Raw genomic sequence first — 54103 nt, forward strand, 5'->3', positions numbered from 1 at the left:
TTTTGGAGGTCTGAGATATGGACGGGCAACGCATTCTGCTGGCGATCGCGGCCTTGTGGGGCCTGCTGGGCATGCTGATGCTGGCGGCGGGATCGCATCCGCCGCAGATCGGCGTGTTGGCCGTCGGCGGCCAGGTCATGATGTTCCATGCCGTCGCCGCGCTGGCCCTGATCAATACCGCGCTCATCACCGGCTGGAAGCGTGCCTTGCCGGTCGCACTCATGCTGACGGGCAGCGGATTGTTCGGCCTGTCGATGTGGCTGCGCACGGCGGGCGTGCTCGATTTCGGCCTTCTGGCGCCGATTGGTGGCGGACTGGCCATCATCGGCTGGATCGCCCTGACGGTTGTCGCCTTGCTGCCTGTCAGGGATGTAAGCCCACAGCCTTGATCTTTCTGAGTTTTGCGCGCACATAGGCGCCGGATCAGATGGCCGGGCGGTCGCGGGCGAAGGTTTAACCTTCGTTTGAGGAAAGTCCGGGCTCCACGGCAGTATGGCGGCGGGTAACGCCCGCCAGGGGTGACCCTAGGGATAGCGCCACAGAAAATAAACCGCCCGGCTCCGGCCGGGTAAGGGTGAAACGGTGCGGTAAGAGCGCACCGCGTCTGCGGTAACGTAGGCGGCATGGCAAGCCCCGCCAGGAGCAAGACCAAATAGGAACGGCGCGCCGGAAGCAATTCCGGCAGGGCATTGCCGCCCGGGACCGTTCGGGTAGGTTGCGTGAGCCGTCCAGCAATGGCCGGCCAAGAGGAATGATCGTCACGATCGTGGCTCTTAGGGGCAATGGTCGTACAGAACCCGGCTTACAGGCCGTCTGATCCATTTTTATTTCATTCTGTCGCAATGTCTGAGCTGACGACTGATGTCGTTTTGGCCGCGCCAAATGCCGTTTACAGGCCGCGTTTTTGATAGCGGAGCGTCTGAGCGCAAAACCACACACATTTTTCGCGTACCGCTTAATAATCCACAGCTATCGAAAAGGTTGTGCGAACCTTAATTCAGTTGTCGGCGTTTACCTTTGATTCAGCATGATTTGTTCAAATAACGCGAATACAGTCGGGTATTTTGTTCTATGTATGTTCCGGTCCGCAAGTTGTGTGGCTACGATTTCCAAGTGCAGAATCCGGCGTTAGTGTCAGCCAGAGTCATTGCGTCCCATTTAATCCCATGTTAACCCAATATTCATCGGGCGGACGTTTCGGCAACAGGCCGCACGCAAGCCCTAAGGTTCGGCAGGGAGCGGATCAGTACGATCCGGATGTGGGGTGTTTCTCTCAAGCCACGAGAAGCAACTGGATGCCAAGCGGCGACTGTTGGTCCCGCAGGACTTCCGTGCCTCCGCCCTGGCGCCGTATGACGGCGTTGAGCCGTTTGAAGGTCTGTATTGCTTTGCCGCCATCAACGCGTCGTGCCTCGAATGCGGAGGGGCGGCGTTTTTTGCCACTTATCGCGCCGTGATCGAAGCTCATCCCCCATTGTCCCCGACCCGCAAGGCCCTGGAGCACCGCTTTTATGCGTCGATGCACCGCCTTGCCTTCGACACGGCTGGCCGCATTACCCTGCCGGAAACCCTGTGTGATCGCTTCGGTCTCAAGGGCGACGTCCTGCTGACCGGTCTTGGCACCTCCTTCCAGATCTGGGAGGCCGGCGCCTACGCCGCCTATGCTGAAGAACAGGACCGCCTGGTCACCGAAGCCCTGAAGGGAGCGCTGTCCTGACATGACGACCGCGCCCGCTCACCTGTCCGTCCTGTTGCCCGAGGTGCTAACCACGCTTGGTAACCTTGAAGGCCGCCTGGTGGTCGATGGCACGTTCGGCGCCGGTGGCTATTCGCGTGAATTCCTCAAGAACGGCGCCCATGTCGTTGCGTTCGACCGCGACATCCGCGTCAAGCCCTATGTCGAGGCACTGAAAAGCGAGTATCCCGACCGCTTCCAGTGGGTGAATCGCTGCTTCTCCGAGATGAAGGAAGGCCTGGCGGAACTGGGCCATGCATCCTGTGACGCCATCGTCCTCGATATCGGCGTGTCGTCGATGCAACTCGACGAAGCCGAGCGCGGCTTTTCCTTCCTGCGGGACGGGCCGCTCGACATGCGCATGAGTGCCGACGGGCGCAGCGCCGCCGACATCGTCAATAACGATGACAAGGACGACATTGCCCACATCATCTGGCTGTACGGTGAAGAGCACAAGTCGCGCGGCATTGCCGCCGCCATCACCCGCCGGCGTATGGAACGTCCGTTTGAACGGACGCTGGACCTGGCCGAAGTCGTCGAAAAGGCGCTGGGTGGCCGCCGTGGCGCGCCCGTGCACCCGGCGACAAAGACCTTCCAGGCCCTGCGCATCGCCGTCAATGACGAGCTGGGCGAGCTGGAACGCGCGCTCGATGTCGCAGAAACCCTGCTCAAGCCCGACGGTATACTGGCGGTCGTGACCTTCCACTCGCTGGAAGATCGCATCGTCAAGAATGTCTTCAACGAGCGTTCGGGCAAGCAGCCAGGCGGGTCGCGTTATGCGCCTCAGCAGCTCAACGTTTCGACGCCTGTTTTCAGCCTGGTGACCCCCAAGGCCATCGCACCCTCCGAAGCCGAACTGGCCGCCAATCCGCGCGCCCGTTCCGCCAAGCTGCGCGCCGTCCGGCGCACCTCTGCTGCTTTAGTATCGCGTACCCAACCAAGGAAAAACCGCTCATGAAGGCGTTTCTCTCCCTTTTCGAACAGCGTATCAGGGGCGTGCGCCTGATCGAGATCATCGGCCTTGTGCTGGCGCTGGGCATGATCTTCTGGGTTTGCCTGTCGAAGGCGAGGGAAGGGGAGGACATCAAGCGCCTGGCCAAGCTGGATGAGCAGATCGCGGAGGAATCCAAGACGGTGCAGGACCTGCGCGTCAAGGTGGCGGAACTTGAGCGGCCGGCGCGCCTCGAAGCCCTGGCCACGACCTATCTCGGCATGAAGCCGGTGGCGTCGTCGCATGAAACCCAGCTGGATGCGCTGGGTGATATTTCGCGCGCAACCTCGCGTCCCGTCGCGGCGCCGACCGTGCCAGTGGCGCCCGCAGTGGCTACGTCGCCCGACGACCTGATCTCCAAGACCGATCACAAGGCGCCCGCGCCGCAACCTGTCCCTGTGTCGCTGTCGAAGGCGGAGGGCGCACGATGAAGGTGGGGCTTTTCGACTCGACCCAGTCCGGGTTCCAATGGGTTGCCGATCGCGTCTGGAAGGTCGAGCACGCATTTGAGCGCGCCAATGCAACGGGTGAAAAGGCGCGCTCGACGCGCATGCGCATCTTCATCATCCTGTGCTGCCTGGGCACCGTCTACTGCCTGCTGATGCTGTTCGCGGCGCGTGCCTCCTTGTTCCACGGCACCGAGCAGATCGCTGCCCTGACCGGCGGGGCGCACGCGCGTGGTCAACTGGTCGACCGCAACGGCGCCCTGCTGGCGACCGACATCGACAATTTTGACCTGTTCGTCGACCCGACCGACATGACGGCGGACGACCGCGTCTATGTCCGCCGGGCGCTGGCGCAGCTCTTCCCCAACCTGCCGCGCGAGAACCTCGACAAGGCGTTCCGCCGCGAGGGGCGCGCGCTGCTGACCGGCAATCTCGACGCCATGGATCGCACCCGCTTGCTGGAATACGGCCTGCCGGGCGTGTCTTTCGAAGCCCAGCGCGTCCGCCGCTATCCGCTGGGGACGACGGGCGCATTTTACATCGGCATGACCAAGCGCGCCGGCGAAGGCATGTCCGGTGCCGAAAAATCGCTGGAAGACCAGATCGTCGCCTCGGCTACCGGTCAGGCCGTGCCGCTGGCCATGGACCTGCGCGTCCAGGGTGCACTCGAAAACGAACTTCGCGCCACGGCGATGGCCCAGAAGGCGCAAGGCGCCGTCGGCATCGTGCTTAATGTTCGCACCGGCGAACTGCTGGGCATGGCGTCGTGGCCGGAATTCGACCTCAACCGTCCGGGCGATTATCCCGAAACCCATAAGCGCAATCTCGCGGCGGTCGATCGCTACGAACTGGGCTCGATCTTCAAGGCGATTTCGATTGGTATCGGGCTTGATACCGGCACGGCGTCGATGAACTCGGTCTATGACGCGCGCCAGCCCCTGATGGTCGGCGGCCGCAAGATCCACGACCTGCACGCCACCAATTCCTTCATTGGCCTGGAGGACGTCTTTATCAAGTCGTCGAACATCGGCACCGGCTATGTCGCGCTGAATGCCGGCAAGGAAAACTTTACCCGCTATTACGAAGCCATCGGCCTGTTTCGCTCGGCGGAGATCGAACTGACGGAGCCGGCCTCGCCACTCTACCCCAAGACCTGGACCGACCTGTCGCTGGTCCAGACCGCCTTCGGCCAGGGTATCGCCATCACGCCTTTGAGCTTCGCCGAAGCGATCATGCCGCTGCTCAATGGCGGCTATCACCGGCCGCTGACCATCAAGAAGTACGACGGCCATACGCCGCTGACAGGTGAGCGCGTCTTCTCGGCGGCGACGTCGCGGACCATGCTGGACCTGATGCGCGCCAATGTCACTAAGGGCTCGGGCGCCCGTGCCAATGCGCCGGGCCTGCGCGTCGGGGGCAAGACGGGTACCGCCCAAAAGCCTGGCCGCGGGGGCTATACTTCCGACAACATCGCCTCATTTGCCGCCGTCTTCCCGACCGACGGACCTGTGGACGGCGATCGTTACCTGGTTCTCACCATCTACGACTCGCCGCAGGGTGCGCCCGAAAGCAACGGCTCACGGATGGGCGGTCTGGTGGCCGCGCCCGTCGCCGGCCGTGTCATCGACCGCATCGCGCCGTTTGTCGGTGTGGCGCGCCGGGAAGACAAGTTCGCCATGCCGCAATGGGACAAGGCGCCTATCCAGGCTGTTGAGGAAGAACACTGATGGCTAGCGTACATGGCCTGCGCCTTTCCGATATCCTGCGACGCGATCTCGACAACGATCCGATCGTCACCGGCGTGACGGCCGACAGCCGCAAGGTCAATGCCGGCACGCTGTTCTGCGCCCTGCCGGGCACGGCCATTGACGGCCGCGACTTCATCCCCCAGGCGCTCGCCAAGGGCGCGGCTGCTGTCCTGGCGCCCGACGATACCAATGCCATTGAGGTCGGCAATACGGCACTCGTCAAGGTGTCGGACGTGCGCCGCGCCTATGCGCTGGCCGCCAAGAACTTCTACGGTTCGCAGCCCCGGACCTGCGTCGCCATCACCGGCACCAACGGCAAGACCAGCGTCGCCACCTTCTGCCGCCAGATATTCGCGAGCCTGGGCCACACCTCGGCCAGCATGGGCACGCTGGGTGTCGTCAAGTCCATGCGCGACGGCAGCGAAGAGGCCATCACCGGCCCCGGCCTGACGACGCCCGACGCCGCCGATTTGTCGCGTCACCTGGCCGACCTGGCGCGCGACGGCGTGACTTTCCTGGCCCTTGAGGCGTCTTCGCATGGCATCGATCAACGCCGCCTCGATGGCGTCTCACTGACGGCGGCGGGCTTTACCAACCTTACCCAGGACCACCTCGACTACCACGCCACCATGGCTGCCTATCGCACGGCCAAGCTGCGCCTGTTCGAAAGCCTGCTGCCGCGCGGTAGGACGGCAGTGCTCAATGCCGATTCCGATGGCTATAACGCCTTTGCCGCGACCTCGATCATGTCGGGGCTTAGTGTCATGAGCGTCGGCGAGCGCGGCCAGTCCCTGTGCATGACCGGACGGGACCTGACCGTCGACGGCCAGATCCTCTATCTCGACTACAAGGGCCGGTCCTACGAGACCAAGCTGCCGCTGGCGGGCCTGTTTCAGGCATCGAACGCCCTGGTCGCCGCCGGTCTGGCTATCGCCGCCGGTCAGGACGCCGAGGGCGTTATCCACGCCCTGTCGAAACTGCAAGGCGCACGTGGCCGGCTGGAACGCGTCGGCTCCAAGTCGAACGGCGCCGAGGTCTATGTCGATTATGCCCATACGCCAGATGGTTTGGAGACCGTGTTGAACGCCCTGCGTCCGCACACCCAGGGCAAGCTGGTCTGCGTCTTCGGTTGCGGCGGCGACCGGGACCGCACAAAGCGGCCTTTGATGGGGGGGATCGCCGATCGCCTGGCCGACCGCGCCATCGTCACCGACGACAATCCGCGTTCTGAAGACCCGGCCGCCATTCGCGCCGAAGTCATGACAGGTATGGGCAAGTCGGCCGTCGAGATCGGCGATCGGAAAGAAGCCATCTTCGAAGCCGTGGCCAAGCTGAAGGCCGGTGATGTACTGGTCGTTGCCGGCAAGGGGCATGAGCAGGGCCAGATCATCGCCGGCAAGGTTCTGCCGTTCGATGACGTCAGTGTTGTGAAGCAGGCGCTTAACGGCTAATGGCGATGAGTTGGGGCTGATTTGGTTTGCCCCTCAGGCTCGCCGCCCCGCGCCCACCCTCTTCCCGCAAGCAGGGAGAGGGGGCCTTTTAGGCCGGTTGAGTCTGCTTGCGCCGGGAATGAGTACACGATGACGTCAGCTTTATGGACTTTTAGCGAGCTTGCCGAAGCAACCGGCGGGACCTTTGTCGGCGCCGGCAACGGTGGGCCGACCGAAGCCAATGGTATCAATTTCGACAGCCGGGGGCTGACCCAAGGCGACATTTTTCTGGCGCTGCAAGGCGTGCGCGACGGCCATGACTTTGTCCCGCAGGCGTTTGCATCGGGCGCGGCAGTCGCCATCACCCGCCGTCCGGTCGAAGGCGGGCCGTGCCTGCTGGTGCCCGACGTCCTGCGCGCCCTCGAAGACCTCGGCGTCTTCGCCCGCAATCGCGCCGCGACCGCCAAACGTGGCGCCGTTACGGGTTCGGTCGGCAAGACCTCTGTGACGCAAATGGTCATGCAGGGCCTGCGCCGCGCCGGCCGGGCGCATTCTGCAATCAAGAGCTTCAACAACCATATCGGCGTGCCGCTGACCCTGGCGCGGATGCCGCGTGACACGGAACGCGCCGTTTTCGAGATCGGCATGAACCATGCCGACGAGATTACGCCGCTGTCGGAATTCGTCGCGCCGCACGCCGTCATCGTCACGACGGTCGGCGCGGTCCATACTGAAAACTTCCCCGATGGCGAACAGGGTGTGGCCCGCGCCAAGGCGGAAATCTTCGACGGCCTGCTGCCGGGCGGGCTGGCCATCCTCAATGCCGACAATCGCTGGTTCGATTTTCTGTCGAGCGAAGCGCGCGCGGCAGGGGCATTGGTTTCGGCTTTTGGCGAAGGCGGCGGCAACGACGCGCAACTGGTGTCGCACAGCATCGCCGGCGACCGCGCCCGCGTCGAAGCGCGTTTCCATGGCCGCGATATCGCGTTTGGCCTGTCGCACACGGGCAGGCACCAGGCGGTTAATGCCCTGTCGGTCCTGCTGATGCTCGAAGTGCTTGGCGTCGATCTCGACATCTCGATCGCCTCGCTCGAAGACGCACCGACGCTGGAGGGGCGCGGCAAGGTGACCGAAAAGCCGTTCAAGGACGGGACCATCACCATCATCGACGAAAGCTACAACGCCAATCCGGTGTCCATGGTCGCGACGCTGAAATCGCTTGCCGACAGCGACAAGGGCAATGGCCGCAAGGTCGTTGTCATGACCGATATGCTGGAGCTTGGACCCGACGAGGCTGATCTGCATGCAGGGCTCAGCACCACGCTGGAAGCGCTCGATATCGACAGCGTCTATCTCGCCGGGCCGTTGATGAAAAATCTGTGGGACGTGCTGCCGGAGCGCCTGCGCGGGCGCTACGCCGCCAGTGCCGCCGATTTGACCGAAGGCCTCACTGCGGACTTGCGCAGCGGGGACCTAATCATGGTAAAGGGCTCGAACGGTTCGAAGGCCGGTCTCATCGCCAAAATGTTGCTCTCTGCTTAAGGACGCATAAGTCACATGTTCTATCTGCTGTACGAGCACCTCAACAGCCTGAACCAGCACTGGCCGCTGATCAACCTGATGCGCTACCAGACGGTGCGCGTCTTTCTGGCCCTGATCACAGCCATGATCGTCGCTGTAGCCATGGGCTCGCGCTTCATCAACTGGATGCGCGCCCGCCAGGGCAAGGGCCAGCCGATCCGCGAGGATGGCCCGCAAAGCCACCTGCTGACCAAGAAGGGCACGCCAACCATGGGCGGGCTGATGATCCTGGCCGGCATCGCCGTATCGACCCTGCTGTGGATCGACCCGCGATCGGCCTCGGCCTGGGTCGTGTTCGGCGTGACCATGGCCTTTGGCGTGCTGGGCTATATCGACGACTACGCCAAGGTGACCAAGCAAACCTCGGCCGGCCTGACCTCGATCCAAAAGCTGATCGCCCAGATCGCCATTGCGGTCGTGGCCGTCCTGGTCCTGATCTATTATACGCCCCAGCCGCCCGATGCGCCGAAACTGGCGACGTCCCTGGTCCTGCCAATCTTCAAGAATGCCGTCTTTGATCTGGGCCTGTTCTTTGTCGTCTTTGGCGCCGTTGTCATTGTCGGCGCGTCGAACGCCGTCAATCTGACGGACGGTCTCGACGGCCTAGCGATCGTGCCGGTGATGATCGCCGCCGCTGCCTTTGGTTTCATCGCCTATGTCGTCGGTAACTTCAAATTTGCCGAATATCTTATTGTCCACTGGGTGCCCGGCGCTGGTGAAGTCGCGGTCATCTGCGCCGCTATCATCGGCGGGGGCATGGGCTTTTTGTGGTACAACGCCCCACCGGCCAAGATCTTCATGGGCGACACCGGTTCGCTGGCGCTTGGCGGTGGTCTGGGCGCCGTGGCCGTGGCGACCAAGCACGAAATCGTCCTGGCGATCATCGGCGGCCTGTTCGTGGTCGAGGCCATGTCGGTCATGATCCAGGTCGGCTATTTCAAGCTGACCAAGAAGCGCATCTTCCTGATGGCGCCGATCCACCACCATTTCGAAAAGCTAGGCTGGCCGGAATCGACCGTCGTCATCCGCTTCTGGATCGTCGCGGCCCTGCTGGCCATGGTCGGCCTGGCAACGTTGAAGTTGCGTTAAGTGCCGGCGATGCTACTCGCTCCTATAGTTCCCGCCCCGTTTACGGGGAGGGGGGACCGCGAAGCGGTGGGAGGGGGATGCAGGTGCTGGCGTTAGGGGAACTTACAGTTCCCCCTTCCGTCTTTTGAGTGCTTAGCGCACTCAAAATCCACCTTCCCCGTAAACGGGGAAGGAAAAGAAAACGCTTTCTGAGGAGCCTTCTTATCATGATCCCCGTCAAAGGTTTTGAAGGCAAGCGCGTCGCCATTTTCGGCCTCGGCCGCTCAGGCCTTTCTGCCGCCCGCGCGCTCAAGGCCGGCGGCGCAGAGCCGTTGTTGTGGGACGACAAGCCTGCCTCGGTCATGGCCGCGACCAAGGAGCGCTTCACGGTCGAGAACCTCAAGAACACCGACTGGTCGGAAATCGACGCCTTCATGCTGTCACCGGGTGTGCCGCTGACGCACCCCGAGCCGCACTGGACCGTCCAGATGGCCAAGGCTGCTGGCGTGCCTATCCTCGGCGATATCGAGCTGTTTGCACGGACCATCGCGGCGCTTCCGGAGCGCAAGCGCCCGAAGACGGTGGCGATCACAGGCACCAACGGCAAATCGACGACAACAGCCCTGATCGGCCATATCCTCAAAGCGGCAGGCAAGGACGTCCACATCGGTGGCAATATCGGTATCGGCATTCTCGACCTGCCGTCATCGATGCACGCCGGCTCGATCTATGTCATCGAGACATCGTCTTATCAGCTTGACCTGACCCTGACTTTCAAACCCGACGTCGCGGTGCTGATGAACTTCTCGCCGGACCATCTCGACCGCCACGGCGGCATGGACGGCTATATCGCGGCTAAGAAGCGCATCTTCATGAACCAGACTGAGGCTGATGTCGCGGTCATCGGCAGCGACGACGACTACAGCACGCGCGTAATTTCCGAGATGCGCGGCGGCCATCCGGTCAAGCTGGTGCCGATCTCGTCCAAGCGCAATGTCGGTGAGGGCGTCTATGCCATCAACGGCGTGCTGTTCGACAGCTCCGAAGGCCGGGCGCGCCAGATCATCGATCTGAAGACCGTGCGGACGCTTACCGGCCGCCACAACTGGCAGAACGCCGCTGCCGCCTATGCGGCGTGCAAGGCGCTGGGTCTCGGCGCCGAAGCGATTGTTTCTGGAATGCGGTCCTTCCCGGGCCTGGCGCACCGCATGCAGGAGATCGGCCGTATCGGCAAGGTGCGCTTCATCAACGATTCCAAGGCGACCAATTCAGACGCTGCCCGACAGGCAATGTCGAGCTACGAAAAATTCTTCTGGATCGCCGGCGGCAAGGCCAAGGCCGGCGGTATCGACGAATTGCGCGATCTGTTCCCGAAGGTGAAGCACGCCTATCTTATCGGCGAAGCGGCGGAACTGTTCGAAAAGACGATCGGCAAGGCGGCGCCGTGCACCCAGTCACGCCACCTGTTTACGGCAGTTGCCCAAGCCTATGCTGCAGCGGAAAAGTCCGGCAAAGAGGAGGTCGTGCTCTTTTCGCCGGCGTGCGCCAGCTTCGACCAGTTCACCGACTTCGAAGCGCGCGGCGATGCCTTCCGCGACGCCGTCGACGAGATTTCCAAATCGGCCGCCGTATCGGGCGTCGATGTTTCGGCAAAGACCTGAGGTTTTTCGCGCATCCCCAAACCGCCGCACAGTTTTGGAGATGCGCTTTTTTTGACGCGCATCTTTTCCCAAAACCGTTTCCCACTTCTGGGGATGCGCTCTTACGGCTTTGGATAGATGCCGTGTAGCACGGCGTCGAAATGGTCCTCGATCGCCTGGGTGCAGCGGCACGATTCGCCGCGCAGTTCCTGCAGATTCCGGATCACCAGCGTGCCTCGGCGCGATTCGACGATGCCCTGTTTCCGCATTGTGCCCAGTATCCGGCTGACAAAGGTCCGCCCGACGCCCAGCATGTCGGCGAGTTGCTCCTGCGTCATGGGGATGTCCGTGCTGCCGGTGCGCTCCAGTCCCGCCAGGATCAGCTTGGCGATGCGTTGCCGGATGGTGTGTGTGGCATTGCACGCCGAGGTCTGGAAGACCTGAGCCAGCAGACAGTCCGAATACCGCGAGAACCAGTGCCTGAGGTGGATGGAATCCAGCTTGGCCTGTTCAAGCGCCGAAGTCTTGATGCGCAGAAAGGTTCCGGGAACGCGTACGACAGCGGTCGAATAGGCCGGGATGCTGCCATGTGACACGATGCCGCCGATTGCGCCTTCGCGGCCAACAAAGGCAACGTCGACCGAATGGCCGTTTGCTCCCCGGATGCAGAAACCCGCCATGGCGCTGCCACACGGAAACCACGTATCGACAACATCCTGCCCTGTATGCACAAGAATGGTTTCAGCGGACAGGTCCAGAACCATCATATGCGGCAGGAGGCGCTGACGGTCGTCTTCGTTCAGGACGGACAGCAGCATATTCTGGGAAAGATCTAGCTTGGTCGCGGCAGTCATTGATCCAGCTCAATTGTCCGCTTGTGTGCACTAATGTACAGACAAGGTGAATGAAAACTGTTACTTAGGCACACAAGGATCGATTCTCGTATCGATGTGATCTAGACTGCTGCGTCATAAGGCGGCAATGTGGCCCGGCGGCAGCTGTGTAAATTGCTGCTCTAATGTGGCTTTTTCTAAAAAGGGTAGGTTGGTGGCAGTGAATGAGACTCCGGAAACGCAGAGTGCAACCTTGCGTGTGCTGATCGTCGATGACAATGCCGCCGCTGCGCAGACCACCGGCTGGATGGTCGAGATGATGGACTGCGAATTCAGTCTGTCGCATAGTCCGCAGGATGCGTTGACCGCTGGCGGCTACGCGCCCGACATCGCGCTGCTGGACATCGGCCTTCCCGGCATGGACGGCTTCGACCTGTGCAAGGCCATGCGTGCCCTGCCGGAATTTGCCAATACAGTCTTCGTCGCCCAGACCGGCTGGGAGGGCGAAAGTTACCGTCGCCGCGCCGACGAAGCGGGCTTTCATCATTATCTCGTCAAGCCCGTCCCCTATGAGACGCTGGAAGGCGTCATTGCCGGCATTCGCGCACAGCGATAAGGCGTCAGTTAAGGCAAAATTAACCACGCTCTGGTGAATCCTGTCGGGTCTGCTTGTCAGGATCTTCTGGCAGTTTTCGCGTACCGGAGCCGCATGCCCAGCGCCTATGCCCACCCGTTCACCCGCACCGACCGGTCGCCTACCGCCATGTGGTGGTGGACACTCGATCGCGTCACCCTGTCGCTGATCCTGATCCTGCTGCTGCTGGGCTTCTTCTTCTCGTTTTCTTCGAGTCCTGTCGCCGCGCCGCATACCAGCGACTACGACGCCTTCTACTACACCAAGCGCCATTTCCTGTTCGCCGTGATGACATCGGGCCTGATGGTGGCGGTGTCGATGCTGTCGCTTCGCGGCGTGCGACGGGTCGGCCTGGTTGTCTATGCATTGGCCATTGGCGTCATGGCGCTCTTGCCGGTCGTTGGCCACTCGGCTAAGGGCGGCCAACGCTGGCTCGATCTCGGGCCGTTTGCTTTGCAGCCCTCGGAATTCCTCAAGCCCGCCCTGGTCATTCTTATCGCCTGGATGTTCTCCGAAGGCCAGAAGGGCAAGGGCGTGCCCGGTGTGACCATCGCCTTCGGGCTCTATGGCCTGGCCATCGCGCTCTTGCTCATCCAGCCCGATGTCGGCCAGTCGATCCTGATCACCGTGGCCTTCGGCGCCTGCTTCTTTATCTCGGGCGTGCCGTTCCGCTGGATCATCGGCATGCTTGGCGCGGCGGCTTCGGGCCTCGTCGCCCTGTTCTTCATCCAGCCGCACTTCCGCAATCGTATCCTCGGCTTCATCACCGAAGGCGGCGACAAGTACCAGGTCAACAGCGCCAAGGCGGCTATCGCCAATGGCGGCTTCTTCGGCCAGGGGCTAAACGAAGGCGTCATGAAGCGCCACATCCCCGACCTGCACACCGACTTCATCTACTCGGTCGTCGCTGAGGAATATGGTTTGTGGCTGACCCTGATCCTGATCGGCATCTTCGCCTTCGTGGTGGTGCGCGGCCTGGCCAAGTCGATGGCCATGCAGGACCCGTTCCGCCAGATCGCGACCTCCGGCCTCTACATCATGGTCGGCACCCAGGTGATCATCAATGTTAGCGTCAATCTGGGGCTTATACCGCCCAAGGGCATGACCCTGCCATTCATCTCGTATGGTGGCTCATCGATGCTGGCCATGGGCCTGACCATGGGCTTCATCCTGGCCCTGACGCGTAAGCGCCGCGACGAAGTGACAGAGCAGGACGACGACCCGACAAACTGGTGATGGTGCTCCGGCATTGTGCTAATCACGTCTGACTCGTTTTCCGTTTGCAGGTACTCCCTTGGTTGCCAAACTCCGCCGCAAAGCCTCTTCCTTCGCTGACAAGCCTCTGGCCATCGTCGCTGCCGGTGGTACGGGCGGGCATATGTTTCCTGCCGAAGCCTTGGCGCGTGAGCTAATCGACCGCGGCTGGGACATCGTGCTGGCATCCGATTCGCGCGGCGCCGCCTACGCCGAAAAGTTCCCGGCGAAGGAGCGGCTGTCGCTCGAGGCTGCGACCTTCAAGAACGGCGATCCGATCGGCATGATCCGCGCCGCCATCAAGATCGGTATGGGGGTGTTGCAGGCTAGAGCGGCGTTCAAGCGTCTCAAGCCGTGGGCCGTCATTGGCTTTGGCGGCTACCCGTCCTTTCCGGCACTGACGGCGGCGCTGATGCGCAAGGACGTGACGCTGATCCATGAACAGAATTCGGTACTCGGCCGTTCGAACCGTAAGCTGGCGGCCAAGGTCGATGCCGTCGCCTGCGCTTTTCCGGTGCTGCGCCTGGCGCCGCCGGAACTGGAAGGCAAGGTCCAGGTCGTCGGCAACCCGGTCCGTCCTGACATCCGTGCGCTTTTCGATCAGCCGTTTCCGCCGGTCGATAAGACGCTGACCATCCTGGTCACCGGCGGCTCGCAAGGCGCCAAGATCCTGTCCGAGACGGTGCCGAAAGCCTTGGCGCTGCTGCCCATGTCGCTGCGCATCAACCTGAAGGTCGAGCAGCAGACGCGCGCCGAACAGGTCGAACTGGCGAAAAAAATCTATGCCGACGCCGAGATCGACGCCGAAATCGCGCCCTTCTTCAACGATATGGCCGACCGCCTGGGCCGCGCGCACCTCGTCATCGGCCGGGCAGGGGCATCGACGGTGTGCGAACTGGCTGTGGCCGGCAAGCCGTCGCTGCTGATCCCGCTCAAGATTGCCGCCGACGATCACCAGACCTACAATGCCGAGGTCCTGCGCGAAGCCAAGGCGGCGGTCGTGCTTAAGGAAGATGACGTCACGGCCGAGCGGCTGTCCGCCGAAATCCGCGAGTTGATCGAAGCCGCCGAACTGCTACCGATGCGCTCCGGCGCCGCCAAGTCGGTTGCGCGGCCTGATGCGGCCAGGCAGTTGGCTGATCTCGTTGAACGCACCGTGGAGTCTGTCACGGGCAAGACTGCAAAAGAATAGCGTTTTTATAGCGCAGGCCGCATTATCCCCCCGATTCTGCTGGGAGGGATTATGGCTGCCGATCCAAAACCGACACCAAAGCGCACGACTCAAACGACGACATCCAAAACAGCTGTGGCCCATGGCTCGGCGGAAGCCGTGCCGCAGGGCCTGACCACCGGATTCATGCATCGCGTTCTGTTCGTCATGCTGGCGGTCGCGCTGGCCTGGCTGGCCCTGAAGCTCTACGGCCTCTGGTTGCTGATTTTCGGCGCTATCATTATCGCCGTCATTCTGCGCGGCATATCTGAACCGCTTATACGCTATCTCAAGCTCAATGAGACATTGGCCGTTGTCCTGGCACTGGTCGGTGTTCTGGCGCTGATCAGCCTGACAATGTATCTGTTCGGTGTCCAGATCGGCATTCAGGTCGAAACCCTGACGAAAGAATTGCCGGCTGCGTGGGCCGCTTTCCAGTCACGGCTTCACGCCATGCCGCTGGGTGACGAGGTACAGGCGCAGTTTACCGCACTGGGGCAGCAGGCGGGCGGCTTTGCCTCGAAGCTGCCGGGCATTGCCGGCAATATCCTGTCCAGCATTGCGAATATCCTGGTCGCAACGATCGCCGGCGTCATGCTGGCCATGCATCCCGGCAAGTATCGCGACGGCCTGATTTCGCTGTTCCCCAAGGACCAGCGGCCCGCCCTGCTGGAGAGCATGAACACCAGCGGTGAAGCGCTGAAGAAGTGGTTCATCGCCCAGTTCATTTCGATGGTCCTGGTCGGCGTGCTCGTCGGCGTGGGTCTGGCGATCATCGGCGTGCCGTCAGCTTTGGCGCTCGGCCTGATGGCCGGTCTGGCGCAGTTCGTGCCGGTCGTCGGTCCGGTCCTGTCCGCCGGTCCCGGCCTGCTGCTGGCGGGCGTCGGCGGCACCGAGCCTTTCCTGTGGACCCTGGCCCTCTATGTCGGCGTCTCGCAGTTGGAGAGCAATCTCCTTACGCCGATGGTGCAGAAGCAGATTTCCGAAGTGCCGATGGTCCTGACCCTGTTCGCTATCGTCGGCTTTGCCGGTCTGCTGGGGCCGATGGGCGTGCTTTATGCCATGCCGATCACGGTCATCCTGTTCTCGCTGATCAAGCGTTATCTCGATCTGCGCGAAGCAGGCGTGGCGCCGAAAAACGTAGAGTGACAGCCGCCGCAAGCTGGTCTAAAAGCCTGCGCTTTCCCTGACTTCGTAAGTGTGTCCTGCCCATGGCCTCCATCTCCAAAGTCCGTCCGACTCCGTTCGATCTCGGTCCCGTCCACTTCGTCGGCATCGGTGGCATCGGCATGAGCGGCATCGCCGAAATCATGATCAAGATCGGCTATAAGGTGCAAGGCTCGGACGCCAAGGCCTCGGCCAATACCGAGCGCCTGGAAAAGCTGGGCGCCAGGATTTTCATCGGCCACGCCACGGAACACGTCAGTGACGGCGTCTGCGCGCTGGTCTATTCGACGGCTGTCAAATCCGACAATCCGGAGATGGTCGAAGCGCGCCGTCGTCGCGTACCGCTGGTTCGCCGCGCCGAGATGCTGGCCGAACTGATGCGCTTGCAGTTTTCGATCGCCGTCGGCGGTACGCACGGCAAGACGACGACGACCTCGATGGTTGCCGCGCTGCTCGATGCCGGCGGTTTCGATCCGACCGTGGTCAATGGCGGCATCATCAACGCCTATGGCACGAATGCCAAGGTCGGCGACGGCGACTGGATCGTCGTCGAGGCCGACGAGTCGGACGGCTCGTTCCTGCGTCTGAAATCGACCCTGGCCATCGTCACCAACATCGATCCGGAACACCTTGATCACTGGGGCGACTTCGAAGCGGTCAAGAAGGGCTTCTGCGACTTTATCGAGAACATCCCCTTCTACGGTTTTGCCGCCGTCTGCATCGACCACCCGGAAGTCCAGGCCCTGTCCGCCAAGATCGACAACCGCCGCCTGATCCCTTACGGCGTCAGCCCGCAGGCCGAGGTCCGCTGCACCAATATCGAATTTGGCCCCGAAGGCGCCGTCTTCGACGTTGTCTTCTCACCGACCGGCGTTGAACCCTTCACCTGGGAAAAGCTGAAGCTGCCGATGACCGGCAACCACAATGTCTCCAACGCGACGGCCGCGATTGCGCTGGCGCGTGAGCTGGGCATCGGCGAAGACGCTGTCCGCAAGGGCCTGGGCGGTTTCGGCGGCGTCAAGCGCCGCTTTACGACGACGGGTATCGTGGGCGGAATCCGCGTCATCGACGATTATGGTCATCACCCGGTTGAAATCGCCGCCGTGCTCAAGGCGGCGCGTCAGGTCGTTGGCCAGGGCCGTGTCATCGCCGTCGTCCAGCCGCACCGCTATACGCGGCTGCGTGATCTGATGAATGAGTTCTCGTCGTGTTTCCATGACGCCGATGCAGTCATCGTCGCCGATGTTTACAGCGCCGGCGAACAGCCGATTGAAGGTGTGTCCAAGGCGGATCTGGTTGCGGGGCTTCATCGCTTCGGCCATCGCAACGCCGTGGCGCTCGACGGGCCGGCGCAACTGCCGCAACTGATTGCTGCCGAAGCCAGGGAAGGCGATCTGGTCGTCTGCCTCGGCGCCGGTGACATCACGCAGTGGGCCTATGCCCTGCCGGGGCAACTGGAAGCGCTGAAGGCGCCATGATTGCCCTGCCTTTGGTGGAGCTCTGCGAAGAGATGCATCGCTACGGCGCTATCATCGAAGCGCCGGCGATTATGATGCCGACTTGCAACCAGCCAAAGAAGGGCGGGTTGCATGTTGAACTCAGTCCGGACGGCTCCAAATACGTCGTAACGTATCAGGAAAAAGACTTAGTCGATGTCGTTGTTGAGAGTGACGATGCTGATGAAGTCCTTGAGACCATATTTTCGAATGTAACCGAGAATATGGTGCCGATATACCGGCCTGCGCGCCAGCCAATAGATTTGAAGACTTTGCAAATTCCTAAGGACGTGGAAGACCTCCGTAGAATGGCGATTTCCACGCACCTCGAAACCAGTCGCATTCAGGAAGACTTGCTCGGCAAGCTGAATCCTGTCTGGCGGCAGCGTCAAAAAGTTCGGAACGCTCAGCAACTGGAGCATATAGACGCGATGTTGGACAATGAGTGAAGTTCGCGCTGCATCTGTTTCGGGCGGCTGTCAGTGCGGAGCGGTGCGTTATGAACTGGCGGTGCCACCATCGGGCACGCACTTCTGCCATTGCCGCATGTGCCGGCGCGCCGTCGGCAATGTCTTTGCCAGTTTGACGGGCGTCTACAAGAACCAGCTAAAGTGGACGAAGGGCGAGCCGGCCTTCTACCAAAGTTCTTCGGTCGCCAAGCGTGCCTTCTGTCGCGATTGCGGTACGCCGCTGTACTTTGGCTACGACAAAGGCGAGTGGAACTGCGTGACCATCGGCTCGCTCGATCACCCGGAAGACCTGCGGCTGGAGCAGCATTACGGCGTCGAATCGAAGCTGCCCTGGCTGCAACTTTGCGACGGCATGCCAGAGGAAAGCAGCGACCCTGAGAGCGATGAACGCGCCAGGGGCCTGGTCAGTTATCAAGCGGAGACGACATGAGCTTCATCAAGACCTGGGTTGACGAATTGCCGCCGGTGCGCGGGCGTATCATGCGCGACGCGGCATTGGCGCCGTTTACCTGGTTCCGCGTCGGCGGACCGGCCGACGTCGTATTTATTCCGGAAGACATTTCCGATTTATGTGAATTCTTGAAAGCGCTCGATCCCGGCATTCCTGTGCTGGCCATTGGCGTCGGTTCAAACCTGCTGGTGCGTGACCGTGGCATCGAGGGCGTGGTGATCCGTCTCGGCAAGGGCTTTGCCGGCGTCGAAGCCCGCGACGGCGCGCAGGTCTATGCTGGCGCTGCCGCGCTCGATGCCCAGGTTGCCAAGGTGGCCGCGCAGGCCGGCATCGCGGGGCTGGAATTCTATCGTGGCGTACCCGGCACCATCGGCGGCGCTATTGTCATGAACGCCGGCTGCTATGGCGCGGAGACCAAGGACGTGCTGGTAGAGGCCTATGCTGTCACCCGCGCAGGCGAGCGTGTCACCCTGTCGAACGCCGAGATGGGCTATTCCTACCGCCACTCCGATCCCGACAACCTGATCTATGTCGGCGCGCTCTATCAGGGCACGCCGGATGACGTAGCCGCCGTGACCGAGCGTATGGAAGCCATCACTGCTCGCCGCGAACAAACCCAGCCCATCCGCGAAAAGACCGGCGGTTCGACTTTCAAGAACCCGGAGGGCAAGTCGGCCTGGCAGTGCGTCGACGAAGCCGGCTGGCGCGGGCGCATGTTCGGCGGCGCCAAGTTCTCGGAACTGCACTCCAACTTCATGATCAATGCCAATGACGCCTCCGCGGCCGATCTGGAAGGTCTGGGCGAGGCGGTGCGCGCCGACGTCAAGACCAAGCTCGGCATCGACCTGCATTGGGAAATCAAGCGGATCGGCAAGACCGCGCATTAGTTGAGTCGCGCTTTTTGTTCAAAAACCGCGTAGCATTTTTTGGAAAGCGCTTAAGGAGTCCGTGATGAAAATAGGTTTCCTGGGACTTGGAAATATGGGCGCGGCGATTGCGCCGAACCTGATCAAGGCTGGACATGAGGTTGCCGTCTGGAACCGATCTCCGGAAAAGGCTGAGGCGCTGGTTGCCAAGGGTGCGATCCATGCCGTCACGCCCGCCGACGCCAGCAAGGCAGAGGTTGTCTTCACCATGCTGGCCGACGACGCAGCCGTCGAAGGCGTGGCGGATGATATTCTGGCCAGTCTGGTCGATGGTGGTATCCATATCTCTCTGAGCACGATCAGCGTCGCACTCGCCGAAAAGCTGACGCAGGCGCACGCTGATAAGGGGCAGCACTTTGTCTCCGCGCCGGTCTTCGGCCGGCCCGCAGCCGCGGCCGAGGCGAAGCTGTTTATCGCGGCGGCGGGGGCGCCCGAGGCTATGGACCACGTCATGCCCTTGCTCAATGCGATCGGCCAGAAGGTGGAGCTGTTCGGCGACACACCGTCGGCGGCCAATCTGGTCAAGCTGGCCGGCAACTTCCTGATCATATCGGTGACCGAATCGCTCGGCGAAGCCATGGCGCTGGTGGCCAAGGGCGGTGCGGACAATACGAAGTTCCTCGACTTCCTGACCTCGACTCTCTTCGGCTCGCTGATCTACAAGAATTACGGCGCCCTGATCGCCTCACAGACTTTCGAACCGGCGGGTTTTGCCGCAGTGCTCGGCGCCAAGGATATGCGCCTGGTCGGCGCTGCCGCCGATGGTCTGGCCGTCCCGATGCCTCTGGGCGACCTGCTGCAAGACCGGCTGGCGCGACTGGTAGCCGAGGGTAGCGGCCACCTCGACCTGACGGCCCTGTCCGCGCTGGCGTTCAAGGACGCCGGCCTGAAATGAGCCTGCGCGACCTTGCCGCCAAAAAGGGGCCGCTGATCATGGGCGTGGTCAATGTCACGCCCGACAGCTTCTCCGACGGCGGCAGGTGGTTCGGCTTTCAGGCGGCGCTCGACCACGCCCGGCAACTGATCAGCGACGGCGCTGACGTTCTCGATATTGGCGGGGAATCGACCCGTCCCGGCGCGCAGCCCGTAACGCTTTCGGAAGAGATCGACCGTGTTGTGCCGCTCATCCAGGCCATCGCCAATGAATGGGATGGACCGGTCAGTATCGATTCCCTGAAACCCGAAGTGGCGGAAGAGGCTTTCAAGGCAGGGGCTTGCGTCTGGAATGACGTTACGGCTCTGACGCATAGTTCCGAATCTCTGGAAGCGGCAGCGCGTCTGAATGGCGATATCATCCTGATGCATATGCGCGGTGAGCCGCGCACCATGCAGTCCAACCCGTGGTACGAAGACGTGGTCGCCGAGGTCGAATCCTACCTGCTGGAACGCGCCGAAGTCGCCATCCGCGCCGGCGTGGCGCGCGACCGCATCTGGATCGATCCGGGCATCGGCTTCGGCAAGACGCTTGATCATAATCTGGCGCTGATCGCCGCTACAAAACGGTTGGCCAGCCATGGCTTCCCGCTGCTGATGGCAGCGTCACGCAAACGCTTTATCGCGGCACTGGAGGAGCGGGAAGGGGCCGTGGCCTCGGACGCCGAACACCGGCTGGGGGCTACGATTGCTGTGCATCTCCACGCCATCGCCAATGGTGCGCAGATGGTTCGCGTGCACGACGTCGCCGAGATGCGGCAGGCGCTAACGGTTTGGCAGGCCTTGAACTAATTCTGTTGATAGATATCGAACGCGCCGAGAAAATCCGGATTGTGTACGATGGTGCCGCAGGATAGCTGATAACGCCCCCGCTCGATCATGTTGAACGCCGCCGGCACCAGCGGCAGGAACAGTTCCTCGCCCGACTTCTTGCCGACCAGCGACAGGACAAAGCCTTCCGAGCGATTGGCGCGAACCAGCCGCCCGGCCAGGATTTCACACGACAGCATCTCGTCATTGGCGTCGATCTGGTTCAGCCGCACCAGGATCAGCGTACCGCGCATGGCCCGCAGAATCGGATGGTTCTTATCGGCGAAGGCTTCGGGCACCAGCTCGTTCCAGCGGGCGTGGGGATCGGGCTTCTGGCTCATGCGACTGCGCCTCCGCCGACATAGGCAAAGCGCGGCACCTCACCGTCGGACGTCGCGACCGTTTCGGAGAACATGCCAAGCGGCCGCACCCATAGCCGCGCGGAGCCTTCTTGCTGTTCGAGGGGGGCGTACAGGACCAGCACCTCTTCGCTTTCGGAATGGGTCACCGTGCCGAAGACCTCGTACAGCTTGTTTTTATAGTGCCGGTACAGGCCGCGCGGGATGGCGCTTTGGTAAAATGAGGTTGCCAGCGCCATGGCTGCCTCCTAAATGGACGTGAGGGGACTTGGCGCCACTATGCGCCGATTTGGGCAGCCGTGACAACGTCCCCTTGAGGATCTTCATGCATAGAGTTCTGATTATCGCCGGTTCGGATTCGGGCGGCGGCGCGGGCATCCAGGCCGACATCAAGACGGTTACCATGCTGGGCGGCTACGCCATGACGGCGATCACCGCCTTGACCGTGCAGAACACGCTTGGGGTCACTGACGTGATGGGCATCCCGCCGTCTTTTATTACGGCGCAGGCGCAGGCCTGCCTTAGCGATATCGGCGCCGATGCAATCAAAACGGGTATGCTGGCCGACATCGGAACGCTTGAGGCCGTGTCGGAAATCCTGCTGGCCAGCAGCGCCTTCAAGGTCGTCGATCCGGTCATGGTGGCCAAGGGCGGCCACGCCCTGATGCAGGAGAGCGCCATCGATGCGTTGAAGGCCCTGATGCTTCCGCACGCTGACCTGTTGACGCCCAATACACCGGAAGCGTCGGCGATCACCGGCACGGATGTCGTCGATGAAGACGGCATGCGCCGCGCCGGCGAGATGATCCTGCGCATGGGCGCCAAGGCCGTGCTGATCAAGGGCGGGCACCTGCGCGGCCCCGAAGTGGTCGATATCCTGTTCACGCGCGATGAGGAGCATCGCTTCGTCTCGCAACGCATCGACACCATCCACACCCACGGCACGGGCTGTACCCTGGCCAGCGCCTGCGCGACGCTGAACCAGCAAGGGCGGGCGCTGACGGAAACGATCGAGATGGCGCGGGACTATCTCTATGGCGCGATCGCCATGGCGCCGCACCTGGGTGAAGGCCACGGGCCGTTGCGGCATAACTGGCTTCTGTAATCTTCCAACAAAGCAAAAAGCGCAGAACCGGAGTTCCGCGCCTTTGGTTGGATTTGAAAAGACTGTTAGCCGCGGCGATTGTCGCGGTCGGCACGCTCGTAGCGAACTTCGGCGGACAGTTGATCGAGGCGGGCGTTCAGTGTCGCCTTTTCACGGCTGTCGATGCCGCGGCCGGTCCGCATATAGCCACGTGCCAGGTCGATAACGCCTTCAAGACGCGTATTAAGGCGCTTGGCTTCGCGGTAGCTGATGCGCTTGGCGTGTCGGCCATCTTCAATACGTTCTTGAATATTATCAATACGGGCTTCGATCTGGCGGTCGGCGCGACGGTCATAAGTCTGGTGATCGCTGCGGTGATCATTGCCGTGACGCGGCTGGGCGGTAGCCGACATGCCGGTCAGGGTGACGCCGACAGCGGCGACGGCGATCAGCGACTTGAGGGTGGTCTTGGTGAACATGGTCATTCTCCTTAGGTTCGGGTGTCGCTGTCATCAGCGATAATGACAGTTAAACACGGTGCCCCTGAGCCGTTCCTGAGGCCGTGGTTCATGTTCGGATCATGGACACGGCAACATTGCGGCAGAGATATTTCATCATGGAAAGCCGTAAGAAAACAATTTCTTATCCTGCTGATCCGATAAGAAAAAGGGCGCGACCCATTTCCGGATCGCGCCCTGCGGTAGTAATGTTCAACTGTTACCAGCGGCGGTCGTCGTAGCCACCGCCGCGGCGGTCATTATTGTCGTTGCGCTCGTAGCGGACTTCACGCGCCAGGCGGTCAAGACGATCGCTAAGGGCGGCGACTTCGCGGGGCGACAGGCCACGGCCCGTACGTTCTGCGCGCTTGCGCTCGGCGGAGATGCTGTCCAGGCGGCTGAACAGACGCTCAGCTTCGCGGCGGCTGATGTCGCCGCTGCGGCGGCCCATACGGATGCGATCGTAAAGGGCCTCGATGCGGCCATCCAGGCGGTATTCGGCGCGGTCGTCGCGGCGGTTGTGATCCCAGCGGTCGTTGCTGACGTGGACGATAGCAGCGCCACGGGTATCGGCAAGAGCCATGGCAGGAGCCATAATACCAGTCGCAGCGGCGGTCAGGGCGGCAATCGCAATCAGGGTCTTTTTCATGGTCGGTCTCCTTCGTACTAGTCCCGGTTATCGGGGAGATTGATTTCGCTGGTCTCTCAGCGATGAAGCCATTTAAACACCTGGCACCTGAGCCCAAGCTGAACGGTGCGGTTCATTTTCGGTTCATTTCGCGGCGGAAATTTCCGGGTGACCGTTAAGCTGAGGCGACGCCTTGCCGCACGAAAAATGCCTTGCCGCGTGCGCTTCCGTGGCGCATAGGGCAGGGGATTTTGTTACCCATCGGAGGCCTCCATGCCGCATCCCGCCAGCCCGTCCAGTTCCAAGCCGCCGCGCGCGCCGGAACGTCCGTGGTTTTCGTCGGGCCCGACGTCGAAGCGCCCTGGCTGGAGCCCGCAGGCCCTGGCCAATGCCCCGGTGGGACGCTCTAACCGCTCCAAGGCGACGGTGGGCCGGCTGAACCAGGCGCTGGAACTGACGCGGTCGATCCTGCAGATTCCTGACGACTATCAGGTCTTCATGACGCCGGGGTCCGACACCGGGGCGTTTGAAGCCGCCATGTGGAACCTCCTGGGGCCACGCAAGGTCCAGCTCTTGAGCTATGAAAGCTTCGGTCAGCTGTGGGCCGATGACGCCGTCAATCACCTGAAACTGGACGCCGAAGTGCTGTCGGCACCCTATGGCCAGTTGCCGGACCTGACGAAGATCAGCCCCGAAGCCGACATCGTCTTTCCGTGGAACGGTACGACTTCAGGTGTACGCGTGCGCGATGATTCGTTCATTCCTGAGAATCATCAGGGCTTGATCCTGTGCGATGCGACTTCAGCGGCTTTTTGTATGGAACTGCCGTGGCCGAAGCTCGACGTCGTGACCTTTTCGTTCCAGAAAGCGCTGGGCGGCGAGGCCGGCATCGGCGTGCTGGTCATGTCGCCTAAGGCTGTCGAGCGGCTGAACACCTTCGACAGCGGCCGGCCGATCCCCAAGGTTCTGCGCCTGAAGGCCAAGGGCAGCGCCGACATGAAGATTCTTGGCGGCGACGCCATCAACACCTTCTCCTTCCTGGTCATCGAGGACTATCTCGACGCCCTGCGCTGGGCCATCAACGAGGGCGGGCTCGAAGCGCTCATCCACCGCTGTGACCGCAGTTCCGCCGCCTTGGCGGAGTGGGTCGAGGCAACGGCGTGGATCGATTTTGTCGCCGAAGCCGTCGATACGCGGTCGACGACCTCGGTGTGCCTGAAGTTTTCCGCCCCTGAAATCGTCGCGCGCCCGGCCGAGGATCAAGCCAGGCTGGCTGCCAAGATCGGTGCGCTGCTTGAGGCCGAAGGCGTCGCTTACGACGTGGTTGGCTATCGCCATGCGCCGCCGGGTTTGCGCATCTGGTGCGGCTGCACGGTCGAGGTCGACGATATCGAAGCGCTGACGCCGTGGCTGGAATGGGCCTATGCCGAGGCAATGGCGGTGCTGGAGGTGGCCTAGCCTTTTTGTTTCACTTTGATGAAACTTAAGGGGTTACAAGCCGTGATTCCTGCTCTATAGGGTGCCACCGTTTGTGGTCCGCGCCTTTTTGCGCCTGTGACCGAGTACGGAGAATTCTCTTGGCAAATGTGACCGTGATCGGCGCCCAATGGGGCGACGAAGGCAAGGGCAAGCTTGTTGACTGGCTGTCCAATCGCGCCGATGTCGTCGTGCGTTTTCAGGGCGGTCATAACGCCGGTCATACCCTGGTCGTCGATGGCAAGGTCTATAAGCTGAGCCTGCTGCCGTCGGGCGTCGTCCAGGGCAAGCTGTCGATCGTGGGCAATGGCGTGGTCATCGACCCGTGGGCGCTGTTCGACGAAATCGCCCGCGTCGAGGCGCAGGGCCTGAAGATCACGCCTGAGCTGCTGGTTCTTGCCGACAATGCCTGTCTGATCCTGCCGATCCACTCCGAACTGGACATCGCGCGTGAAAACGCTGCTGGGGCCAGCAAGATCGGCACGACCGGCCGCGGTATCGGTCCGGCTTACGAAGACAAGGTTGGTCGTCGCGCCATCCGCGTCGCCGACCTGGAAGACCTGGACGCGCTCGAAGGCAAGATCGACCGCCTGTTGACGCACCACAACGCCCTGCGCCAGGGCCTGGGCCTGCCGGACGTCGATGTTGCCGCGCTGGTAGCCAAGCTGAAAGAAATGGCGCCTCGCCTGCTGCCGTTCATCAAGCCGGTGTGGTACGTGCTCGACAAGGCCAAGTCAGAAGGCAAGCGCATCCTGTTCGAAGGCGCACAAGGCGCGCTGCTCGACATCGACCACGGCACCTATCCGTTCGTCACCTCGTCCAACACCGTCGCCGGCCAGGCCGCGGCCGGCTCGGGCATGGGCCCGAAGAGCGTCGGTTACGTGCTGGGCATCCTCAAGGCCTATACGACGCGCGTCGGTTCCGGTCCGTTCCCGACCGAGCTGTTCGACGAGATCGGCCAGGGCATCGCCACGCGCGGCCATGAGTTCGGTACGGTTACCGGCCGCGCTCGCCGCGTTGGCTGGCTCGATGCCGTGCTGGCGCGCCAGTCGATCGCCATCAACGGCATCGACGGCATCGCCCTGACCAAGCTCGACATCCTCGACGGCATCGAGACGATCAAGGTCTGCGTCGGTTACAAGGTCGGCGACAAGGTGCTCGACTATCTGCCCGCCGGCTTCAAGGCGCAGCAGGGCATCGAACCGATCTATGAGGAAATGGAAGGCTGGAGCGAGAGCACGCAGGGCGCGCGCTCGTGGAAGGACCTGCCAGGCAATGCCGTGAAATATGTCCGCCGTATCGAGGAGCTGATCGGCGCGCCGGTCGCGCTTCTTTCAACCTCGCCTGAGCGAGACGACACCATTCTCATGCGAGATCCGTTTCAGGACTAAGGTAGCGGCTCACCTGGCGGGCGTTGCAATGAGAAACCTTTATGGCTTAGGGTTTGACCATTGTATCAAGCGCTCATTAACTACGCCTGATCACGCTATTTTTATCAAACCCTGCCATGCTGGACGAAGTGTTTACTGAGTCCGGGTGCCAGAGTTGCCATGATTAATCTTGATCCCCGCTTGCAAGCCAAGCTGCGCAACAGCCTGAAACGCGTCCTGATTATCGAGGGAAATCAGGCCTATGCCCGCATGCTGGCCGACATGCTGCGGGTGTTGGGGGCTGACAATATCGCCGTGGAAACGGACGATCGGCGGGCTTTGGCCCTGTGCCGCAATCTCGATCCGCAACTGATCCTGACCGAATACCGTGCCCAGAGCATCGACGGCATCGACTTCTGCAAGTCCCTGCGCCGCAGCGACCTGGCTTGCAAGACGGTACCGGTAATCATGCTCAAGGCCAATCTGACACCGGCGGAGCTGGGTGAAGCAAAAAATGCCGGCATCCACGAAATGCTGGCCAAGCCCTTTGCCTGGCAGGACCTGACCAAACGTCTGCAGAACGTTCTGTTCAAGCCGCGCGAATGGATCGCCGTGGAAACCTATACCGGTCCCGACCGTCGCAGCTTCAATGCCGGCGAGTTCAAAGGCAAGAAGAAGCGCAAGAATGAAGGCGACAACCGTATCGCCGTCGAGGAAGCCGTGCGTCTGCTCAAGGCTTCGCTCGAAGGTTTCGAAAGCGACGCGCAAGGCACGATGCAGACGATCATGACGCAGATGGCCATCATCGTCCCGGCCTGCAAGGCGATCAAGGACTCGCGCTTCCTCAATGCCGTCTCGGCCGTCATCCAGGACATCCGCGCCAAGGCGGTGTCGAAGGAGTCGCTAGCGCCGCGTGTGGCCGAAATGATGACCTGCCTTGGCCTAGCGGCGGCGGTGCCCTCAGAGGCCGAGCTAATAACCAGCGGCCGGGCAGCATAGGCATAAAAAAAAGCCGGCCTGCGAGGACCGGCTTTTTATCGTTGTGGCTGTTGTTAGGCCGGGGTCATTGCCGCGTTGGCGCTCACCATGGCCTTCTGCAGTTTTTCGAAGGCGCGAACCTCGATCTGGCGGACGCGTTCACGCGACACGCCGAAACGTTCCGCCAGGTCTTCCAACGTCGTCGGATTGTCCTTCAGGCGGCGCTCGGTCAGGATTTCCTTTTCGCGCGCGTTCAGTTCACCCATGGCGGCCTTCATCAGGGTCATGCGCTGGTCGTACTCTTCGTTGTCGGCCAGCACGGTTTCCTGCGACAACTGCTTGTCGTCGACCAGCCAGTCCTGCCATTCCGATTCGCCTTCCGAAGCACGCAGTGGCGCGTTCAGCGACGAGTCGGCCGAAGACATGCGGCGGTTCATGTTGACGACGTCCTGTTCAGATACGCCCAGCTTGGTGGCGATCTGTTCGACGTGCTCCTGGCGCAGGTCGCCTTCTTCCAGCGCCGAGATTTCGGACTTCACCTTGCGCAGGTTGAAGAACAGCTTCTTCTGCGCGGCGGTGGTGCCCATCTTGACCAGCGACCACGACCGCAGGACGTATTCCTGGATCGAAGCCTTGATCCACCACATGGCGTAGGTCGCCAGGCGGAAGCCGCGGTCCGGATCGAACTTCTTTACGGCCTGCATCAGGCCGACATTGCCTTCGGAGATGACTTCGCCGACCGGCAATCCGTAGCCGCGATAGCCCATGGCGATCTTGGCGACCAGGCGCAGGTGCGAGGTGACCAGGCGGTGGGCCGCCTTGGGATCCTGGTGTTCCTGCCAGCTCTTGGCCAGCATGAACTCTTCGTCCTTGGCCAGCATCGGGAACTTGCGGATTTCCGACAGATAGCGGTTCAGGCCGCCGTCCGGCGACATAGCCGGCATATTGGCGGACGAAAAGTTGCTTACAGCTAAAGACGTGCTCATCTGCGTTTCGCTTTCTTGTCGGGATTCCGGTTCACCCAGCCCAGGGCGATCGGAAAAAGGAGACGTGTCGGTCATGAGCAGGTGCCTTCGACTGCGAGGGGGAGCGCAGGAGGCGACCATGCTCATGGCCGGCAACAGCACTCGATGTGGGTACGCGTTTTAGAAATAAAAGAGGGGTAAACGCGGATTTTGTGCGATTTCGCAAATTTATTTGCGAGTCCGCATTAAATTACGGTAATCTACCCGGGCGCCTATTGTGCCTGTTACGCTCCAGCCGTGGCAACAGATGCGGCATCACACTTAAGTGAGTGCAGCGCACAATAATGTCGGCAGTGGGCGTGGCTTCGGGATTGCCAACTTATATCTCAGAAATCCGTCCGCAATATGTCGACCAGGGTCTGCATGTCTTCGGGCAGGCCTGCCTTGAACCGCAGTTTCTCGCCGGTGACCGGGTGGACGAAGCCCAGCACGGCCGCATGCAGTGCCTGGCGGTCGAAGCCGATGTCCGACAGCAGGGCCTGGACGTCGCGGGAAGCGGCGCCGGAACCATAGACGGGGTCGCCCAGGCACGGACAGCCGATATGGGCCATGTGGACGCGGATCTGGTGCGTACGGCCGGTTTCCAGGCGGCATTTGATCAGCGAGGCTACCGGCTTGCCGTGCCCGTAGATTTCCTGGACTTCATAGTGGGTAACCGCCTCACGGCCACCCGTGCCGCGCAGGACCGCCATCTTCTTGCGGTCGCCGTTCGACCGGCCAATGCGCGTGGTGACCGTGTCTTCGACCTTGCGCGGCGTGCCGCGAACGACGGTGCGGTATTCGCGGTCGATGTCGTGCTTGGCGAACAGGGCCGACAGCCCCCTGTGCGCGGCATCCGACTTGGCGGCGACCATGACGCCCGACGTGTCCTTGTCGAGGCGGTGGACGATACCGGGGCGCAGCACGCCGCCTATACCGGCCAGGCTGTTGCCGCAGTGATGCAGAAGGGCATTGACCAGGGTGCCATCGGGAATGCCGGCGCCGGGGTGAACCGACATGCCGGCGGCCTTGTTGATGACGATGAGGTGCGCATCCTCATAAAGGATGTCGAGGGGAATATCCTGCGCCAGGGGCACGGCATCGACCGGAGCGGGGACGAACAGGCTGTACGCGCCGGCCTTGGCCTTGTGCTTGCCATCGGCGACGACCGCGCCCTCGAAGCTCAGCCGGCCTTCCGCGATCAGGGCCTGGAGGCGGGCGCGCGACAATTCCGGAAAGTGCGCGGTCAGGACGCGATCCAGCCGGTCGCCGGCCTCATCCGCCGGCACTTCGGCCGTCAGCCATTCGCCATTGTCTTCGGCGTCGTCAATATCGATGTCGTCTTCACTCATCGCTGCCTGATAAGCAATAAAGCGATGAAAGCCAAGCTATTGCTCAGAAGTTAGCTCAGAATTGATTATGCCTATGCGGGTATAGCCTGCGTCCTGCAAGATTTTGAGGACCACCACAAAACCCTCGTAGGACACGCCGGGATTTGGCTTGATCAGAATACGCACGTCTTCAGGCTTTCGATCTCCCAATTCTGCTTTCAGGTTCCCAAGGAGCTTCTCCGGCGTAGTGATCTTTTCACCGAGCTTGATCTCACGCGCCGAGATCATTTCCAGAAACACGATGTCGGAAGCAACGCTGCTGTTGGCCTCTTCCAGCCGCACAGTTGTGGGGGAACCCGGAACATCGCAGCCTGACAGGACCAAAGCGGCGGCAATGACCATCAGGCTGCGAAGACGCATTACTCCATATCCTCGTTGACCAGGGCGACCTTGGTGTAGCCTGATTGTTTCAGCGCGTTCAGAACACTGAGGAAGTCCTCATAGGCGATGTCCTTGTCGCCCCGTACCAGTACGCGCTCCGCATGCGGGTCTTGTGACCGCAGGGCGGCGCGCAGATCGGCGTCCATCTGCGCCAGCGAGGTGCGGTTGCCGGCGATATAGATCTCGCCCGGCCCCATGACCGAGATGAAGACGGGATCCTTGCCCGCCTGTCTGCCATCGGCAGGCGGCATGTCGATCTTGATCGCCGTCGTCGCCGTCGGGATCGACACCATGAAGATGATCAAGAGCACCAGCATGATGTCGACGAACGGCGTGACATTGATCTCGGAGTTTTGGGTTACGGTATAGCGGCTTGCGCCGCCGCTTCCACTGAGCCTTGCGCCCATTGGATGTTTCCTTTCCTGATAAAGGCACGTGTGGAAAGGTTTCGGCGCCTCCCCACAGCGTGCGACTGCCGCGTCGGGTGCGGCAAAGGCAGCATGACACCGTTATTTGCTTTGCGCAACTGAGTACGCCGTGCCTATTGACATATGTGTCAAAAGTGATATCACTTTGATATATATTTCGGAGGGCTGGACCATGGATGAAGAAAACAAACCGTTGAGTGCGCTCGTGGCGCAGGGCTGGGAGATTATCAACTACTCCAGTTCAAGTGAGGGGGGATATATCACGCACAGCGTACTGCTCCGCCGGCAGAAGCAACACCGTATCCTGAACATTCGCCCCAAGGTGATGGGGCAGGGGTGTGTCGTGAAAGAGATGGAGGTCTAGATGGGAACGCTTGCTGTGAATGATCAAACCATCAACCGGACCCAGGAGGTCGGTAGTGTCGGCAGCGGCGGCGGGATGTGGCTGCTGATGCCGTTGATTACAATTGGTGCGGCTATTGCCGGTCCAATCCTGCTTGGAAAGGCGGGTATCCTGATCACCGTTCTTATGGCGATTACGACCGTGCTGATTCTGTGCGGCTTCTACGCCATCCAGCCCAACCAGGCGGTCGCTGTCATCCTGTTCGGCAATTACAAGGGCACGGACCGGACGACCGGCCTGCGCTGGGTGCCGTTCTGGTATGAGCGCAAGAAGGTGTCCTTGCGGGTGCGCAACGTCACGAGCGAGGCTTTGAAGGTCAATGACCAACGCGGCAACCCGATCGAAATCGCTGCCAATGTCGTGTGGCGGGTTTCCGACACGGCGCGTGCGCTCTTCGATGTCGATGACTATGCCGCCTTCATCAATATCCAGATCGAGACTGCGCTGCGCGAAACGGCAAGGCAATATGCCTACGATCACGGCGAAGAGGGGGAGCCTACCTTACGCGACGACGCCGAAATAGTCGGCGAGCGCCTGAAGCGCGACCTGCAGGCGCGGGCCGATGTGGCGGGCATTGCGATCGATGAAACCCACCTGATGCACCTGGCCTACGCGCCGGAAATCGCCGGCTCGATGCTCAAGCGTCAGCAGGCCGAAGCCGTCATTGCCGCCCGCCAGAAGATCGTCGCCGGCGCCGTCGGCATGGTCGAGATGGCACTGGAGCAGTTGTCGAGCCGCGGCGTTGTCGATCTCGACGAGGAGCGCAAGGCGGCGATGGTGTCGAACCTGCTGGTGGTGCTGTGCGCTGATCGTGAGGCCCAGCCGGTCGTCAATACCGGCACGCTGTACGGCTGATGGCGTCGCCCGGCAAGAAGTCCTTCCTGCTCCGGGTGCCGCCCGAACTGATGGAGGCGGTCGAACGCCTGGCCGCCACCGAACTGCGCTCGACCAATTCACAACTCGAAGTCTTGATCCGCGAGGCCATGGCGAAACGGGGAATCAGGGTCGATATTGCCAGACGAAGGCGCGAAGACCCGGAGGATTAGTCTCCTGACGAAGCGATCACGAAATAATCACGCGTTTGTGATATTGCCGTGAAAATGCCGTGATCTCGGCGCGACATGACGCGGCAGGTCGATTGGGCCTGCCTCGTCAAATGGGAGAGAGACCATGTCGCGTCGTTATTCTGTATGCGTTGCCCTGGCTGTGCTTTGCGTTTCTGTGAACCTGGCGGCCTGTTCGCCAAAGGCGGCCGAAGAAGCCGTCTTGCACGAAGAGGCCGCGCCGGCGGTCGAGGCCGTCACTGATACGGCGGGGCCATCCACGCGCGTCGATCCGGCCAGCCTGCCGCAACTGGCCTATGACTACAGTTTCGACCTGAGTGCGCCGGACAAGCAACTGAATGGCATGGTCGAAGGTCATCAGGAGGCCTGCACGGTCGCTGGCCCGGCGGTTTGCCAGATACTGTCGCTTGACACCGAAAGTGGCCGTTCGGGCGAGGCGGCGCGCCATACCCTGGTGCTGCGGGCGTCACCGCAGTGGATCGGCCTGTTCCGCAAGACCCTGGCGAATGAGCTCAAGGCGATCGGCGGCAAGATCGAGCATCAGTCGATTGCCACCGAGGATCTCAGCCTGTCGATCATCGACCAGGAGGCGCACATCAACAACCAGGTTGCCTTGCGTGACAACCTTCAGGCGACGCTGCGCACCCATAAGGGCAAGATGTCTGAGGTCATTGACCTGAAACAGGAACTGGCCTCGATCCAGTCCGATATCGACGCCGGGCGTACGGCGGTGGCCACGATGAAGAAGCGCGTGGCCATGTCAAAACTGACCCTGACCTATACGACGGCGACGGCCGCAGCCTCACGCGGCACCTGGGCGCCCCTGACCGAGGCAGTCAGCGGTATCGGACCCAATTTCGTCTCCGTTCTGACCATCATGGTAACGGTGTTCAGCTATCTGGCGCCGCTGGGTCTGGTGATTGTGCCATTGGTCTGGTGGTTGCGCCGTCAACGCAAGTCAGCCAAGGCGCGTCCTGCCGAGCAGGTCTAAGCGCGCACCCTGGTGATAGCGCCGGTGGTCATCGAAAACGTCACCGGCCTGATTCTCGCATAAAAAACCCCGGCAGGAGACCCTGCCGGGGTTTTGAATTCCGTATCCGGAAAATCTTAGTCCATGTCTTCGTTGATCAGACCGACCTTGGTGAAGCCGTTCTGTTGCAGCGTGTTCAGGACCGAAACGAAGTCACCGTATTCGATGTCCTTGTCGCCGCGGATCAGGACGCGCTCTTCATAAGGCGTCGGCGATTGCAGGGCGGCCAGGACGGCGTCAGGCAGTTGTTCCAGCGTGACCTTGTTCGGGCCAACATAGATGTCTTCCTTGCCCATAACCGAGATGAAGATCGGATCCTTCTTCTTTTCGGCCGTAGGAGGTGCCTTCGCCGGCGGCAGGTCGAGCTTGATCGACACGGTCGCGGTCGGGATGGACACCATGAAGATGATGAGGAGCACGAGCATGACGTCCACGAACGGCGTCACGTTGATGTCCGAATTCTGCGTAACGGTATAACGACCGCCACCACCACCACCGAGCTTTGCGCCCATATGTCAACTCCCTCTGATACGCCCAGGCCTGCGTCGGGAGCAGGCGGCGTTAAGAAATTATGCCATCGGCCGTGAGGACACGCAACAAATCGCATCCTTACAAAACCGTTAGGAACGATTTAGGCCAAATCCTCGCCCGTTGTAAAGGCTAAAGCCGTTGAAAAGCAGCCATAAGGGATAGAGATTAAGATATTTCAAAAAGCCGTCATGAAACGACACCGCGCGGCAGGCGAGTTGCCGGCCGCGCGGTCGCGTCAGGGATGTAGCGGGCTTTGGAGCCTATTTATGGGCCAGCTTGAGGAATCGGTCCTGCAGCGACGGATCGGTCTTGAAGACGCCAGTGAAGCGCGTGGTGATCGTCGTGACGTGCTTGTGGTGGACGCCGCGTGTCGACATGCACTGGTGTTCGGCATCGATCAGGACGGCCACGCCCAGCGGCGCCAGCGAGGTTTCGATGGCGTCGGCGATCTGCTTGGTCATCGTTTCCTGCGTCTGGAGACGCTTGGCGAAGATTTCGACGACGCGGGCGATCTTGGAGATGCCGACCACCTTGTCGGTCGGCATATAGGCGACATATGCCTTGCCGAGGAAGGGCGCCATATGGTGTTCGCAATGCGATTCGACGTCGATTTCACGCAGCAGGACCATATCGTCATAGCCCTGGACGTCTTCGAAGGTCCGCGACAGCTCCTTGGCCGGATCGGCCGTATAGCCCTGGAACCATTCGTCATACGCTTCGACGACGCGCTTCGGCGTATCGAGCAGGCCCTCGCGGTCCGGATTGTCGCCCGCCCAGGCCAACAGGGTGCGCACGGCAGCCATGGCGTCTTCCTTGCTGGGGCGGTTGGTAAAGGTGGTGATGCTCTTCGGACGCGAGCTGTTGAGCAGATTTTCTGCCGAGACCGGATCGAGGCTGTCCATATTCAATATATAATCCCCAGAGGGCCGAGTAGCGCCGGAACGACGGTTCCGGAAATGACGCGTGGCATCCCTCATGTACTAACGGTCATGCTCCCGGCCACGGCCGGAAACTGACAGCATTTGCATACGTGTAAGGCGCTATTTGGATCATCACGCGCAAACATAAACGTGGTGCAAAGACCTGACGGCGTCTATATGGGACGATACCCGGTCATTTCAACCAAATTCCCAGATGAAACTGCATATTCACGACACGCTGACGCGCGAAAAGGTCGAATTCACGCCACGGGACCCGTCACGGGTTACCCTGTACGTCTGCGGGCCGACTGTCTATTCCTATGCCCATATCGGCAATGCACGCCCGGTCGTCGTCTTCGACGTGCTGTTCCGGCTGCTGCGTCAGCTCTATGGCCAGGACCACGTCGTCTATGCCCGCAACATCACCGACGTTGATGACAAGATCAACAAGGCGGCGATGGACCAGGGCGTAGAGATCGACGTCATCACCAACCGTTTCGCCGACATATACAATGCGGATATGGCGACCCTGGGCGCGCTGCGACCGACGCTGGAGCCGCGCGTCACCCACAATATGGACGCGATCGTCAGGCAGATCGCCGACATCGTCGCCAATGGCCACGCCTATGCCGCTGAGGGTCACGTCCTGTTCGACGTCGAATCGTTCAAGGGCTACGGCGCGCTGTCGAACCGCTCGGTCGACGACATGATCGCCGGCGCCCGCGTCGACGTCGCCCCCTATAAGCGCAATCCGCAGGATTTCGTCCTGTGGAAGCCCTCTAAACCGGGCGAACCCGTGTGGGACAGCCCGTGGGGCGCAGGGCGTCCTGGCTGGCATATCGAATGCTCGGCCATGATCGAGGCCAATCTCGGCCTGCCGATCGACATTCACGGCGGCGGCCACGACCTGATCTTCCCGCACCACGAAAACGAGATCGCGCAAGGCCTGTGCGCCCAGCACAGCCACGGCCATGACGCGCAGTACGCCCGCTACTGGATGCACAACGGCTTCCTGACCATGGACGCCGAGAAGATGTCGAAGAGCCTGGGCAATGTGAAGCTGGTGCATGAGCTGATCAAGGAGGTGCCGGGTGAGGTCATCCGTCTGGCCCTGCTGTCGGCGCATTATCGCGGGCCGCTCGACTGGACCGGTGACCTGATCGCCCAGACGCGGGCGCGCCTCGACGGGCTTTACGGCACGCTGCGCAAGGTAAAGGATCTTCCGGTGGTGGATTCGGAGGTCTCGCCGGCGGTGCTTGAGGCCCTGTGTGACGACCTGAACACGCCGCGCGCCCTGGCCGAGCTGTCGAGCCTGGCGCGCGCCATCGAAACCGCAGGCGACGATGCCGCGCGCACTGGCGCCAAATCGGCCCTGCTGGCTGCCGGCCGGGTGCTGGGCTTGCTTCAGGGTGACGCCGATGCCTGGTTCAAGGCGGGCGCCGGTGATGATTTGACGGCGCAAGTCGAAGGCCTGCTGGTGGAACGCACGGCGGCGCGCGCCGCAAAGAACTGGCCCGAAGCTGACCGCATCCGTAAAGCGCTCGATGAACTGGGCGTCGAGGTGATGGACAGTCCGACAGGGCCGACGTGGAAGCTAAAGGTGGGGGCGTAACATGTCTTACAAGATCGAATACCGTATCGGCGTCGCAGCGCCTGTCGACGATGTCTATGACGTCATTGCCGACATCGAAAAGTGGCCCGAATGGAGCCCGATCCACAAAAAGGCCTCCGGGCAGTTGAGCTTTGGTGCACCGATCGCCTTCGAAGAATATTATGAGGGGCTGGGCACTTGGGAGATCACGGGGGTGCTTGCCGACTGGCAGCCACTGTCGCACATCCATATCGCTGTACCGAAGAAATTCTACGAAGGCCAACTGGTCCGCTATTTCGAAATGGACGCCCTGTCGGATATCGGCTCGTCCTTTTCAGTCGGGGCGCTGTTCAGCGGCTTCCTGTCGGAACGCGAAGGCCGCCGTTACGCTAAGTTCCTCAAGGTCGGCTTCGCGCTTTTTGCCGAGGCCGTGAAGGCGAGGGCCGAAAAGGCCTATGCCGATGGGCCAACCAAGCGCCGTGCCCACCTGCCGCCGCCCGAGCCCAAGAAACCGAACCTGGGGCCGCCGCCGCGCGCTGTCGAAATGCCGCACATGTGGGGCCGCAAAAAGGGAAAGTAGCGCGGTCTACCTTTCCGGCCTTGTCTCTCCTATGTATGCGCCATGATCGACGAACTCTACTCCCGTGAAATCCTGCGCCGCACGACGCAGCTCCAGCATCTGGGCCGGCTAAACGACCCGCAAGGGGCGGCCGATCGGGTCGCCAAGCTGTGTGGCTCGACGGTTCACGTCGAGGTCCGGCTGGACAGCGACGCCGTCAGCGACTTTGCCATGGAGGTTCAGGCCTGCGCGCTGGGTCAGGCCGCAGCCGCCATCCTGTCGCAGCACGTCGTGGGCGCTGCGGTCCCGGAAGTGTTCGCCGCGCGGGACGCCTTGCGCGGCCTGTTGAAGGGGGAGGTGGTGGGGTTCCCTGAACGCTTCGCCGACCTGCAGATCCTGAGCGGCGTGAAGGACTATCCGGCCCGCCACGCCTCGACACTGCTGGCGCTGGAGGCGACCTGCGAGGCCGTCACCGCGGCTCAGGCCAGCGTGGCCAGTTGAGCCTGGTCGCTTCCCTCTCATTTTGACACCCGCATCATGGATTTTAAAAACCGGCTACAACGCACCGTCATGTGCCCGTTTTACAACGGCCAGGAGAATAAGCATCGAGCCGCAGTTGCGCATTACTTGCTATTCTTTGGGAATTAGGTTTTATTCGCAGTTGCGAAATGAGGGTTGGCTTGACCACGGGGCCCATTTTGTGGTCTTGACGCCCATGACTCGACTATATGAGCGCAGTGTTCGCGGTGCTTTGCGGGCTTATAAGCTCATACTGTCGCCCTATATCGGGCAGGCATGCCGTTTCCGGCCCACCTGTTCGGAGTACATGGCTGACGCGCTTATCGAATACGGCCCGCTGTCGGGGTCGTGGATGGGTGTAAAGCGAATCTGCCGGTGCCGCCCCGGGGGTGGTTTCGGCTACGACCCAGTCCCGCCGAAAGACGTGGGACACAAGGACTGAAAGCGTCTTGGCGGTGTTCAGCCTCAACGAACTGAGCGATGAAGCCTGCGGTAAGGGCTATAGGTCGCCAATTGAGAGATAAAGACTATGTCGGCTGCTGGTATGATCGACCTGACCTTTCCCGATGGCGCGGTACGTGCCTTTGAAACGGGAACAACCGGGCGGGCGGTGGCTGAGAGTCTGTCCAAGTCATTGGCCAAGAAGGCCATCCTGATCAAGCTCAACGGTGAACTGCTGGACCTCGACCGGCCGTTGGAAGCCGGCGGCAAGCTGGAAATCCTGACGCGCGAGGCGCCCGAGGCGCTGGACGTTATACGTCACGACGCTGCTCACATCCTGGCCGAGGCTGTGCAGGAACTGTTCCCTGGCACGCAGGTCACCATCGGCCCGTCGATCGAAGACGGTTTCTATTACGATTTTGCGCGCGAAGAGCCGTTCAGCCTGGACGACCTGCCGAAGATCGAAGCCAAGATGCGCGAAATCGTTGATCGCGACGAAAAGATCGTGCGCGAGGTCTGGGACCGCGACGACGCCATCAGGCATTTCGAAGAGATCGGCGAGACCTACAAGGCCGAGATCATCCGCGACCTGCCAGGCACCGAGACCATCACTGTCTACCGTCACGGCGACACGTGGAAGGACCTGTGCCGCGGGCCGCACCTGCCGTCGTCCAAATTTACCGGCAAGGCGTTCAAGCTGACCAAGCTGGCCGGCGCCTACTGGCGCGGCGATCACCGTAACGCCCAGCTCCAGCGCATCTATGGCACTGTCTGGACAACCGACGCAGAGCTGGAAGCCTACGTCACGCGCCTGGAAGAGGCCGAAAAGCGCGACCACCGCAAGCTGGGGCGCCTGATGGACCTGTTCCATATGCAGGAAGAGGGCCGGGGCATGGTCTTCTGGCACCCCAAGGGCTGGCAGCTGTGGCGCACGCTCGAAGCCTATATGCGCCGCCGTCTCGATGCTGCCGGCTATGTCGAGGTCAAGACGCCGCAGGTGCTCGACCGCTCCTTCTGGGAAAAGTCCGGCCATTGGGAGAAGTATCGCCCGAACATGTTCGTCTGTGAGACAGTCGAAGGCGAAACCCTGTCGCTGAAGCCGATGAACTGCCCGGGCCACGTCCAGATTTTCAATGTCGGCCTGCGCTCGTATCGTGAACTGCCGATTCGCATGGCCGAGTTCGGCGCCTGCCACCGCTATGAGCCGTCGGGCTCGCTGCACGGCCTGATGCGCGTGCGCGGCTTCACCCAGGACGACGCCCACATCTTCTGCCGCGAAGACCAGATCGTCGATGAGACGGCGCGCTTTGTCCGCCTGACCAAGATTATCCATGGTGATCTCGGGATGGAAACAGCCCGGATCAACCTGGCGACCCGGCCCGAAACCCGCGCCGGCAGCGACGAATTCTGGGATAAGGCCGAAGGCATGTTGGCCGAAGCCGCCAAGCAGGCCGGTGTCGAACCCGTCATCGCCGAGGGCGACGGCGCCTTCTATGCCCCCAAGCTCGACTTCATCGTCAAGGACGCCATCGGCCGCGAATGGACCTGTGGCACGCTGCAGCTCGACTACGTCCTGCCGGAACGCCTCGACGCCGAATATGTCGCCGAAGACGGTTCGCGTCAGCGCCCGGTCATGCTGCACCGCGCGATCCTGGGGTCGTTCGAGCGATTTATTGGCATCATGATCGAAAACTATGGCGGCAAGTTCCCGCTATGGCTGTCGCCGGTTCAGGTCGTCGTCGCGCCGATTACCTCGGACGCCAACGATTATGCCGAAAAAGTCGCTGCGGAATTCCGTTCACGTGGACTACGCGTCGAAACGGATTTGCGTAACGAGAAAATCAACTATAAGGTGCGAGAGCATTCCGTAAAGAAGGTTCCGGTGATTGCGGTCGTAGGTCGCAAGGAAGCCGAAACCGGCGAAGTGGCGCTGCGATTCCTGGGAGGGGAGGGGCAAACCACATTGAATCTTTATGAGGCTGCGCAGCGTTTACACAGCGACGCCTTGCCACCTGATCTACGTAGCGACACGGATGTGTCACAGTATTCGCGTACCGAGGAGTCTGTTGCCTTAGAACCAATGGCATAGGGGGGAGCCTTGTCATGAACCACAATTTGCCGTCTTCGATCTCGGAACTGCTAGCCTCGCGCAAGCTGGAGGCGGGAGAAGCGCGCGTATTCATGTCGAATCTCGACATGACGCTTTATGACAATCCGGCGGGTGGCGTTACGGTCATTATGATCGTCTACCATACCGGCAAAATTCTCTTTGAAAGCATTGAGGCGGTCCTGAAGGACCCGCGTGTCGAGCAGTTCATCATCATCGACAACGGTTCGCCGTCGGCTATAGCGGAGCGCCTGCGGTCTTTAAGCGAAGCCTATGACCATATCCTGCTTGTCCAGGGGCAGGGCAATATCGGTTTCGCCAAGGCGGCCAATCTGGGAGCGCACCTGGCCAACCAGCCGTGGCTAGTCTTCCTCAATCCGGATGCCCAGTTGCTGCCAGGCTGCATCGACAAGCTGGTTGAGGCCGCCAAGGGGCAGGCGTCGCCCTGCATCGTTGGTGCGCGTCTTCTCAATCCTGATATGACCGAGCAGCGCGGTGCGCGGCGCGGTGAAGTCACGCCGATCACCACCTTGGTCAGCCTTCTGCACCTCAGTCAGATTTTCAAAAGTCTGCGCAAATACGAAATCCATCTGGAAGGCGACGTTCTTCCGGACACCCCGATTTCGGTGCCGACCATTTCAGGCGCTTGTTTTATCGTCTCGCGCAACGATTTTGCCAGGCTTAAAGGCTTTGACGCCCGCTTCTTCCTGCATGTCGAAGATGTCGACCTGTGCTGGCGGGCGCGCGAGATGGGTGGCTCAGTGCTGTTCCATCCTGAGGCCGAAGTCGTGCACGAAGGCCAGACCTCGCGCGCCGAGCCGGTGTTCGTCGAGTGGAACAAGGGCGTGGGCTTGGTCTATTATTTCCGCAAGCGCGCGGACACGCTATGGCGCAAGATTTACGTCCTGGCGCTCAGCCCGTTCATTCTTGGCGTTTCGGTGGCGCGTGCCTCGATGCGCCCGCGCCTGCGCGATGACGACAAAATCCCGGCCGAATAAGGGTTGCTGTCTTCCATTCAATGAAACAAAGCCGCGCGAATGCGCGGCTTAGCTGTTTTTGGGTTCGTTCGCGGAACCTGGATCGGAATGATTTTAAGCAAAAGCATTATTCCGATCTGAGTTTCTGCTTTACGCGATATCGCTCAATGCGGCTCGGGAGCGTTTCTATAAAGCGTCAGGACTTCGTCGTGGCCATTATAGTTATGGCCGCTGACCTGGCTCACCTTGTTCGGGATGATTTCGGCGGCCCTGGCGGCGTCCTGGAAGGCCTGTTCCTGCCGTGATTCCACAAAGACCGGTCGGCCGTCGATCAGGGCCTGGACGGCGCAGGGCGCATCCTCATTGCACAGCTTGGTCCGGGTGCCCATGGCGAAGACGAAGCTGGGTTCGGCGAAACCGAGCGTGGCCACAGGGCCAGGCGCCTTGCCTTGGCGTGGATCGAGCTGGGCGACGCTCAGGGCGTTTTCCAACTGGCGGGACATCCATAGCGGTGTCAGGGCTGAGGCCAGTGTGAACAGGCCGAGGTGCGTGATGACGCCGGCCGCCAGCAGGAAGCCGAAGCCGTAGCGCTGATGTTTCCGCCACAGCAGCCAGCCGGCAAAGGGCCCCAGGACCAGGGCGCCGATGGCGGTCAGCAGGGCCAGAAGGAAGGTCGGGCCGCTGCCCCATTCCTTATGGGCATAGAAAACGATGGCGGCAAAGATTACGCCGCCGAACAGGCCGCAGGTCCAGTTGACGATCTGTGCCCAGCGCTTCAGCGGCACGTCGAGCGAGACCGCGCACAACCAGGCCAGGGCCGCGAAGACGGGCAGGGTATAGTGCGGCAGCTTGGTCGGCATCAGCTCGAAGATCAGGAAACTGGGCACGAACCAGGCGATGGCGAAGCGTACGGCCGGCTCCTTCCAGCGCTGGATTGCCGTCTGGATGGCGCCGCCGAACAGCCAACTGGCCGGGAACATGGTCGCGCTCAGCAGGAGGAGATGGTAGCCGGGGATGCCGAAATGGCCTTCGGAACCACTATCGAGCTTGTCCTTGAGGTCGCCGCCGATCGATGAGGCCCAGAACTTGCCGTCAGTGGTAACAGTGATGGCGATAGCCCAGGGGCCGCAGATTAGCGCGACCATGATCAGACCCGACAGCCAGCCGAGATGTTTCGCCCAGCCGATACGGCGGTCCATGGCCCACAGGGCCAGGATGGCGCTGCCGAACACCATGGCGGGCACGGGTCCCTTGATCAGGATGGCGGCGGCCAGGGACAGCCACATGACGAACTTCAGCTTGAGGATCTTAGGCTTGGGCGCGTCCGCCGGCAGGTCGCGGACCCTGAGATAGATCTGGCCGAGCGCCGCCATCATCAGCACGATCAGCCCGCACATCATGGCGTCGGTCTTGGCGAAGAAGGCCTCGGTCGCCAGCATGAATGTCACGCCGAACAGAAGGCCGGCCTTGGTGCCGATGCGGGTGCCGAAGGCCCGCGAGGCCCCCCAGGCGCAGGCGAAGGCCGCCAGCGCCGCCCCAAACAGGGAAGGGAACCGATAGGGTGCGATATCGCGAGCGCCCACCGATGAGGTCAATTTGACACTCATGGCCTGCAGCCAGTGGATGCCGACAGGCTTTTTGTGCCGCGGCGTGTCCTGGTAATTGATATTGATGTAGTCGCCGGTCTCCAGCATCTGCGACGTCGCCTGGGCGAAACGCGACTCGTCGCGATCGATCGGCGGCATCAGGAAGACCAGCGGCATGGCGGCCACCAGGGTCAACAGGGCGGCCAGCAGCGGGCCGCGCATGCCGCCCGAGACGAGATTCACGATCTGGGGCGGAAGGAGCCGTGTCATGCCATCAACCTGGAACCAAGGGTAAAGCCGCGCGTTGCCGCAAAAGGTCAACGGACCCGGGCACTTATCCGCACCTCAGATGGACCGCCGACTGTTTACGGGCGCGGCCGAAACGGCTATGAGGTCGGGCTTGCCTTCCTCATCCGAGACCCGAACCATGTCCCCCACCGTCTCCGTCGTCGTGCCCGTCTATAACGAAGAAGGGGCCGCCGTACAAGTCGCGAGCGAGATTGAATCGGTTTTTTCAAAGACTTACGGCGCGGATGGCTTTGAAATCATCATGGTCGATGACCGCTCGTCGGACGCTTCATATTCGCGCCTGAGCGAGGCCAAACAGCACATCCCGTCTTTGCGCGTGCTGCGCCACGAGCACAATTCCGGCAAGAGCGCCGCCATCCGCAGCGGCGTACTGGCGGCGCGGTCAGGCATCATCGTCACGGTCGATGGTGATGGGCAGAACCCGCCGGCCGATGCCGCGCGCCTGGCGATGATCCTGCGCGACGCCCCCGCACAGGTTGGCCTGGTCGCCGGCCAGCGCCGCGCGCGCCAGGACACGGCCTCGAAAAAATGGGCGTCGCGCTGGGCCAACGGCATCCGCAAGAGCCTGCTCAACGACAATTGCGACGATACGGCGTGCGGTCTCAAGGCTATCCGGCGGGACGTCTTCCTGCGCCTGCCGTTCTTCGACCAACTGCACCGCTACCTGCCGGCCATGGTCAATCGTGAAGGCTTCACCACCCTGCTTGAGCCGGTCGATGATCGCGCCCGTACAACAGGTCAATCGAAATATACCAACATCGGACGATTGGCCGTAGCGCTAACCGACCTTCCGGGTGTAATGTGGTTAAACCGCCGTTTACGCAAACCCGGCAAGGTTAGCGAAGCGGAGTGATTTTTTCCGGCCCAATCGGGGGCGGTCGGACAAGATGGGGAGGACTTCGTTGCCAGTATTTCACGACCCCAAGACCTCCATCGGCGTGGAAACCGCCATTGGCGTTCTGGACGACCAGCCCCGCAAGCCCGTACAAAGGAATGCCAGCTTGGTTACTGCCTTTCCGCTCTTAGCCCTGCCGTGGTTCGTTTATAACATCCTCGCCATGATTTCGTGGATTGGCGGGACCGACCCCAACGCGGCCTATAACGCCATGACCCAGGTCCTGGTCACCCTGCCCATGCCCTCACCCGGTACGCACTGGGTGATCCAGGTTGGCGACATCATCCTCCTGGGCGCGCTGATCTGTCTGTTCTTCGAACTCCTGAAGTCGACGAAGTCGGACAAGGTCGCCATCATCAATCACTCGCTGTCGATGATGCTGTTCATTGTGGCCCTGGTGGAGTTCCTGCTGTTGCGGCCGTTCTCGACCTCGACCTTTTTCCTGCTGACCGCCATGATCCTGATGGATGTGCTGGCCGGCTTCATCGTCACCGCCATCTCGGCGCGCAAGGATATCGACTTCGGCGCCTGAGTTTGCGGCAACACAAGAAAAAGCCCGGTGCATCCTGTGCGCCGGGCTTTTTTCTTTGCGATAGAGGAGGAGAGCTAGCCGAAGACGGCAAAGATCAGGGTGACGACCAGAGTGTCGAAGGCGCGCATGGCCAGACGCGATGCGGTGAAACGGGGGCGGGGGGCTTTCGACACGATGAACTCCGGGCAACAGGTGTCCGAAGAGGTGCAAGAGCCGTGCCGTGGTTAAGAGTGTCCGGCGACTAAATTATAAGCCTTGGATATATTTGCGGAAAAGGCGCCCGTACGGTTAATGTGCGGCTTAGATTTCCGTCTTGGTCACCCGGCCGGGGCGCGGGCGGCGGTCATTGGGGCCGGAATATTCAGACTTCAGATAGGTCGATTTTGCCCGCTCAAGAGTCTCAGGCCCGCCGCGCAGGCCACGCTTTTCCCCGCCGCCCAGCATCTGGGCTTCGAAAGTGGGATCGGATGACGTCGCCGCAGGACGTGTTTTACGCACACGCACCCGATCGCCGGTCTGGTCGACGACCGGACCGGCAGGAACGGGAAGGGAAGAGTCGGAATTGCTCATGCCTTTAAGGATACACTCGTAAAGCTAAAAGATCGGTTTGTTTTAGCTCATATTTGTCGCGCTCAGTTCTTTTTCGCCAGCGCGTCGATCTGCGCCTTCATGGCTTCCATCTGTTCGCGCAGTTCGCGCACCGTGTCCGTTTCGCGCGGCGCGGCCGGCGCGGCCTGAGGGGCGACAGCCTCGCTTTCGGGCGCGCCACCCACGCCACCCGTATTGGCGAAGGAGAAGGGCGAGAACATGCGCATGGCGCGGTCGAACATGGCCAGGTTCTGTGACACCTGCTCATCGAAATAGCCGATGCCTGGTGCGCCGCCGAAGGCCTGCTGGAACTGCGAGCGGAAACGCTCCTGCTGCTTGGCAAAGCCGTCGAGCGACATTTCGAGATAGGTCGGCAGCAGGTTCTGCATCGAGTCGCCGTAGAAGCTGATCAGCTGGCGCAGGAACTGGATCGGCAGCAGGTTCTGGCCGCGGCTTTCTTCTTCGAAGATGATCTGGGCCAGAACGGAGCGGGTGATGTCGTCGCCGGTCTTGGCGTCGAAGACAACGAAATCGACGTTCTGGCGGACCATGTCAGACAGGTTGTCGAGCGTGACGTACGAACTGGTGGCGGTGTTGTACAGACGCCGGTTCGCGTACTTCTTGATGATGACGCGGTCACCTTCATTGCGTTTGCTGCGCGTTTTCGTTTCGCTCACTGTCACACTCCTTGTTCTATGGCCGCAAATCGTTGTCAGGCCTTATGTTGCCGGAGGTTAAACCCTTTTTTGCTCGTGCGTAAAGAGGTTAGTTGCGGTGCAAAATACCTTTTGGAATTCAAAGGTTTGTGAGTTGACCGCTAAACCCTTGGCTCGTAAGGGATGCTGCACAGCTTTTTGCGCAGCATTTCCGGTTGGGCCTTCGCCTTGCCTTTCCCTTTTGATAATCGCGTTATCACGCAAGTGCACACAATGTGTAATCAGTGTTCAGGAAGGGGGCGCCGCTCAGCCTTGATTTCACCCGTCAGTTGCAGTAACTGCCTGTGAAATCAGCGTTAATTCTCCCCACAAGCGCACCTCCAAGGAGATCTCATGTCCCTCAATGAAGTCGTTATCGTTTCCGCCGCCCGCACACCCGTGGGGTCTTTTCTCGGTGCCCTTGGCACCCTCCCGGGCCACGAGTTGGGCGCCATCGCCATCAAGGCGGCGGTCGAACGGGCCGGCCTGCAACCTGCCGACGTCAACGAAGTGATTCTGGGACAGGTCCTCCAGGCGGGCCAAGGCCAGGGGCCGGCGCGCCAGGCCTCTGTCAAGGCCGGCATCCCGGTCGACAGCCCGGCCTGGTCAATCAACCAGATCTGTGGCTCTGGCCTGCGCGCGGTTGCGCTGGGTGCGCAATCGGTCGCGCTTGGCGAATCGGCGATCGTCGTCGCCGGTGGACAGGAGAGCATGTCGATGGCCATGCACGCGGCCTATATCCGCACCGGCCAGAAGATGGGCGACCTCAGCCTGGTCGACACCATGATCCGCGATGGCCTGTGGGACGCCTTCAACAACTATCACATGGGCCAGACGGCCGAGAACATCGCCGCCAAGTGGAGCATCAGCCGCCAGGAGCAGGACGAGTTCGCCGTTGCTTCGCAGAACAAGGCCGAAGCCGCCCAGAAGGCCGGTAAGTTCGACGGTGAAATCGCTGCCGTGACCATCAAGGGCCGCAAGGGCGACACCATCGTCGACAAGGACGAATATATCCGCCACGGCGCAACCTATGAAGCACTGGCCGGCCTCAAGCCCGCCTTTATCAAGGAAGGCACAGTCACGGCTGGTAATGCCTCGGGCCTCAATGACGGCGCAGCTGCGGTTGTGCTGATGTCGCGCGCCGAAGCCGACCGTCGTGGCCTGAAGCCATTGGCACGCATCGTTGCCTCGGGCATTTCCGGCGTCGATCCAGCCATCATGGGCACCGGCCCGATCCGCGCAACGCAGAACGCCCTGACGAAGGCCGGCTGGAGCATCGGCGATCTCGACCTGATCGAGGCCAACGAAGCTTTTGCCGCCCAGGCGATCAGCGTCAATCGCGAACTGGGCTGGGACTTGGCCAAGGTCAATGTCAATGGCGGCGCTATCGCCATCGGCCACCCCATCGGCGCTTCGGGCGCGCGCGTCCTGACGACGCTGCTGCACGAAATGCAGCGGTCGGGCGCGAAAAAGGGTCTCGCAACGCTCTGCATTGGCGGCGGGATGGGTGTCGCCCTCGCGGTTGAAGCAGTCTAATCAGATCTAATGATTTCGCCTCATCAAGCCGACGCGAGGTCGGAGAGGCTAAGAAGAGGGAAGATAATATGGGTCGAGTAGCACTGGTCACCGGCGGAACGCGCGGTATCGGCAAGGCCATCGTCAAGCGTTTGCGCGATGCAGGTCTGACGGTTGCCGCCGGTTATGCCGGCAATGAAGAAAACGCTCGCAAGGTCGCTGACGAACTGGGCGTCACCATCGTCAAGGGCAGCGTCGACAAGTTCGAAGACTGCGCCCGTGCCGTGCAGGAAGTCGAAGCCAAGCTTGGCCCGATCGAAGTCCTGGTCAACAATGCCGGCATCACCCGCGACGGTTTCTTCCACAAGATGTCGAAGGACCAGTGGCAGGAAGTCATCCACACCAACATGGACAGCGTCTTCAACATGACGCGCCAGGTGATCGAAGGCATGCGTGAGCGTAACTACGGCCGCATCATCAACATCTCGTCGATCAATGGTCAGAAGGGCCAGGCCGGCCAGACCAACTACTCGGCCGCCAAGGCCGGTATGATCGGCTTCACCAAGGCGCTGGCCATGGAATCGGCCGCCAAGGGCATCACCGTCAACTGCGTCGCCCCGGGCTATACCTCGACCGAGATGGTGTCGGCCATTAACCCGGCCGTGCTGGAAAAGATCGTCGCCGGCATCCCCGTCGGCCGTCTGGGCACGCCGGAAGAAGTCGCCGAAATCTGCGCCTTCCTGGCCTCGGACATGGCGTCGTTTATCACGGGCGCAACCATAGCCGTGAATGGCGGTCAACACATGCTTTAAGGCGTCCAGCCTCGCCCTGGCGAGCTGCAAATGGCTGTCGCCTTCCGCGTCCTTGCTCGTGTACTTAAGTACACGTCGCTGCGGGTGCTCAGACGCCAATCATTTTCGCCACGCCATGCCGGTCTGGTCGCGCTTAAAGTCCGGGCCGTAGTAAGTGGAAAATCACTATTGAGTACAAGGGGTGTGGCGATTTCGCCACGCCCTTTTTATTACCGCGGAATCGCCCTAATTGTTGCAGGCATGCGCAGATTGCTGTCTTAAATCTGCCCAAGTCGGCCCATAACTATCGGCCTTAATGAAAAGCAGAATTGCACATTCCCTGACGCGTGTTGTCGGCGCCGTTCTCATCGTCCTGTCCCTTGGCGCCGGCGTGGCCGAGGCGCAGGGCATGAAATCGCTCCGCGACAAGATGTTCGGCAACCCGTCGTCCGACGGCAGGGCAGGTAGTGCGTCGAAAGTTACCCATTACATTTCCGAAGAAGGCGAGAGCTTTGTCCTCGACGGCACCCGCCCGACGCCGCTGCTGCGTTTCGACGGCGATGCTGAAATCTGGGCGCTGACGCCAACGCCCGGTACCAAGGGCGAGATCATCTACAAGAACGATCTCGGCGAGCCGATGCTGAAGGCGACGCGCTGGGGCGGCATGGTGCTCTATTCCGACGACCGGCCGATGGGCGACCCCGCCGCCGCCTCGGGCAAGGCCGAAGCCTTCCGGCCGGCCATGATGACGCCGGTCCTGCTTTGGCAAAGCCTGGCCAAGGCCAGCCGCCGCGCCTCGCAGGCCGTGGAGCGCCTGATCCCCTTCGACGCCCAGGGCGCTACGCCGGAATCGGCCGCGCTTTATGCTGAAGCCTTTGATGTGACCTCAAGCGCCATCGTCCGCGTCGCACAGACCAGCCGCAGTGGCCGCAAGCTGGCCAATATCCGCGAGGTTCACTTTGTTGAGGGCCGCCCGCCGAGCGTTCGCGTCGAAAAGGGCATACTGGTTATGAAGCTGGATCCCAGCCGTGGCGTCTGGGGCGGACGGGTGTCGTCCAAGCGCGTCGCCAATGTGCTGACGGCGTCCTATTCGATCGCCGACGATAGGCGCTAGTCGCGATGCCCAAAAAGTGTGTGGCGGTTTTTGGCTAAGCATCGCGACAAAGCAAACTAACGGAATTCGTCTTTGAGACGCCGTAGCTCTCCGAACTTCGCCGCCTGGGCCTCAAACCCCTTTTCCCGTAACGGATAGCGCAGGAAAGGGTTGGTCGCCTTTTCTTCGGCCAGCGTCGTAGGCACGGTATATTCCCCGCGTTCTCTTTGCCCCCGGACCTTCTCGGCGCGTGCGGCAAGAACCGGATCGTTCCCCAGGCTTTCGGCGAACTTCAGATTGACCAGCGTATATTCGTGCGCACTCCACAGGACCGTGTGGTCCGGCAATTCACATATCCGCAGAAGGCTGGCCCAGTAATCCCGGGGCGTGCCTTCGAACATGCGGCCGCAGCCCAGCGGAAACAGGGCATCGCTGATAAAGGCATTGCCGCCAGCGTGATCGATATAGGCAATAATGCCGTTGGTATGACCCGACAGGTCTATGACGTCGAGCCGCGTCTCGCCCAGTTGATAGACGTCGCCGGGTTTCAAAACGTGGTCGAGCGGCCAGCGTTTGCGCACCTCTTCCGCCCCATGAATAGGGCAACCGAAGCGTGCCTGAACCTCGGCATTGCCGCCGCCGTGATCCGGATGCCAGTGGGTGTTGAGGATGACATCTATGTTGATGCCCATGGCTTCGGCGCGTGCGATAATCTTGCCGGCCTCCGGTGTATCTATACAGGCAACGCGACCGGAGGCTTCGTCCTGTATCAGAAAACCGTAATTGTCGGTCAGGCACGGAAAGATCGTAATTTTTAGCGCCATTTCCGATTCGTCCTGATAAACTGCCGACAACTGACTATATCCTACCCGACCTGTCCGGCATCGTCTCCGGATAATGTCGGCAAAAAGGACAACCGTTGCGCCGTACTGTCGAGGACCTGAACAGCTTCTACGCCACGCCCGAGGGGCAGATGGTGCGTGAACTGGTTGGACTGCGCCTGCGCGACCAGTGGGGCGATGTGCGCGGCCTCGACGTCCTCAGCATCGGCTACGGCACGCCCTACCTCGACCATTTCAATGAAGCACGCCGTGTGATCCAGGCCATGCCGGCTCAGCAGGGCGCGGAAATCTGGCCATCGGGCCTAAAGGTGCGCTCGGCCCTGGTCGACGAGGAAGCCCTGCCGTTTCCCAGCGCCCTGTTCGACCGCATCCTGATGGTCCATGCCCTCGAAGAATCGCAGTCGCCGCAGAACCTGCTGCTTGAGGCGTCGCGGCTCTTGTCGCCCAACGGCAAGCTGATTCTGGTCGTGGCGGCGCGCGGCGGCCTTTGGGCGCACGTCGAAAAGACTCCATTTGGCTATGGCTTGCCATATAGTCGAGGCCAGTTAGAGCACGCTGTGCGCCAGGCCGAACTTGAGCCGATGGCCTGGGCCAATGCTCTTTACGTCCCACCAGTGCGCTCGCTGCTGCGCTGGGCCAAGACCATTGAGAAGATCGTGCCGCACATATGGCCGCTGACCGGCGGGTTGATCCTGATGGAGGCGGGCAGGCGGCCCTTTGTGGCGACAACGGTCAAGGCACCGAAGCCGCTCTTGCCGGAACTGCGTGACGTGCTGGCGCCAGCAGGTGCCCCTGCGCCAGCCGGGCGGCAACTAGAGGAAGTATAAGCATTTCCCGGCAAAGTGCCAAAGCACGTTTCTGGCGGTTCGCCGTTAGGAAATGCGACCAGATACAAAGAGAGTCTTTTCTCTTTGACCCTCGCCGAGACTCTCAGCCATATGGCGGCATGATGAAACAGCTCATTTTAATGCGCCACGCCAAGGCGGAAAACAAAGCTCCGTCCGGGGAAGATTACGAACGTTCGCTGGAAGCGCGCGGCCGCGAGGAGGCCCTGACGGTCGCCCGCGCCTTTCAGAACGATGGCCTCAAACCTGATCTGGCTCTGGTATCGTCGGCCGCACGCACCACCCAGACCTTCCGTCAGGTCGAAAGCATTCTGGGCGACATAAAGGTCCAGTTTCTCGACGAGCTTTACAACGCCGAGGTCGGCGTCATTCGTCGCGTTATCGAAGCGCATGAGGATGAGGCTGAACGCCTGCTGGTCATCGGCCACAATCCCGGCATCCAGTATCTGTCCGTCGACTATATGATCGGCAGCGGTGCATCGATGAGTGCGATCGACAAGGTTAGGAACGGTTTCTCGACGGCGACGGCAGTGATCTTCGAAGTCGATGTTGCCGGGCGGCCTGTCTATGACGGCATCCACCAGCCGGGAAAATAATTTGGTAGAGAGTCGCGCGCAGAATGAGCGCACGGCGAGTGAAGGTAGAAGACTATGTATTATGGTTTGGCGACACGGGCGCTGCATGTGCTGTCCCCGGAAGATGCGCACACAGTCACGATTGAACTGTTGAAGCTGGGCCTCGGACCTGTTTCCAGCCTGGATACGCAGGAACTGGCTGTGTCCGTGCCGTTCGACGGTGGCGTCCTGAAATTCCGCAATTGCGTGGGTCTGGCAGCCGGCTTCGACAAGAATGCCGAAGTGCCGCTGGCCATGTTGCGCTCGGGTTTTGGCTTTGCCGAGTGCGGAACGGTCACGCCTCTGCCGCAGGACGGCAATCCCAAGCCACGCCTGTTCCGCTTGCGCGAAGACCAGGCGGTGATCAACCGCATGGGCTTCAACAACAAGGGGCTGGACGTTTTTGCCGACAACCTGTCGCACGCCCTGCCGCGCCGCCGCAATGGCGTCATAGGCCTGAATATCGGCGCCAACAAGGACGCCACCGATCGCATGGCCGACTACCTTACAGGCTTAAAGCAGCTATGGGGGCAGGGGGACTATTTCACCGTCAATATCTCCTCGCCCAATACGCCGGGCCTGCGGGCATTGCAGGGCAAGTCGTACCTCGACGATCTGCTGGGTCAGATCGCGGCGACGCGCGCGGCGCTGAAGGCGGCGACCAAAACCAATATGCCGATCTTCCTGAAGATCGCGCCGGACCTGACCGAGGCCGAGATCACCGATACGGTCGAGGAGACGCTGAAGCACGGCCTGGACGGGCTGATCGTTTCGAATACGACGCTGTCGCGTGATGGACTAACGTCTTCCTTCCGCGAGGAAGCCGGCGGCATGTCCGGGGCGCCCCTGTTCGACCTGTCGACCCAGGCCCTGCGTTTTGCGCGCGCGGCGAGCGGCGGCAAGCTGATCCTCATTGGGGCTGGAGGCATCGATTCAGGCGCCAAGGCCTATGCCAAGATCCGCGCCGGGGCTTCGCTGGTCCAGTTCTATTCGGCGATGGTCTACAAGGGCCCCGGCCTGGCCGATTCCGTGCGGCGCGATCTGGTGACGCGTCTGCGTGCAGACGGTTTCCGGTCGATTTCCGAGGCGGTCGGCGCGGACTGATCCAAAGGTTTTTACCACGAACGACACGAATAAAAGCGCCCTTTTTCAAGGGGCGCTTTTTTCACGAACAATGCGAGACTGCGGTATTAAAATACTCCATGGCATTCTTCGCGATGCGGTGTAATCACACCTCGCTTGCTCTTTCGTGTTCGTGACGTCGCAGGCCTGCCTGCGGCGTGTTCGTGTGGTTCGTAGTTAAATCTCTTTTTGCATGGAGTGTCCGGTTACCACCGCTTCAACGTCGCGATGAATCGTTCTATCAATATTTAAATTAAATCAGAGATTTATATGGTTAACTGAATCTTGCCAAAATCATCCTGAAAACGTTTGGCTTAAAGCAAAACGGCGCGCTCATCCTGCTGGTGAGGCGCGCCGTAAAATATTGAGACAACAGCGAATCTTGCGAGTCGCGATTCATCCCGCTTAAAGCTGCAAGTTAAAAGGGGCTGTAACGGTCCATGAGAGTCTGGGCGACAGGCGCCTTGACCATGTTCGACTGGTCGCCGCGGCCGCCGTAGGAGATGCGCGCTTCGGCCAGTTGCGTGTGCTTCAGAGTGTTCTGTGAACTGACGTCTTCAGGACGGGCAATACCGGAAACGGTCAGCACGCGGACTTCGCGATTGGTGCGGACTTCCTGTGTGCCTTGGACGACCAGGTTGCCGTTCGGCAGCACGCCCGTGACGACGGCGGCGATGGTCACGAAGATCTTTTCGGCGCGTTTGACCGAACCCGAACCGGCATTGGTCGACGAACCCGATGCGCTGAGGGCATTGGCCGGGTCGTATTGCGACGGGAAAATCTTGCCGAGTGAGGATTCAAAGCCGAACACGTTCGGCACGCCCGCCTGGTACGAATTGGTGCGCGAACCGTTGCTTGCATTGCTGGTCTGGGCGCTGTCATCGATTTCGACATTGATCGTCAGGATATCGCCGACGCCGCGGGCGCGCTGGTCGTTGAAGAAGGTGCGGGCGCCGACGCGCCACAGCGAATTGGCCGAGGCGGGTGTGGTGTTGGGCGCTGCGGCGACCATCTGCTGTTGCGGCACGATGGCAGCCGGATAGCCCATCGGCGTCAGCGACGGCCCGTTGACGGTTTCGCTGATCGAACCGCAGGCGGACAGCGATGCGGCGGCGAGGATGAGGGCTGAGAAGGCTTTGATACGCATGACGATTACCTGAGCGAGAGCAGTTGACGGGAGCGGAATTGATCGGCGGCCGGGCCGGCCAGCGCTTCGCCGGGGCCGGTAATGACGGCGTCGATCATCTTCTTCGAAGTCGGATTTTGCAGTTGAACCGCGTCGCCAATGGCAGCGTCCTTTGTTGCGATGCCGGTGACGGTCAGGGCCATGCCCTTGGCGGCCCAGGTCACCTTGACCGGCTCCGAGCGCTTGACGACAGCGACCTTGCGGACCTGGGCGACCGGTGCTGCGGCCAAGGGCGCAGGCGCGGCGGCAACAGGTGACACAGCGGCCGCCGGCGCCGCGTCGCCGAACGGATCTCCGCCATCGGCGCCTTCGGTGACGATGATGCGGCGCTGGCCGCGCGGATTGTCCCAGTACATGCCGTTGCGGCTGGCCAGCATCTGCACGGTGGCGGCGTCAAGCACGGCATTGCCGGCGTTGCGATAGCCGACGACTACACGCGCGCCGGCGCCGGCATTATCGAAGACGTCGCCGAGGGTGACGCGGCCGTCGCTGTCGGTCGGGGAAGCCTTGAGGACCAGTGTGCCTGCGCACGCGATCGACGGGGCGAAGAGCATCAGGGAGGCGAGGACGGAGGCGAGTTTCATCTACTTAGCCCCGGGCAAGCTGGCTGGTGGTCTGCAGCATGGTGTCGGCCGTGGTGATGACCTTCGAGTTCATCTCGTAGGCGCGCTGGGCGACAATCAGGGCGGTGATTTCCGAAACGGCGTCGACGTTCGAGGCTTCGATGTAGTTCTGCAGCAGGGTGCCCACGCCGGTCTCCCCCGGGTTGGCGATATTGGCCGGGCCTGACGAGCCGCTTTCCAGGAAATAGTTGTCGCCGATGGCGTCGAGGCCGGCTTCATTGATGAAGGTCGCCAACTGGAGCTGACCGACGACGGTGGGCGCGGCCGTACCGGCCTGCGTGACCTGGACCTGGCCAGATTTGGAAA

General features: G+C 61.4%; 60 protein-coding genes and 1 other RNA gene (2 of these 61 running past the window's edge). 43 read left to right on the forward strand and 18 right to left on the reverse strand.

Features of this window, described 5'->3' with window-relative positions:
- The 11 genes from AC1DON_RS01485 to murD form a co-directional block, all read left to right on the forward strand.
- Nucleotides 1-14, forward strand: the final stretch of a protein-coding gene (locus tag AC1DON_RS01485) for a peptidoglycan recognition protein family protein (protein WP_476932958.1). The gene continues 742 nt to the left of window position 1, outside the view; only the last 14 of its 756 coding nucleotides appear in the window; its start codon lies off the left edge, out of view; it ends in the stop codon at nucleotides 12-14.
- Between the two features lie 3 nt (nucleotides 15-17).
- On the forward strand, nucleotides 18-389 hold the full coding sequence (locus AC1DON_RS01490) for a DUF423 domain-containing protein (protein ID WP_476932959.1): 372 nt from the start codon (nucleotides 18-20) through the stop codon (nucleotides 387-389).
- 34 nt (nucleotides 390-423) lie between these two features.
- An RNA gene (gene rnpB / locus AC1DON_RS01495) (RNase P RNA component class A) lies at nucleotides 424-821 on the forward strand.
- 443 nt (nucleotides 822-1264) lie between these two features.
- Nucleotides 1265-1717, forward strand: coding sequence for a division/cell wall cluster transcriptional repressor MraZ (locus AC1DON_RS01500; protein ID WP_476932960.1), 453 nt, complete (start codon nucleotides 1265-1267; stop codon nucleotides 1715-1717).
- Nucleotide 1718: 1 nt separating this feature from the next.
- Nucleotides 1719-2693 carry a 16S rRNA (cytosine(1402)-N(4))-methyltransferase RsmH gene (rsmH, locus tag AC1DON_RS01505; RefSeq protein WP_476932961.1) on the forward strand — a complete coding sequence of 325 codons (975 nt, stop codon included), beginning with the start codon at nucleotides 1719-1721 and terminating at the stop codon, nucleotides 2691-2693.
- Nucleotides 2690-3157 carry a cell division protein FtsL gene (ftsL, locus tag AC1DON_RS01510; RefSeq protein WP_476932962.1) on the forward strand — a complete coding sequence of 156 codons (468 nt, stop codon included), beginning with the start codon at nucleotides 2690-2692 and terminating at the stop codon, nucleotides 3155-3157. The genes rsmH and ftsL overlap by 4 nt, the downstream gene beginning before the upstream one ends.
- Entirely contained in the window at nucleotides 3154-4899 is a 1746-nt protein-coding gene (locus AC1DON_RS01515; protein WP_476932963.1) for a peptidoglycan D,D-transpeptidase FtsI family protein, read from the forward strand. Before ftsL ends, AC1DON_RS01515 begins: the two co-directional genes overlap by 4 nt.
- A complete protein-coding gene (locus tag AC1DON_RS01520; RefSeq protein WP_476932964.1) occupies nucleotides 4899-6371 on the forward strand; it encodes a UDP-N-acetylmuramoyl-L-alanyl-D-glutamate--2,6-diaminopimelate ligase in 1473 nt (490 codons plus the stop codon). Before AC1DON_RS01515 ends, AC1DON_RS01520 begins: the two co-directional genes overlap by 1 nt.
- 129 nt (nucleotides 6372-6500) lie before the next feature.
- Complete coding sequence (locus AC1DON_RS01525) at nucleotides 6501-7892, forward strand: UDP-N-acetylmuramoyl-tripeptide--D-alanyl-D-alanine ligase (protein WP_476932965.1); 1392 nt, start codon at nucleotides 6501-6503, stop codon at nucleotides 7890-7892.
- Between the two features lie 15 nt (nucleotides 7893-7907).
- The gene (mraY, locus tag AC1DON_RS01530; RefSeq protein WP_476932966.1) at nucleotides 7908-9020 is read left to right on the forward strand and encodes a phospho-N-acetylmuramoyl-pentapeptide-transferase; all 1113 of its coding nucleotides are present in this window, start codon (nucleotides 7908-7910) and stop codon (nucleotides 9018-9020) included.
- 206 nt (nucleotides 9021-9226) lie between these two features.
- On the forward strand, nucleotides 9227-10660 hold the full coding sequence (gene murD / locus AC1DON_RS01535) for a UDP-N-acetylmuramoyl-L-alanine--D-glutamate ligase (RefSeq protein ID WP_476932967.1): 1434 nt from the start codon (nucleotides 9227-9229) through the stop codon (nucleotides 10658-10660).
- A 101-nt stretch (nucleotides 10661-10761) separates the two neighbouring features.
- On the opposite strand, the gene AC1DON_RS01540 is transcribed toward murD, so the two are convergent.
- Complete coding sequence (locus AC1DON_RS01540; RefSeq protein WP_476932968.1) at nucleotides 10762-11493, reverse strand: Crp/Fnr family transcriptional regulator; 732 nt, start codon at nucleotides 11491-11493, stop codon at nucleotides 10762-10764.
- A gap of 193 nt (nucleotides 11494-11686) precedes the next feature.
- Here AC1DON_RS01540 and AC1DON_RS01545 point away from each other — a divergent pair, with 193 nt between their 5' ends.
- From AC1DON_RS01545 to folP, 10 genes are all read left to right on the forward strand, one after another.
- Nucleotides 11687-12088: a response regulator gene (locus AC1DON_RS01545; protein ID WP_476932969.1), complete on the forward strand. Its 402-nt coding sequence runs from the start codon at nucleotides 11687-11689 to the stop codon at nucleotides 12086-12088.
- 93 nt (nucleotides 12089-12181) lie between these two features.
- Complete coding sequence (locus AC1DON_RS01550) at nucleotides 12182-13342, forward strand: FtsW/RodA/SpoVE family cell cycle protein (RefSeq protein WP_476932970.1); 1161 nt, start codon at nucleotides 12182-12184, stop codon at nucleotides 13340-13342.
- Between the two features lie 142 nt (nucleotides 13343-13484).
- A complete protein-coding gene (murG, locus tag AC1DON_RS01555) occupies nucleotides 13485-14552 on the forward strand; it encodes an undecaprenyldiphospho-muramoylpentapeptide beta-N-acetylglucosaminyltransferase (RefSeq protein WP_476933467.1) in 1068 nt (355 codons plus the stop codon).
- A 51-nt stretch (nucleotides 14553-14603) separates the two neighbouring features.
- Complete coding sequence (locus AC1DON_RS01560) at nucleotides 14604-15719, forward strand: AI-2E family transporter (protein ID WP_476932971.1); 1116 nt, start codon at nucleotides 14604-14606, stop codon at nucleotides 15717-15719.
- A gap of 62 nt (nucleotides 15720-15781) precedes the next feature.
- Nucleotides 15782-17215, forward strand: a complete 1434-nt coding sequence (murC, locus tag AC1DON_RS01565; protein ID WP_476932972.1) for a UDP-N-acetylmuramate--L-alanine ligase — start codon at nucleotides 15782-15784, stop codon at nucleotides 17213-17215.
- The gene (locus AC1DON_RS01570; protein ID WP_476932973.1) at nucleotides 17212-17682 is read left to right on the forward strand and encodes a hypothetical protein; all 471 of its coding nucleotides are present in this window, start codon (nucleotides 17212-17214) and stop codon (nucleotides 17680-17682) included. The genes murC and AC1DON_RS01570 overlap by 4 nt, the downstream gene beginning before the upstream one ends.
- The gene (locus tag AC1DON_RS01575; protein WP_476932974.1) at nucleotides 17675-18133 is read left to right on the forward strand and encodes a GFA family protein; all 459 of its coding nucleotides are present in this window, start codon (nucleotides 17675-17677) and stop codon (nucleotides 18131-18133) included. The genes AC1DON_RS01570 and AC1DON_RS01575 overlap by 8 nt, the downstream gene beginning before the upstream one ends.
- The gene (gene murB / locus AC1DON_RS01580; RefSeq protein WP_476932975.1) at nucleotides 18130-19041 is read left to right on the forward strand and encodes a UDP-N-acetylmuramate dehydrogenase; all 912 of its coding nucleotides are present in this window, start codon (nucleotides 18130-18132) and stop codon (nucleotides 19039-19041) included. Before AC1DON_RS01575 ends, murB begins: the two co-directional genes overlap by 4 nt.
- 64 nt (nucleotides 19042-19105) lie before the next feature.
- Nucleotides 19106-19975 (forward strand): NAD(P)-dependent oxidoreductase, encoded by an 870-nt coding sequence (locus AC1DON_RS01585; protein ID WP_476932976.1) that lies wholly within the window; start codon nucleotides 19106-19108, stop codon nucleotides 19973-19975.
- A complete protein-coding gene (folP, locus tag AC1DON_RS01590; protein WP_476932977.1) occupies nucleotides 19972-20805 on the forward strand; it encodes a dihydropteroate synthase in 834 nt (277 codons plus the stop codon). The genes AC1DON_RS01585 and folP overlap by 4 nt, the downstream gene beginning before the upstream one ends.
- Here folP and AC1DON_RS01595 read toward each other — a convergent pair.
- Nucleotides 20802-21164, reverse strand: a complete 363-nt coding sequence (locus tag AC1DON_RS01595; RefSeq protein ID WP_476932978.1) for a hypothetical protein — start codon at nucleotides 21162-21164, stop codon at nucleotides 20802-20804. The two genes, folP and AC1DON_RS01595, sit on opposite strands and share 4 nt — an antisense overlap.
- Entirely contained in the window at nucleotides 21161-21421 is a 261-nt protein-coding gene (locus AC1DON_RS01600) for a DUF1653 domain-containing protein (RefSeq protein ID WP_476932979.1), read from the reverse strand. Before AC1DON_RS01600 ends, AC1DON_RS01595 begins: the two co-directional genes overlap by 4 nt.
- A gap of 86 nt (nucleotides 21422-21507) precedes the next feature.
- Between AC1DON_RS01600 and thiD the strand changes: the two genes are divergently transcribed.
- Nucleotides 21508-22287 carry a bifunctional hydroxymethylpyrimidine kinase/phosphomethylpyrimidine kinase gene (gene thiD, locus AC1DON_RS01605; RefSeq protein ID WP_476932980.1) on the forward strand — a complete coding sequence of 260 codons (780 nt, stop codon included), beginning with the start codon at nucleotides 21508-21510 and terminating at the stop codon, nucleotides 22285-22287.
- 65 nt (nucleotides 22288-22352) lie between these two features.
- On the opposite strand, the gene AC1DON_RS01610 is transcribed toward thiD, so the two are convergent.
- Complete coding sequence (locus AC1DON_RS01610) at nucleotides 22353-22745, reverse strand: hypothetical protein (protein ID WP_476932981.1); 393 nt, start codon at nucleotides 22743-22745, stop codon at nucleotides 22353-22355.
- 238 nt (nucleotides 22746-22983) lie between these two features.
- Complete coding sequence (locus tag AC1DON_RS01615) at nucleotides 22984-23412, reverse strand: hypothetical protein (RefSeq protein WP_476932982.1); 429 nt, start codon at nucleotides 23410-23412, stop codon at nucleotides 22984-22986.
- Nucleotides 23413-23664: 252 nt separating this feature from the next.
- Here AC1DON_RS01615 and AC1DON_RS01620 point away from each other — a divergent pair, with 252 nt between their 5' ends.
- The 3 genes from AC1DON_RS01620 (at nucleotide 23665) to AC1DON_RS01630 (ending at nucleotide 27236) form a co-directional block, all read left to right on the forward strand.
- Entirely contained in the window at nucleotides 23665-24849 is a 1185-nt protein-coding gene (locus tag AC1DON_RS01620) for a phosphoserine transaminase (protein WP_476932983.1), read from the forward strand.
- A gap of 119 nt (nucleotides 24850-24968) precedes the next feature.
- On the forward strand, nucleotides 24969-26258 hold the full coding sequence (locus AC1DON_RS01625; protein ID WP_476932984.1) for an adenylosuccinate synthase: 1290 nt from the start codon (nucleotides 24969-24971) through the stop codon (nucleotides 26256-26258).
- 159 nt (nucleotides 26259-26417) lie between these two features.
- Nucleotides 26418-27236, forward strand: coding sequence for a response regulator (locus tag AC1DON_RS01630; protein WP_476932985.1), 819 nt, complete (start codon nucleotides 26418-26420; stop codon nucleotides 27234-27236).
- A 53-nt stretch (nucleotides 27237-27289) separates the two neighbouring features.
- Here the strand turns inward: AC1DON_RS01630 and rpoH are convergent, their stop codons facing one another.
- From rpoH to AC1DON_RS01650, 4 genes are all read right to left on the reverse strand, one after another.
- Nucleotides 27290-28159, reverse strand: coding sequence for an RNA polymerase sigma factor RpoH (gene rpoH, locus AC1DON_RS01635; protein ID WP_476933468.1), 870 nt, complete (start codon nucleotides 28157-28159; stop codon nucleotides 27290-27292).
- A gap of 407 nt (nucleotides 28160-28566) precedes the next feature.
- Nucleotides 28567-29571 (reverse strand): RluA family pseudouridine synthase, encoded by a 1005-nt coding sequence (locus tag AC1DON_RS01640; protein ID WP_476932986.1) that lies wholly within the window; start codon nucleotides 29569-29571, stop codon nucleotides 28567-28569.
- 36 nt (nucleotides 29572-29607) lie between these two features.
- Nucleotides 29608-29970 carry an ExbD/TolR family protein gene (locus tag AC1DON_RS01645; protein ID WP_476932987.1) on the reverse strand — a complete coding sequence of 121 codons (363 nt, stop codon included), beginning with the start codon at nucleotides 29968-29970 and terminating at the stop codon, nucleotides 29608-29610.
- Entirely contained in the window at nucleotides 29970-30398 is a 429-nt protein-coding gene (locus AC1DON_RS01650; protein ID WP_476932988.1) for a biopolymer transporter ExbD, read from the reverse strand. Before AC1DON_RS01650 ends, AC1DON_RS01645 begins: the two co-directional genes overlap by 1 nt.
- Before the next feature lie 193 nt (nucleotides 30399-30591).
- Between AC1DON_RS01650 and AC1DON_RS01655 the strand changes: the two genes are divergently transcribed.
- The 4 genes from AC1DON_RS01655 to AC1DON_RS01670 all read left to right on the forward strand — a co-directional run bounded on the left by AC1DON_RS01655 (nucleotide 30592) and on the right by AC1DON_RS01670 (nucleotide 32877).
- Nucleotides 30592-30783: a hypothetical protein gene (locus AC1DON_RS01655; protein ID WP_476932989.1), complete on the forward strand. Its 192-nt coding sequence runs from the start codon at nucleotides 30592-30594 to the stop codon at nucleotides 30781-30783.
- Nucleotides 30784-31677: an SPFH domain-containing protein gene (locus tag AC1DON_RS01660; RefSeq protein WP_476932990.1), complete on the forward strand. Its 894-nt coding sequence runs from the start codon at nucleotides 30784-30786 to the stop codon at nucleotides 31675-31677. It abuts the gene before it with no gap.
- Nucleotides 31677-31868 (forward strand): type II toxin-antitoxin system antitoxin, encoded by a 192-nt coding sequence (locus AC1DON_RS01665; RefSeq protein ID WP_476932991.1) that lies wholly within the window; start codon nucleotides 31677-31679, stop codon nucleotides 31866-31868. Before AC1DON_RS01660 ends, AC1DON_RS01665 begins: the two co-directional genes overlap by 1 nt.
- Nucleotides 31869-31992: 124 nt before the next feature.
- Entirely contained in the window at nucleotides 31993-32877 is an 885-nt protein-coding gene (locus AC1DON_RS01670) for a DUF4349 domain-containing protein (protein ID WP_476932992.1), read from the forward strand.
- Between the two features lie 116 nt (nucleotides 32878-32993).
- Here the strand turns inward: AC1DON_RS01670 and AC1DON_RS01675 are convergent, their stop codons facing one another.
- On the reverse strand, nucleotides 32994-33428 hold the full coding sequence (locus AC1DON_RS01675) for an ExbD/TolR family protein (RefSeq protein WP_476932993.1): 435 nt from the start codon (nucleotides 33426-33428) through the stop codon (nucleotides 32994-32996).
- A 279-nt stretch (nucleotides 33429-33707) separates the two neighbouring features.
- Nucleotides 33708-34349 carry a GTP cyclohydrolase I FolE gene (folE, locus tag AC1DON_RS01680; protein ID WP_476933469.1) on the reverse strand — a complete coding sequence of 214 codons (642 nt, stop codon included), beginning with the start codon at nucleotides 34347-34349 and terminating at the stop codon, nucleotides 33708-33710.
- A 232-nt stretch (nucleotides 34350-34581) separates the two neighbouring features.
- Here folE and cysS point away from each other — a divergent pair, with 232 nt between their 5' ends.
- The 6 genes from cysS (at nucleotide 34582) to AC1DON_RS01710 (ending at nucleotide 40582) form a co-directional block, all read left to right on the forward strand.
- Nucleotides 34582-35979, forward strand: a complete 1398-nt coding sequence (cysS, locus tag AC1DON_RS01685) for a cysteine--tRNA ligase (protein WP_476932994.1) — start codon at nucleotides 34582-34584, stop codon at nucleotides 35977-35979.
- A gap of 1 nt (nucleotide 35980) precedes the next feature.
- A complete protein-coding gene (locus AC1DON_RS01690) occupies nucleotides 35981-36538 on the forward strand; it encodes an SRPBCC family protein (protein WP_476932995.1) in 558 nt (185 codons plus the stop codon).
- A 42-nt stretch (nucleotides 36539-36580) separates the two neighbouring features.
- Nucleotides 36581-37018 carry an iron-sulfur cluster assembly scaffold protein gene (locus tag AC1DON_RS01695; RefSeq protein ID WP_476932996.1) on the forward strand — a complete coding sequence of 146 codons (438 nt, stop codon included), beginning with the start codon at nucleotides 36581-36583 and terminating at the stop codon, nucleotides 37016-37018.
- Nucleotides 37019-37232: 214 nt separating this feature from the next.
- Nucleotides 37233-37478 (forward strand): membrane protein insertion efficiency factor YidD, encoded by a 246-nt coding sequence (gene yidD / locus AC1DON_RS01700; RefSeq protein ID WP_476932997.1) that lies wholly within the window; start codon nucleotides 37233-37235, stop codon nucleotides 37476-37478.
- Nucleotides 37479-37580: 102 nt separating this feature from the next.
- The gene (gene thrS, locus AC1DON_RS01705; RefSeq protein ID WP_476933470.1) at nucleotides 37581-39566 is read left to right on the forward strand and encodes a threonine--tRNA ligase; all 1986 of its coding nucleotides are present in this window, start codon (nucleotides 37581-37583) and stop codon (nucleotides 39564-39566) included.
- Nucleotides 39567-39580: 14 nt separating this feature from the next.
- The gene (locus AC1DON_RS01710; protein ID WP_476932998.1) at nucleotides 39581-40582 is read left to right on the forward strand and encodes a glycosyltransferase family 2 protein; all 1002 of its coding nucleotides are present in this window, start codon (nucleotides 39581-39583) and stop codon (nucleotides 40580-40582) included.
- Between the two features lie 143 nt (nucleotides 40583-40725).
- Here AC1DON_RS01710 and AC1DON_RS01715 read toward each other — a convergent pair whose 3' ends face one another.
- A complete protein-coding gene (locus AC1DON_RS01715) occupies nucleotides 40726-42417 on the reverse strand; it encodes an ArnT family glycosyltransferase (RefSeq protein ID WP_476932999.1) in 1692 nt (563 codons plus the stop codon).
- Nucleotides 42418-42574: 157 nt separating this feature from the next.
- Here AC1DON_RS01715 and AC1DON_RS01720 point away from each other — a divergent pair, with 157 nt between their 5' ends.
- Together AC1DON_RS01720 and AC1DON_RS01725 are read left to right on the forward strand one after the other, a co-directional pair.
- Nucleotides 42575-43309: a glycosyltransferase family 2 protein gene (locus AC1DON_RS01720; protein ID WP_476933000.1), complete on the forward strand. Its 735-nt coding sequence runs from the start codon at nucleotides 42575-42577 to the stop codon at nucleotides 43307-43309.
- A 49-nt stretch (nucleotides 43310-43358) separates the two neighbouring features.
- On the forward strand, nucleotides 43359-43883 hold the full coding sequence (locus tag AC1DON_RS01725) for a hypothetical protein (protein ID WP_476933001.1): 525 nt from the start codon (nucleotides 43359-43361) through the stop codon (nucleotides 43881-43883).
- A 300-nt stretch (nucleotides 43884-44183) separates the two neighbouring features.
- On the opposite strand, the gene AC1DON_RS01730 is transcribed toward AC1DON_RS01725, so the two are convergent.
- Both AC1DON_RS01730 and phaR read right to left on the reverse strand, forming a co-directional pair.
- Nucleotides 44184-44453 (reverse strand): hypothetical protein, encoded by a 270-nt coding sequence (locus AC1DON_RS01730; protein WP_476933002.1) that lies wholly within the window; start codon nucleotides 44451-44453, stop codon nucleotides 44184-44186.
- Between the two features lie 62 nt (nucleotides 44454-44515).
- On the reverse strand, nucleotides 44516-45148 hold the full coding sequence (phaR, locus tag AC1DON_RS01735; protein WP_476933003.1) for a polyhydroxyalkanoate synthesis repressor PhaR: 633 nt from the start codon (nucleotides 45146-45148) through the stop codon (nucleotides 44516-44518).
- Between the two features lie 372 nt (nucleotides 45149-45520).
- On the opposite strand from phaR, the gene AC1DON_RS01740 reads away from it, so the two are divergent.
- The 3 genes from AC1DON_RS01740 to AC1DON_RS01750 all read left to right on the forward strand — a co-directional run bounded on the left by AC1DON_RS01740 (nucleotide 45521) and on the right by AC1DON_RS01750 (nucleotide 48586).
- Nucleotides 45521-46702: an acetyl-CoA C-acetyltransferase gene (locus AC1DON_RS01740; protein WP_476933004.1), complete on the forward strand. Its 1182-nt coding sequence runs from the start codon at nucleotides 45521-45523 to the stop codon at nucleotides 46700-46702.
- A 68-nt stretch (nucleotides 46703-46770) separates the two neighbouring features.
- The gene (phbB, locus tag AC1DON_RS01745) at nucleotides 46771-47493 is read left to right on the forward strand and encodes an acetoacetyl-CoA reductase (RefSeq protein ID WP_476933005.1); all 723 of its coding nucleotides are present in this window, start codon (nucleotides 46771-46773) and stop codon (nucleotides 47491-47493) included.
- A gap of 295 nt (nucleotides 47494-47788) precedes the next feature.
- Entirely contained in the window at nucleotides 47789-48586 is a 798-nt protein-coding gene (locus tag AC1DON_RS01750) for a DUF4908 domain-containing protein (RefSeq protein ID WP_476933006.1), read from the forward strand.
- A 56-nt stretch (nucleotides 48587-48642) separates the two neighbouring features.
- On the opposite strand, the gene gloB is transcribed toward AC1DON_RS01750, so the two are convergent.
- A complete protein-coding gene (gloB, locus tag AC1DON_RS01755) occupies nucleotides 48643-49419 on the reverse strand; it encodes a hydroxyacylglutathione hydrolase (RefSeq protein WP_476933007.1) in 777 nt (258 codons plus the stop codon).
- Nucleotides 49420-49484: 65 nt separating this feature from the next.
- On the opposite strand from gloB, the gene AC1DON_RS01760 reads away from it, so the two are divergent.
- The 3 genes from AC1DON_RS01760 (at nucleotide 49485) to AC1DON_RS01770 (ending at nucleotide 51970) form a co-directional block, all read left to right on the forward strand.
- Complete coding sequence (locus AC1DON_RS01760) at nucleotides 49485-50234, forward strand: class I SAM-dependent methyltransferase (protein ID WP_476933008.1); 750 nt, start codon at nucleotides 49485-49487, stop codon at nucleotides 50232-50234.
- 122 nt (nucleotides 50235-50356) lie between these two features.
- Nucleotides 50357-50848, forward strand: a complete 492-nt coding sequence (locus tag AC1DON_RS01765) for a SixA phosphatase family protein (protein ID WP_476933009.1) — start codon at nucleotides 50357-50359, stop codon at nucleotides 50846-50848.
- Nucleotides 50849-50902: 54 nt separating this feature from the next.
- A complete protein-coding gene (locus tag AC1DON_RS01770) occupies nucleotides 50903-51970 on the forward strand; it encodes a quinone-dependent dihydroorotate dehydrogenase (protein WP_476933010.1) in 1068 nt (355 codons plus the stop codon).
- A 436-nt stretch (nucleotides 51971-52406) separates the two neighbouring features.
- Here AC1DON_RS01770 and flgH read toward each other — a convergent pair whose 3' ends face one another.
- The 3 genes in view from flgH to flgG are tightly spaced (at most 5 nt apart) and all read right to left on the reverse strand, a layout consistent with a single transcriptional unit that may run on beyond the window.
- Nucleotides 52407-53135, reverse strand: coding sequence for a flagellar basal body L-ring protein FlgH (gene flgH, locus AC1DON_RS01775; protein WP_476933011.1), 729 nt, complete (start codon nucleotides 53133-53135; stop codon nucleotides 52407-52409).
- A gap of 5 nt (nucleotides 53136-53140) precedes the next feature.
- Entirely contained in the window at nucleotides 53141-53758 is a 618-nt protein-coding gene (locus tag AC1DON_RS01780; RefSeq protein ID WP_476933012.1) for a flagella basal body P-ring formation protein FlgA, read from the reverse strand.
- Between the two features lie 4 nt (nucleotides 53759-53762).
- Nucleotides 53763-54103: the end of a flagellar basal-body rod protein FlgG gene (gene flgG, locus AC1DON_RS01785; RefSeq protein ID WP_476933013.1), read on the reverse strand. The gene runs 451 nt beyond the window's last position; the window shows 341 of its 792 coding nt (coding positions 452-792); its start codon lies off the right edge, out of view — the gene reads right to left on this strand; its stop codon occupies nucleotides 53763-53765.

The sequence above is a fragment of the Asticcacaulis sp. P4_H10 genome (assembly GCF_056400965.1).

What these genes read in the sequence shown, in the direction of transcription:
- folP (WP_476932977.1), top strand. Translation starts at nt 19,972, where the DNA reads ATGAGCCTGCGCGACCTTGCCGCCAAAAAGGGGCCGCTGATCATGGGC.
- yidD (WP_476932997.1), top strand. Translation starts at nt 37,233, where the DNA reads ATGACTCGACTATATGAGCGCAGTGTTCGCGGTGCTTTGCGGGCTTAT.
- AC1DON_RS01550 (WP_476932970.1), top strand. Translation starts at nt 12,182, where the DNA reads ATGCCCAGCGCCTATGCCCACCCGTTCACCCGCACCGACCGGTCGCCT.
- AC1DON_RS01645 (WP_476932987.1), bottom strand. Translation starts at nt 29,970, where the DNA reads ATGCGTCTTCGCAGCCTGATGGTCATTGCCGCCGCTTTGGTCCTGTCA.
- flgH (WP_476933011.1), bottom strand. Translation starts at nt 53,135, where the DNA reads ATGCGTATCAAAGCCTTCTCAGCCCTCATCCTCGCCGCCGCATCGCTG.
- AC1DON_RS01695 (WP_476932996.1), top strand. Translation starts at nt 36,581, where the DNA reads ATGATCGACGAACTCTACTCCCGTGAAATCCTGCGCCGCACGACGCAG.
- AC1DON_RS01715 (WP_476932999.1), bottom strand. Translation starts at nt 42,417, where the DNA reads ATGACACGGCTCCTTCCGCCCCAGATCGTGAATCTCGTCTCGGGCGGC.
- ftsL (WP_476932962.1), top strand. Translation starts at nt 2,690, where the DNA reads ATGAAGGCGTTTCTCTCCCTTTTCGAACAGCGTATCAGGGGCGTGCGC.
- AC1DON_RS01655 (WP_476932989.1), top strand. Translation starts at nt 30,592, where the DNA reads ATGGATGAAGAAAACAAACCGTTGAGTGCGCTCGTGGCGCAGGGCTGG.
- murG (WP_476933467.1), top strand. Translation starts at nt 13,485, where the DNA reads ATGTTTCCTGCCGAAGCCTTGGCGCGTGAGCTAATCGACCGCGGCTGG.
- thrS (WP_476933470.1), top strand. Translation starts at nt 37,581, where the DNA reads ATGATCGACCTGACCTTTCCCGATGGCGCGGTACGTGCCTTTGAAACG.
- AC1DON_RS01650 (WP_476932988.1), bottom strand. Translation starts at nt 30,398, where the DNA reads ATGGGCGCAAGGCTCAGTGGAAGCGGCGGCGCAAGCCGCTATACCGTA.
- AC1DON_RS01690 (WP_476932995.1), top strand. Translation starts at nt 35,981, where the DNA reads ATGTCTTACAAGATCGAATACCGTATCGGCGTCGCAGCGCCTGTCGAC.
- folE (WP_476933469.1), bottom strand. Translation starts at nt 34,349, where the DNA reads ATGGACAGCCTCGATCCGGTCTCGGCAGAAAATCTGCTCAACAGCTCG.
- AC1DON_RS01585 (WP_476932976.1), top strand. Translation starts at nt 19,106, where the DNA reads ATGAAAATAGGTTTCCTGGGACTTGGAAATATGGGCGCGGCGATTGCG.
- murB (WP_476932975.1), top strand. Translation starts at nt 18,130, where the DNA reads ATGAGCTTCATCAAGACCTGGGTTGACGAATTGCCGCCGGTGCGCGGG.
- AC1DON_RS01525 (WP_476932965.1), top strand. Translation starts at nt 6,501, where the DNA reads ATGACGTCAGCTTTATGGACTTTTAGCGAGCTTGCCGAAGCAACCGGC.
- rpoH (WP_476933468.1), bottom strand. Translation starts at nt 28,159, where the DNA reads ATGCCGGCTATGTCGCCGGACGGCGGCCTGAACCGCTATCTGTCGGAA.
- AC1DON_RS01770 (WP_476933010.1), top strand. Translation starts at nt 50,903, where the DNA reads ATGTATTATGGTTTGGCGACACGGGCGCTGCATGTGCTGTCCCCGGAA.
- AC1DON_RS01620 (WP_476932983.1), top strand. Translation starts at nt 23,665, where the DNA reads ATGCCGCATCCCGCCAGCCCGTCCAGTTCCAAGCCGCCGCGCGCGCCG.
- AC1DON_RS01710 (WP_476932998.1), top strand. Translation starts at nt 39,581, where the DNA reads ATGAACCACAATTTGCCGTCTTCGATCTCGGAACTGCTAGCCTCGCGC.
- murD (WP_476932967.1), top strand. Translation starts at nt 9,227, where the DNA reads ATGATCCCCGTCAAAGGTTTTGAAGGCAAGCGCGTCGCCATTTTCGGC.
- AC1DON_RS01630 (WP_476932985.1), top strand. Translation starts at nt 26,418, where the DNA reads ATGATTAATCTTGATCCCCGCTTGCAAGCCAAGCTGCGCAACAGCCTG.
- AC1DON_RS01615 (WP_476932982.1), bottom strand. Translation starts at nt 23,412, where the DNA reads ATGAAAAAGACCCTGATTGCGATTGCCGCCCTGACCGCCGCTGCGACT.
- AC1DON_RS01720 (WP_476933000.1), top strand. Translation starts at nt 42,575, where the DNA reads ATGTCCCCCACCGTCTCCGTCGTCGTGCCCGTCTATAACGAAGAAGGG.
- AC1DON_RS01490 (WP_476932959.1), top strand. Translation starts at nt 18, where the DNA reads ATGGACGGGCAACGCATTCTGCTGGCGATCGCGGCCTTGTGGGGCCTG.
- AC1DON_RS01570 (WP_476932973.1), top strand. Translation starts at nt 17,212, where the DNA reads ATGATTGCCCTGCCTTTGGTGGAGCTCTGCGAAGAGATGCATCGCTAC.
- AC1DON_RS01640 (WP_476932986.1), bottom strand. Translation starts at nt 29,571, where the DNA reads ATGAGTGAAGACGACATCGATATTGACGACGCCGAAGACAATGGCGAA.
- AC1DON_RS01515 (WP_476932963.1), top strand. Translation starts at nt 3,154, where the DNA reads ATGAAGGTGGGGCTTTTCGACTCGACCCAGTCCGGGTTCCAATGGGTT.
- mraY (WP_476932966.1), top strand. Translation starts at nt 7,908, where the DNA reads ATGTTCTATCTGCTGTACGAGCACCTCAACAGCCTGAACCAGCACTGG.
- AC1DON_RS01660 (WP_476932990.1), top strand. Translation starts at nt 30,784, where the DNA reads ATGGGAACGCTTGCTGTGAATGATCAAACCATCAACCGGACCCAGGAG.
- AC1DON_RS01675 (WP_476932993.1), bottom strand. Translation starts at nt 33,428, where the DNA reads ATGGGCGCAAAGCTCGGTGGTGGTGGTGGCGGTCGTTATACCGTTACG.
- AC1DON_RS01600 (WP_476932979.1), bottom strand. Translation starts at nt 21,421, where the DNA reads ATGGCGCTGGCAACCTCATTTTACCAAAGCGCCATCCCGCGCGGCCTG.
- AC1DON_RS01665 (WP_476932991.1), top strand. Translation starts at nt 31,677, where the DNA reads ATGGCGTCGCCCGGCAAGAAGTCCTTCCTGCTCCGGGTGCCGCCCGAA.
- AC1DON_RS01750 (WP_476933006.1), top strand. Translation starts at nt 47,789, where the DNA reads ATGAAAAGCAGAATTGCACATTCCCTGACGCGTGTTGTCGGCGCCGTT.
- AC1DON_RS01730 (WP_476933002.1), bottom strand. Translation starts at nt 44,453, where the DNA reads ATGAGCAATTCCGACTCTTCCCTTCCCGTTCCTGCCGGTCCGGTCGTC.
- AC1DON_RS01575 (WP_476932974.1), top strand. Translation starts at nt 17,675, where the DNA reads ATGAGTGAAGTTCGCGCTGCATCTGTTTCGGGCGGCTGTCAGTGCGGA.
- AC1DON_RS01540 (WP_476932968.1), bottom strand. Translation starts at nt 11,493, where the DNA reads ATGACTGCCGCGACCAAGCTAGATCTTTCCCAGAATATGCTGCTGTCC.
- cysS (WP_476932994.1), top strand. Translation starts at nt 34,582, where the DNA reads ATGAAACTGCATATTCACGACACGCTGACGCGCGAAAAGGTCGAATTC.
- AC1DON_RS01740 (WP_476933004.1), top strand. Translation starts at nt 45,521, where the DNA reads ATGTCCCTCAATGAAGTCGTTATCGTTTCCGCCGCCCGCACACCCGTG.
- rsmH (WP_476932961.1), top strand. Translation starts at nt 1,719, where the DNA reads ATGACGACCGCGCCCGCTCACCTGTCCGTCCTGTTGCCCGAGGTGCTA.
- AC1DON_RS01765 (WP_476933009.1), top strand. Translation starts at nt 50,357, where the DNA reads ATGAAACAGCTCATTTTAATGCGCCACGCCAAGGCGGAAAACAAAGCT.
- AC1DON_RS01670 (WP_476932992.1), top strand. Translation starts at nt 31,993, where the DNA reads ATGTCGCGTCGTTATTCTGTATGCGTTGCCCTGGCTGTGCTTTGCGTT.
- AC1DON_RS01560 (WP_476932971.1), top strand. Translation starts at nt 14,604, where the DNA reads ATGGCTGCCGATCCAAAACCGACACCAAAGCGCACGACTCAAACGACG.
- AC1DON_RS01520 (WP_476932964.1), top strand. Translation starts at nt 4,899, where the DNA reads ATGGCTAGCGTACATGGCCTGCGCCTTTCCGATATCCTGCGACGCGAT.
- AC1DON_RS01610 (WP_476932981.1), bottom strand. Translation starts at nt 22,745, where the DNA reads ATGTTCACCAAGACCACCCTCAAGTCGCTGATCGCCGTCGCCGCTGTC.
- murC (WP_476932972.1), top strand. Translation starts at nt 15,782, where the DNA reads ATGGCCTCCATCTCCAAAGTCCGTCCGACTCCGTTCGATCTCGGTCCC.
- AC1DON_RS01780 (WP_476933012.1), bottom strand. Translation starts at nt 53,758, where the DNA reads ATGAAACTCGCCTCCGTCCTCGCCTCCCTGATGCTCTTCGCCCCGTCG.
- thiD (WP_476932980.1), top strand. Translation starts at nt 21,508, where the DNA reads ATGCATAGAGTTCTGATTATCGCCGGTTCGGATTCGGGCGGCGGCGCG.
- phbB (WP_476933005.1), top strand. Translation starts at nt 46,771, where the DNA reads ATGGGTCGAGTAGCACTGGTCACCGGCGGAACGCGCGGTATCGGCAAG.
- AC1DON_RS01595 (WP_476932978.1), bottom strand. Translation starts at nt 21,164, where the DNA reads ATGAGCCAGAAGCCCGATCCCCACGCCCGCTGGAACGAGCTGGTGCCC.